The organism is Agrobacterium sp. NPDC090273 (assembly GCF_044772305.1).
GTDB lineage: Bacteria > Pseudomonadota > Alphaproteobacteria > Rhizobiales > Rhizobiaceae > Agrobacterium.
Genome location: NZ_JBIVYN010000002.1, coordinates 115,344 through 159,347, shown reverse-complemented (window position 1 = coordinate 159,347; position 44,004 = coordinate 115,344). Strand labels below are relative to the sequence as shown.

Here is a 44,004-nt window from a genome sequence, read left to right as displayed (position 1 = left end):
CAGTGGGTCGCCATCGGCATCACTGTCATTGGCGAGCACATCGAGAACCGTATTGCCGTCCTCGTTGAGGGTGAAGCTGTCATTGCCAAGAGCCGGCGCATCGTTGACTGCGCCGACATTGACGGTAACGGTATATTCCACCGTGGCTGTTCCGTCGCTCACCGTGTAGGTGAAACTGTCGTCGCCTTCGAAGTCGGGATCGGGCGTGAAGGTGTAGGTGCCATCGGTGTTGACGACGACACGGCCATTGGACGGCTGGCTTGCAGCCGCATAGGTCAGCGGCTCGCCTTCCGCATCGGTGGCGGCGGGCAAGATACCGCTATAGGGCGTATCTTCGGTCACATTGATCGTGTCATCGCTGCCAACCGGGGCGTCATTGGTGCCCGTGACCGTGACGGTGAAGGTTGCCGTCGATGTGCCGCCCTGACCGTCCGTGATCGTATACGTGATGCTGGTCGCGCGGGTTTCTCCGGCGGCAAGATTGTCAAAGTCGGTCCCTGGATTGAACGTATAGCTTCCATCTTCGGCAATGACGAAGCTGCCACCAGCGGTTCCCGTTACGCTTGTTCCGACGCCGGTCGCGCTGCCGTTTACGGCAGCAACAGTGATGACATCGCTGTCCGGATCACTATCCGCGCCCGAGCCATTATCAACAAAGACAGAGCCGGTCGCAGGTGTGTTTTCTGCGGTTGCGATTGCGTCGTTCTGAGCAAGCGGGGCTGGGTTGGACACGCTAATAGTGAAGCTACGTGTGATAGAGCCGCCCGGCTGACCGTCATTGATGGTAACGGTGATCTGATAGGTGCCGCCATTCACTTGTGAGGCATCATTTTCGAGCGTGCCGGAAATAATGCCGTCAGCACTCATTACCAGCCCGGCGGGCAAACCAGTCTGGCTGAAGGTCAGCGTATCGTTGTCCGGGTCCGTGAAGAACTGCGAGATGTCGAGGGTTACATCGTCGGCATCGTCGAACGCCTGATTGGGGATTTCTCCCGTCGGGGGATCTTCGACATTGGCAACATTGACGGTCACAGTGAAGGTGGCGGTCGTGCGACCATCATTCACGGTGTAGGTGAATGAGTCCGGGCCCGAGAAATTTGCGGACGGAACATAGCTATAGCTGCCATCTGCGCCAATTGTCACCGTGCCGTTTGTGGGCTGAGCGAGTACGGCGTAGGTCAGTGCGTCGCCATCGACATCGGTCACAGGCAGGAAGCCTGTCGATGTTTGATCCTCTGTGGCGTTCAGGGTGAAACTGCCACCCACCGGAGCGTCGTTTTCGCCTGTTACGGTGATCGTTAGTGTCGCTGTCGCAGTTCCATTTTCGCCATCGGAAATCGTGTAAGTAACGCTTGTGGTACGCGTTTCACCAACCTGAAGGTCGTCAAACTCGGTGCCGGGGTTGAAAGAGTAGGTGCCATCCGCGTTGATGACGAAGGTGCCGCCATCCGAGCCGGCAATGGCGTCGCCGGGGTTGCCTGAACCCACCGCAATAACGGTTAGCGTTGCGCCTTCAGCATCCGTGTCGTTCCCAAGGACGGTTGGGCTGTTGATAATCGGTGTGTTTTCGCCCGTGGTGGCTGTGTCATCAACGGCGATTGGAGGGTTGTTGACCGCTCCAACGCTGACCGTGACGACGGCCGCATTTGTGGCGTTTCCAATATCGGTCACGGAAATGGTGAGTGTGCGATCACCTGCGGTCAGATTGTCGTTGCGGTTTTCATATTGCAGGGCGCGCAACAAGGCACTCGCTGCTTCGTTTGGCATGGGAACGGCGGCACCTGCGGCGTTCTCGAAATGCACTGATGTGGCGCCATCGTATTGGTAGACGAATGTCGTACCTCCGAATGCAATGGTGCCACTCGATGCGGTGCCGAAAATGATGTCGGCAGTGCCGTTCAGATGAATAATTTCACTACCGGAATTGATAAAGCCGGCAAGGCTTATATCGAGTGAGACGATGCTCCCCTCTACGTCGGAAACAAAGGCATCCGGCGTAACAAGTCTGACTGGTCCGTCACCTTCGGTGAAGGTTACGGAATTGTCGGTTCCGCTGGTGGTGCCGTTCAGATCGATCACAGGCACATCGTTGACGACATTGATATTGAGCGTCACCGACGCGTCGGAAAATCCGCCGTTGCCGTCACTGATGCGGTAGGTAAAGGCGACTGTGCCGTTGAAATCCGCGGTCGGCGTGAAGGTAAGATTGCCCAGGGCATCGTTCAGCGTCACACTGCCGCCCGCGACGGCTATTGTTTCACCAACGCCAATAGGCTGGCCGTCGATCTGGGTGATTGACAGCGGGTCGCCATCCGGGTCTGTGTCGGCGCCAGCGTTACCGCTGACAGTGCCTGCTCCGGTTAGCGGATTGAAGCTGACGGGCGTGTCTTCCGTCAGGTCGACGACGTCGTTTGCCGCATTGGGTGCAGGGTTGGTGACAGTAAGAGTAAAGCTGGTGGAGGCCGAGGCAATGCCGTCACTCGCCCTGACAATGATTGTGTAGGGGCTGTCTTTCGACGCATCTGGATCGAGGGTACCGGAAATGATGCCGGTCGCCGGATCGAAAGTCAGTTCTGGCGGAAGCCCTTCGACTGTAATGGTCAGCGTCTGACCATCGACATCACTGAAATAGGGGCGGACATCAAGACTGAAGGCGGAGCTATCCACCTGTGCGAGGTCTGGGATAGGTGACGCCACGGGTGCATCGTTGACCGGGTTGACTGTTACCGTCACCGTCGCCGTGTCGCTACCGCCATTCCTGTCACCGATCGTATAGGTGAAGGATTCCGTGCCGTTGAAGTTGGGATTTGGCGTAAAGCGCAGAACTTCGCGTCCGTTCCCGTTGAGAACAAGTTGCACGGAGCCATTGCTGGTCATGACCGCAGGACCGCCAACCGTAAGATTCACGCCTTCAACGAGAATGACCGTATCTGTGTCGCCATCGGGGTCCTCATCATTGGCAAGGATGTCTATGTCGACAGGTGTGTCCTCATCCGTGGTAACCTGGTCATTCTCGGCATTCGGGGCCACATTCTTGATCGTATAGATGAAGTCCTGGAAGGTACTCCCACCATCGGGGTCGGTGGCCGTGATCCTGACTGCAAAATCGCGAAGACCCGTGGGGCCGGATGCGTCGGCGTCGATGACGCCGGATATAATGCCCGTGAGCGGGTCCAGCGTAAGTCCAGGCGGCAGTCCAGTTGCCGTATATGTCAGCGTTTCTCCCTCGGGATCGACAAAATTACCCGAAATGTCGAAACTGATCGTCTCCCCGTCATTGCGCGAAATATCCGCGATCGGGGACGAAATTGGTGGATCGTTCACTGCATCGACGGAAACGGTGATGATACCGGTGCTGAAGCCGCCTTGGCCGTCGGTTACGCGATAAACAATGGTGTCGGTGCCGTTGTAGTTGTCGTTCGGCGTGTAAGTGATGGTGCCGTCCGCATTGACGGTTACCGTGCCGTTTCCTGCGGCAGGCGGAAAATCGGGGTCAAGGAAAAGATTGTCGCCATCGGGGTCGATATCGATGCCATTGTCGCCGCTGGTTGTGCCCTCACCGGTGATCGGGTTGAAGGTAACTGGCTGATCCTCGCCGGTCTCAACCGTGTCATTTACGGCAATCGGTGCTGGATTGGTCACGGTGAACGTGAAGGTTTCCGCTACCGTGCCGCCGCGGCCATCGTTGGCCGTCACTGTCACAACATAGACGCCATCGTTGTTTGGACCGCCCTGGCTGGCGTTGTTGGCGATGATGCCCGTAATCGTTCCATCTGCCGCCATTTCAATGCCTTGTGGCAATCCGGTCTGGCTGAAAGTCAGCGTGTCATTGGCATCGATGTCTTGGAAAAATGCGTCAAGATGCAACGGATGGTCAGTGAGCGATTGGCCGTCCGCGCGGGTGTAATTTGGGATCTCGTCTGCTGTCGGGTCATCGTTGACGCCGGTGACGGTGACAGTAATCGTCGCGGTGTCGACATTCGTACCGTCGGTGACACGATAGGTTATGGTTGTCGTGCGGGGCGTATCACCTGCGGACATGTCGTCAAAGTCTGCGCCAGGATCAAACGTGTAGGTGCCATTGGCATTGATGGTGAAGGTGCCGCCATTCGAGCCGGCAACCACCACGCCGACATTGGCTGCTGATCCCTCCACCTGATCGACGGTGAGTGGATCTCCATCCGGGTCCTGGTCATTGGTAAGCACATTGCCGCCACCCGCCGTGTTTTCATCGACGGTTAGTGTGTCGTGGAAGGCCTTCGGTGGAAGGTTGGTAACAATCCATGTGACAATCCGTGTCGTCTTTCCGCCGTTGCCATCGGAGGCCGTGATTTCAACCGTATATGGATCTGTATTGGATGCGTCTGCGGCCAATGTGCCGGTGATCCGGCCGGCTGCGTCGATGGAGAGGCCTGGCGGAAGGCCGGTTGCGGTGAATGTCAGCGTGTCTCCGTCGACATCGCTGAAATACGGGCTGACATTATAATCGACAGCTTGGCTGTCGCTATCATATTGGTCGGGGATAGGGTTGGAGGTCGGATTGTCGTTGACGGGTGTAATGGTCACGCGCACCGTTGCTGTGGAAACCCCTCCATTGTTGTCAGTGATGGTGTAGGAAATCGTGTCGACGCCATTGAAATTGAGGGCGGGCACATAGGTCAGAGTGCCATTGGCATTGATGGTTACACTCCCGTTGCCTGCGCTGGCGGATACGATCGTCAACGGGTCGCCGTCGGGGTCTGTGTCGTTGGCGAGTGGAGTGATGACAGTCGGAGTGTCCTCGGCAATGGTAATGATGTCGTTGTTTGCCGTTGGCGCGGGATTGGTGACGGTCAGTTCGAAAGCCTGCGACGGGGTGGACGAGGTACCATCGCTTGCAACAATCGAAATCACATAGACGCCATCACCATTCGGACCGCCCTGGCTGGCGCTCTTGTCGATATTGCCAAAGATAAGCCCGGTGGCGGCATCATATTGCAGTCCAGCGGGAAGGCCCGTGATGGTGAAGGTCAGATTGTCGCCATCGGGATCTGTAAAGAAGTCCGCCACATCATAGGTGAAAGACTGGCCGTCGGCGCGAACCCGGTCTGGGATCGGCTGGGTCGGCACGGGGTCATCGTTGACCGGCAATACGGTGACCGTCACCGTCGCCGTTGAAACGCCTCCGTTCCCGTCGGAGATGGAATAGCTGAAGCTTTCCTGTCCGTTATAGTCCGCATTCGGCGTGAAGCGCAGGAACTGGGTTCCGTCCGGGTTTTCGATCAATCGGACCGATCCGTTGGTGGTTACGACCGGGGCTCCATTCGGCTGCAGAACGACGTTGTTGACGCGAATGACCTCGGCGGCATCGCCATCGGGATCGCTGTCATTGGCGAGAATGTCGATATCGACAGGCGTGTCTTCGTCTGTTGTGACGGCATCATCGTTGGCGATCGGTGGAACATTGAGGACGGTGTAGTTGAAATCGACAAAGGTCGTTCCACCGTTCGGGTCGGTTGCGATGACGCGAATACGATAGTTTTTCTCGCCCGTGGGACCTGAGGCATCCGGGGCGATCTGGCCGCTGATTGTCGACCCGGAAAGCACCAGACCAGGCGGAAGGGGGAAGTCCGCATCGATTGTATAGGTGAGGGCGCCGCCTTCCGGATCAGAGAAAAAGGCAGAGAGATCAAGGCTGTCGGTATCGCCGTCGTTGCGGGTGCGATCGGCAATCGGACTACCGGCGGGATCATCGTTGACGGGGGTGATTGTCACGGTGACGGTTGCCGTTGCGGTGCCGCCATTCCCGTCGGAGATCGTGTAAGTGATCGTGTCGGTGCCATTGTAGTCTGTGGCCGGCAGATAGGATATCTCGCCGTCCGCGAGAATAGTCACCGTTCCATGGGCGGCCGTTGCCGAGACAACGGAGAGCGGATCGCCGTCTGGGTCACTGTCATTGGCAAGCACATTGATCGTGACTGCGGTATCTTCCGCGGTCGTTACGGTATCGTTGACGGCGACGGGCGCCGGATTCGACACGGTCAACGCGAATGTCTGCTGGGCCGTACCACCATTGCCATCCGATACTGTGATCGTCACCGTGTAGACGCCGTTGGTTCCACCCTGGCTGGCATTTCGATCGATGGTGCCGGTGATGACGCCTGCGGCACTGAGGCTGAGGCCGTTCGGAAGGCCTGTCTGCGTGTAGGTCAGTGTATCGCCATCGGCATCGGAGAAGAAGCTCGAGACGTCAAAATTGACGACGGCGCCGTCATTGGCGGAACGGTCAGGTATTGTTGAGCCGACTGGGTTATCATTGACGTCGCTGATAGTGACGGTGACAGTATACTCATTGCGGGCACCACCTGGATCAGTAACAACGAAGCTGAAGCTGTCTGTGCCATCAAAATCGGAGTTTGGCGTGTAGATGTAGGTGCCGTCCGCATTGATGACAACGGTGCCGTTGGCGGGTGTCGTCATCCCTGCGGAGAATGTAATTGTGTCGCCATCGACATCGGTTGCAACGAGTGTGCCGGTAAATGGCGTATCTTCGGGCGTGGAAATGCTGATGTCGGACGACGTTGGAGCGTCGTTGACTGGTGTCACCGTACCGGTCACAGTTGCGTTTGCCGAGGCCGTTCCGTCTGACAGGGTGTAGGTAAAGCTGATTGGACCATTATAGTTGGCGTTCGGCGTGAAGCTCAGGCGACCATCGGCATCAAGCCTTACGGCTCCTCCGGTGATGGTGGTTGATTGGCCTGGCGTGATCGTGGTTCCATTGATGGCCGTCACCGTCAGTGCGTCACCATCAGCGTCGGTATCGTTACTGCGGACATCGAAGGTGATCGCGGTATCTTCAGGTGTCGTGAACGTATCGTTGACGGCGACCGGAACGTCGTTGACAGGGCTTACCGTGCCGTTCACCGTGGCGGTCGCCGTGCCGCCGTTACCGTCAGAGACGGTGTAGGTAAAGCTTGGGCTGCCATTGTAATTGGCCGCTGGAGTGAAGGTCAGTGTCCCGTTGGCATTCAGTGTCACGGTGCCGCCGGTGACGGAAACCGTTGCTCCTGTGACGATCCCGGTTCCGTTGATCTGGGTGATGGTCAGCGTATCGCCATCGATGTCACTGTCATTTCCCCGAACATCCAGCGTGATCGGCGTGTCTTCAAGAGTGGTGAAGCTGTCGTTTACGGCTACGGGGGCATCGTTGACTGCCGTCACAGTTCCATTGACGGTTGCCGTTGCGCTGCCGCCGCTGCCATCAGAGATCGTGTAGGTAAAGCTTGTGCTGCCGTTATAGTTGGCGGCCGGGCTGAACGTGAGAGTACCGTTGGCGTTCAGAGTGACTGTGCCGCCTGTAACGGAAACCGTCGCGCCGGTGACAATCGCGGTTCCGTCGATCTGGGTGATGGTCAGCGTGTCACCATCCGGATCGCTGTCATTGGCGAGAACGGAAATCGTTGTTGCCGCGTCCTCCGCAGTAATGAAGGTGTCTCCAGTCGCGATCGGGGCGTCCTGCTCCGGCGTGACGGTGCCGGTGACGGTCGCCGTTGCAGTGCCGCCTTTACCGTCTGAGATCGTGTAGGTGAAGCTCGGGTTGCCATTGTAATTGGCATCGGGTGCAAAGGTGAGCGTGCCGTCGGCGTTAAGTGTCACCGTGCCGCCTGTGACCGCGACCGAGCCACCAGACGAAATCGCCAGACCATTGATCTGGGTCACTGTCAGCGTGTCACCATCAACATCGAAGTCGTTGCCTCGAACGTCAAACGTAATCGCAGTGTCTTCTGGTGTGGTGAAGGTGTCGTCGATGGCGACGGGTGGGTCCTGAACTGCGTTGACCGTACCGTTGACGGTAGCGGTTGTTGCTCCACCATGGCCGTCGGCGACGGTATAGGTGAAATTCAGGGTGCCGTTATAGTTTGCGTTCGGTGTAAAGGTCAGCGAGCCGTTCGCATTCAGCGAGACAAGTCCACCCGTTACGGTAACCGGATTGCCAATCGAGATTTCGGTGCCGTTTATTGCTGTAACGGTGAGCGTGCCGCCATCGACATCCGTGTCATTGGCGAGCACGTTAAAGGTGACGGCCGTGTCCTCATTCGTGGTGAAGCTGTCATTCACCGCGATCGGCGCATCGTTCTGGCCGGTGACGGTGACGGTCACCGTAGCCGTGGATGTTCCACCCTGGCCGTCGGATATCGTGTAGGTTACTGCCGTCGTGCGCGTTTGACCTGCCGCCAGATTGTCGAAACTTGTACCGGGATTAAAGGCATAGGTTCCATCGGCATTGATGGTGAACGTGCCACCGTTCGAACCGGCCACTGCAGAGCCGACCCCGGCACTGCTGCCGCCGACGGCGAAGACGGAAATCGGGTCACCGTCCGGATCGCTGTCATTGGTAAGCACAGAACCGTTGATCGCGGCGTTTTCCGTTGTCGAGAAATCGTCGTTACCCGCGACCGGAGCCGGATTGGCGACCGCCCAGGTGAAACTGCGACTTGCCTGCGCGCCTGCGAGATCTGTGGCCGTCACTGTAACAGAATAGGGACCAGAGACACTGGCGCTGCGGTCGATTGTGCCTGTGATGATACCGGCTGCACTGATCGACAGACCAGGGGGGAGACCGGTTGCGGTGAAGGTCAGGCTGTCGCCCGCGTCCGGGTCGCTGAAGTTGCCAGCTACATTGAGCGAGACGTTTTGCGCGTCGCTTGAACTCTGGTTGGCGATCGGGGTCGAAATCGGGGCATCGTTGACACCTGTTACGGTGATCGTGAAGGTAGCTGTTGCCGTGCCACCGTTACCATCAGCAACCTGATAGGTCACGGACGTCGTGCGTGTCTGACCTGCAGCGAGATCGGCGAACGCATTGCCCGGATTAAAGATGGCAGCGCCATTGGCGCCAATTGTGAATGCACCGCCGTTTGAGCCCGCGACGGCCAAGCCGACATTGCCGGCGACGCCATTGACCTGTGAGACAGTCAGCGTATCGCCGTCGACGTCGCTGTCATTGGTGATGACGTTCGTGGAGACATTGCTGTTGGCGGTGGTCTGGGCGCTGTCGTTTACGGCGATCGGTGCGTCGTTGACCGCGTTAACGGTGACCGTAACCGTGTATTCGACCGTCGCCGTTCCGTCGTTCACGCGGTATCTGAATGTATCCGTGCCATTGAAATTGGCTGTAGGCGTATAGGTGTATGTGCCATTGGCATTGATGGTAACGACGCCGTGGGACGGTCCCAGTGAGCCAGCCGAATAGGTGAGTGTGTCGCCGTCTACATCGGTTGCGACAGGCAAGGTGCCGGAGAAGACGGTATCTTCGTTGATGGTGATTGCTGCATTGGAGCCAACCGGCGCGTCGTTGACCGGCGTGATCGAAATCGTCGCCGTATCGGTGTCCAAAAGAGCGCCGCCGCTGCCGGTATTGCCGTTGTCGTTGGTGACCATGGTCAAGGTCACAGAGCCGTTTGCGTTGGCAAGCGGCGTGTAGATCGGACTTGCTGCTCCTGCAAGAAACGCATTGATATTGGCGACCGTACCGGTGAGCGTGATGGTGCCTGTGCCGGAACCGGTAACTGTAACGCTGCCGCCATTTGTTGCCGAAAGCGTGCCTGATCCGACCGTAAGCGTAACGGTCATATTGCCGTTTCCGACGTCGACGTCCGAAATTGCGAGGCCCGTCAGGGCCAGCGCGGTATCCTCGTTGGTGACAAAGCTACCCGGTAGAGTGTTGATGGGCGCGTCGTTGACCGCAGTTACGTTGAAGGTAATTGTGTTCGGGCTGAGGTCAGTATCAACGCCTCCGGTTGCCGTGCCGCCATTGTCACGGACCTGGAATGTGAAGGAGGCGAGTGCGGTCCCATTTGCGTTGGTTGAAGGCGTAAAGGTGAGGCTGCCAATATTGGCCGCACTGATAACCTGACCGGCCGTAACAGGAACACCGCTGATCGAGAGGGTGCCGTTGGTCGGTAGCGTGTTGATGATGATTGCCGAAAGGGTATTGGCGGGAGAATCGTTTGGATCGGTGAAGCCGAAATCTGCAGCCGTAAATGTGTAGCTGCCGTCTTCCGTAAGAGTGATCGTCTTGTCAGCACCCGCCGGTGCGTCGTTAACAGGGGTGATCGATATCGTTGCGGTGTCGACATCCGTCAGCGCAGGCCCGCCAGTGTTGCCATTGTCATTGGTCGTCATAGTTAGGGTAACATTGGCGACGGAGTTCGCGGCCGGTGTAAAGGTGGGACGCGAAGTTCCCGACAGGTAGGCATTGATGGCGGAGATCGTCCCGGAGAGAACAATCTGGCCGGAGCCGCTGTTGCTTACGGTCACGCCGCCGGAGGTCGATGCCGTTAGAACGCCGCTATCGACGGAAAGTGTGACCGAGACTGTGCCGGTACCAGCATCCGCATCTGCAATCGACAGTCCAGTCAGGCCAAGGCCTGTGTCCTCGAGCGTCGTATAGCTGGTCGGCAGGGTGTTGACTGGTGGTGTATTGATGGATGCAACCGCGACGGTGACTGTCGCCGTTTCAGTGACGCCGCCTGACGTGACCGTATAGGTGAAGGTTGTCACACCGTTGTAATCGAGCGTCGGGGTGAAAACGAGTTGTCCACCGGCGGTCAACTGCACGGTGCCGTTATTGACGGCGACCGTGCCGCCAACGGCAATCGCGGTGCCGTTGATCGCAGTGATCGCGCGGCCCGGATTGTCAAAAGTATCGTTGGCGAGAACCGGGATGGTGACTGCGACATCCTCATCGGTCGAGACGGAATCGTTGGCAATGTCGGTAACCGCAGTGATCGTCACACCGATTGTGTCTGTGTCGGTGAGGGCTCCGTCGGAGGTGGAAAGCGTGATCTGGGCCGGGCCATTGTAGTCGCGGGTCGGCACATAGGTCGCTCCGGCCAATGCTGCGTTGATCGCAGCTGTCGTTCCGGAGAATGTCATCGTGGCATCGGATGTGCCGTCACCTGCCGTAAACGTGAGGCCGGTGATACTGGACAATGAGAATGCGCCATTGGTCACCGTAACGGTTACCGTCAGTGTTTCATTGTCGATATCCGCCACCGTAATCGCATTACCTGCGGCCGCGGAGAAGGTGATAGTCCCGTCTTCAGAAATCGTTTGTGTGCCCGGAACGGTGTTCACGGGCGCGTCGTTGACTGCTGTCACATTGACCGTGACGGTCGCGGTTTCAGTCACGCCGCCTGATGTTACCGTGTAGGTGAAATTCGTTTGCCCGTTGTAGTTTGCTGCGGGTGTAAAGGTGATTGTTCCGTCGGCATTCAGACGCGCGGTGCCATTCGCCACCGTGACTGTTCCATTGACGGCGACTGCGGTGCCGTTGATCGCGGTGATGGTGTGTGCCGAATTTTCGAATGTATCGTTGGCGTTGACATTGATTGTAACGGCAGCGTCTTCATTGGTTGTCACGGTGTCATTGGCGATGTCGGCAACCGCCGTGACCGTGATTGCAATGCCATCTGTATCGGAAAGCGATCCATCGGACGTGACGAGCGTCAGTTGGGCCGAGCCATTGTAATCGGCAGTCGGCGTATAGGAGAGCCCGGCGAGTGCTGCGTTGATCTGCGCTGCAGTGCCAGCGATCGTTACTGTAGCCGTGCCATTATTGCTGATCGTTGCACCGCCGCCTGTGGTCACCGAAAGCGACCCATTCGTGACGCTTACGGTGGTCGTCAACGTGCCGCCATCGATGTCGGTGACGCTGACGCCACCAATAGAAAGCTGTGAATCTTCTGCGGTTGTTTGTGCACCCGGCACGGTATTGACCGGTGCATCGTTGACCGGGGTGACATTCACCGTGACGGTTGCCGTTTCAGTGACGCCGCCTGAGGTGACAGTGTAGGTGAACGTGGTTTGGCCATTGTAGTCGGCCGACGGCGTGAACGTGAGTGTGCCGTTTGCATTGAGGCGCACCGTGCCATTTGCCACGGCTACCACGCCATTGGCCACGATTGAACTGCCATTGATGGCGGTAATCTGATGGGCGGAATTTTCGAAGCTGTCGTTGGCGTTGATGTCTATCGTTGTCGCCGTGTCCTCATTGGTGGTGGCCGTGTCGCTGGCAATGTCGGTGACCGCGTTGACGGTGATCGTGCGGCTATCGGTGTCAGTCAGCGAACCGTCGCTGCTCGTCATGGTGAGCGTCACGGCGCCATTGAAGTCGGCGACCGGCGTATAAACCGGTTGTGTCGCACTCGCTGCAAGATAGGCATTGATGTTGGCGAGCGTGCCGCTCAGCGTGATCGTGCCCGTACCGGACCCCGAAATGATGATGCCGCCAGCGCTGGTGGCCGCGATGCTACCGGAGTTAACGCTGAGCGAGACAGTCATTGTCGCAGTGCCGGCATCTGGATCGGCGACGGAAAGGCCGCTCAAGGTGAGCGTTGCATCCTCTGCGGTCGTGTAGCTGGCGGGAAGCGTATTGACGGGAGCATCGTTGACGGGGGTCACTGAGACAGTTGTCACTGCCGTGTTCGACGCCGCCGAGCCATCGTTGACCGAAATGCTGATCGTACGGGCGGTTGAACCTGGATCGTCTGACGTTGATGTGTAGCGGATCTGCTGCAGCGCCGTCTGATAATCGGCCTTGGTGGCGGAACCGGACAGAGTGAGCGTGTAGGTGCCTGTGTCGTAACTGAAACTGATGCCGGTCGGCAGTGTACCCGCGACCGACAGCGTGTCACCCGCAACCGGGTTGGTGATGACGATCGTCGCCGAAGACATGTTGGCATTGTCGACGTCGGTGATCAGGACGTCCGTATCGACGATCGCGACACCGGTGCCATTCTCGGTATAGCTTGTTGTGAAACCTGTGCCTGCACCAGACGCGTCGAGATCGAGGATCGGGGCGTCGTTGACAGGGGTCACTGTGATCGTTGCCGTATCGACATCGGTCAACGTGCCTCCCGAACCCGTATTGCCGCCGTCACTCGTGGTCATGGTCAGCGTCACGTTGCCGTTGAAATCCGCGACTGGCGTGAATGTTGGGCGAGAGGCCCCGGCAAGGAACGTGTTGATATTGGCAAGGGTGCCGGTGAGCGTGATCGTACCTGTTCCTGAACCCGATACCGTCACGCCGTTTGCGGCGCTCGCGGTCAGGGTCCCGGAGTTGACCCCCAGGGTTACCGTCATCGTACCGGTTGCCGCATCGGCATCACTGATCTGCATTCCGGTCAAACCAACCGATGTATCTTCGGTCGTTGAGTAACCGGCCGGCAACGTGTTGACCGGTGCATCGTTCACGGCATTGATGGTGATCGGTCGGGTATCGACATCGGTCAATGTCCCGCCGGAGCCCGTGTTGCCGCCATCGCTGGTGGTCATGGTCAGCGTCACACTGCCATTGGCATTGGCGACCGGAACATAAACCGGGGCTGAAGCGGATGCGAGGTAGGCGTTGATGTTGGCAAGCGTGCCGGTGAGGGTGATCGTGCTGCCCGAACCGGAAATCGTGACGCCTCCACCGGACGTTGCCGTCAGTGTACCTGCGGTGACGGACAGTTGAACCGTCATCGTACCGGTTCCGGCATCGACGTCGGCAATCGACAAGCCTGTCAACGCGACGTTTGTGTCTTCATTGGTTGCCCAGCCAAAAGCCGGAAGGGTGTTAACCGGCGCGTCGTTGACGGCGGTAACGTTGACGGTGACAGTTGCGGTTTCAGTGACGCCGCCAGAGGTAACGGTGTACGTGAAACTTGTCTGGCCGTTGAAATTGGCGGTTGGGGTGTAGGTGATCGTGCCGTCGGCATTGAAGGTGACAACGCCTTGTCCGGACGGCGGTTGGGTAACGGAGGTCAGCGTACGGTTGGCGTTTTCGAAATTGTCAGCGGAAGCGCCATTGGTACCCGTGATGACATTGAAGCTGAGTGCCGTATCTTCATTCGTGGTAACCGTGTCCGGGACGATATCGGCGACGGGCGTTATGGTGATCGCAACTGTGTCCGTATCGGAGAGCGATCCGTCCGAGGTCACCATCGTCAGGGTGTCAGAACCGTTATAGTCGGGGTTGCCCTGGTAGCGCACGGAGGCAAGTACGCTGTTTACCTGCGCCTGCGTGCCGGAGATTGTTACGGTGCCTGTACCCGAACCTGTTATCGTACCCGCTATCGTTGACGGCGATAGGGTGCCGTTTGCAACAGTCAGAGTGACCGTTACGTTCGTCGTGTCTACATCGGTGACGGAAAGGCCGGTAATTGCCGTCAGCACGTCTTCCTGTACGGTCACAGGGCCGGGCACAGTGTTGACAGGTGCATCATTGACCGCAATCACATTGACGGTTGCAACTGCCGTGTTGGAATTCGCGGCCCCGTCATTGGTAACGACATTGATCGTGCGGGCGATTGTCGAAGGGTTTTCCGACGTCGAGGAGTATCTGATCGCCTGCAGTGCGGTCTGATAGTCGGCCTTCGTTGCCGATCCGGTCAGCGTGAGGGTAAATGTAGCGGCATTGTAGCTGGCGGAGATGCCGGGAACGGTGGTGCTCAAGGCCAAGACGTCGCCCGCCTGGCCGTTAGAGATCACGACCGTCAGCGAACTCATATTGGCATTATCGACATCGGCAATGAGCGCGGCAGTCCCGGTAATTGCCACACCAGTTCCGTTTTCCGTATAGCTGGTCGAATACCCTGTGCCGGTGCTTCCGGTGTCGAGATCGAGAATTGGCGGATCATTGACGGCCGCGATGCTGATTGTGCGGGTGTCGACATCAGTCAAGGTGCCACCGGTGCCGGTATTGCCTCCGTCACTGGTGGTCATAGTCAAGGTGACCGACCCGTTTGCGTCTGCAACCGGTACATAGATTGGTGCGGAAGCTGACGCGAGGTAGGCGTTGATGTTGGCGAGCGTGCCCGTCAGCGTCAGGGTTGCCGTTCCCGATCCTGTGACCGTGACGCTGCCGCCGAATGTCGCGGTGATCGTGCCTGAGGAGACGCCGAGCGTCACCGTCATGGTGCCGCCGGCGGCATCGAGATCGGCGACCGAAAGGCCTGTCAGGGAGACGCTTGTATCTTCGTTGGTCGCCCAGCCCGATGCCGGGAGCGTGTTTACAGGCGCGTCGTTGACCGCTGTAACCGCAACCGTCGTTACGGCAGTGTTGGAGGCAAGCGCGCCATCGTTGACGGTTACGCTGATCGTGCGACCCGTAACGGTGTTGCCAATTGTCGGATTGTCGGATGTCGAGGAATAAAGGATCTGCGCCAGTGCAGTCTGGTATGCGGCCTTGGTGGCTGAGCCGGTCAAGGTGAGCGTGTAGGTGGTCGAATTGTAGCTTGCGGTGATACCGGCTGGCAGTGTGCCTGTTGCGGCAAGAACGTCGCCCGCCTGGCCATTGGTGATTACGATCGTGGCGGACGCAATATTGGCGTTGTCGACATCAACGACGGAATTGTTGCTGGCTGCGATCGCGACGCCAATGCCATTTTCCGTGTAACCGACGGAATAACCGGAACCGGCAGATGAGCCGTCGAGATCGAGCACCGGCGCATCGTTGACCGGATTGATGGTGATGTTGCGAGTATCGATATCGGTGAGCGCGCCACCCGTTCCCGTGTTGCCATTGTCGCTGGTGGTCATCGTCAGGACGACAGCGCCGTTGGCGTCAGCGACCGGGACGTAGATCGGGGCGGCAGCCGAAGCGAGGTAGGCATTGATATTGGCGATCGTGCCGGTCAGGGTAATCGTGCTCGTGCCGGAACCTGCAATAGTCACGCTGCCGCCGGATGTCGCTGTGATCGCGCCAGTTGCGACATTCAGCGTGACGGTCATGGTGCCGCTGCCAGCATCGATATCCGCAATCGACAGGCCCGAAAGGGCGACACTGGTGTCTTCGTTGGTCGCCCAGCCGCTCGCGGGCAGCGTATTGACTGGTGCGTCATTGACGGCCACGACGTTGATTGTCGAGGTTGCAACCGCGGATGTGAGGCCGCCATCGTTGACGGTGACATTGATGACACGCGGCGTCGTACCGGGACTGTCGCCACTGTTCGAGAAGGTGATGGCGCGGATTGCGGCTGCGTAGTTTGCCTTTGTCGCAGATCCACTGAGCGTAACGGTGATCTGGCCAGAAACAGAGGTGTCGACCGTTCCGGTAATTCCGGTCGGGAGGGTGCCAAGATTAAGGACGTCTCCGGCCTGTGCATTGGTCAGCACGATAGTTGCGGAGCGCATATTCGTGCTGTCACGGTCGCGGACGTCGGCGAGGCTACCCGCTGTTGTCGAAGCTATCGAAACCCCGGCGCCATTTTCGGTATAGGTCGTTGTGTAGTTGACGCCGGCAACGCTATCGACATTCCTGAGTGCGCTGACATTGTCGATGAATATGTCGTCCGTACTGGGCGCCAGCAAGCCGCCCGCCGCCGAGTAGGTGAAGACAAGATCGCCGGTTGCAGCCACGGTGGAAGGCAGATTGAGCGTAACGGCAGTGCGGGTCCATGCCGTGGTGCCTGCCGTTGACGCGGCTACCGTGGTTGGAGAGCCACTTGCGCCATTGAAGTAGGTGATGGTCGCCGTGTTCGGCGTTCCGTTCAACGTGCCGGTAGTGATACGTGCGTAGAGAACGCCGCCTATGGTGATGTCGAGCGTCGCCGGTGTGTTGTTGTCATTGGAGACACCAAGCAGAAGGTTGTTGCTCCAGCCCAAATCGAACGTCAGTTGCGCTGCACCGGAAGGCGCAAGCCCATCGTTCCAGCCGGTTACGTTTGCCTGCGTCAGGGTGCCGCTACCGCCATTGACCGTCCATGCGAAACCGTCATTGGCAATTGCTCCGCCACTACCGCCAACCGTCCAGCCTGTCGAACCAGGTGTTCCGCCATTGGTGATGATCTGTGTCGGGGTCGTGCCGGAGTTCAGGTCGACTACGGGCGCGATGGCGTTGTAGCCGAAATCCGCGGCAAGACTGCTTGCGCCGATCAGTGTCAATGTCGCGGACTGTGTAGTCGCCGTTGTTGCGGTTGCACCGCCAAGAACGCCATTCGTATCGGTGACGCGAACAACATACTGGCCTGGCAAGACACCGGTGAACAGGTATTTTCCGTCAGCGCCGGTCGTGTCTGTCGCAAGAACACGCTCACCCGTATCGGCGACACCGTTGCCGTTCACGTCATCGATCAGTTGCACCGTGACATTGGCGATCCCGACGTCACCGCTGTCGAAGGTTCCATTGGTGTTGTTGTCGTCGTAAATCTGGTCGCCAATAGACCCTGTCGGAGGTACCCAGCGGGCACCATCGGAAACGGTACCGATTGCCGTCGTGCCGTTGGTGGTGATCGCGATCGCCGAGCCGATCGCAGCGCCGGTCGTAACGTTGATCTGCTGGATCGACGAACCTACGAGGTAGGTGTTTCCATTGATGTCGCCACCACCCTGCACCAGCGTCGTGCCGGTGGGGTTGGTGAATGAGCTGACGATTGCACCGGTCGAGAGGTTGTAGCGCGTGATGGTGGAGGCGGCGCCATTGAGGCTGAGCAGATAGTTGTTCGTCGTATCGATTGCGAAATCGCCCCAGTCATTCGTACCGGTGACTGCTGCTCCAAACGTGGAGGCTGAGGCGATGGTGCGGCCGTTTCCGCTGAAGGTGATGCGCCATATCTGGTCATCGCCGCTGGCGTTGATGTTTTCAATGCCGAGATAAAGTGAGCCGTTGTAAAAGGTCGCGGCACCGCTGCCGACACCTCTATCACCCACCGTGACACTTAAACCCGTGCCGTTATTGGTCAGGTCACTGTCGATCAGAATGTGGGTGTTGTTGATGAAGTCATACGCAAACAGCGCGCGGTTGGCATTCGCGGCATTGCTGTCGGTGTAATAGATAAGCCCGTTTGCCTGGTCGACGGCGAGCGAGTTCAGCGTATCGCTCAAGCCGACCCCACCGATGGTGGCGGGGGCCGTCGTGATGGCGGTTGCCTTACCGGTGACGACATCGACGCTGTAAAGCGTTCGGCCTGAGACAACGAGAAGGGCACCGTTGCCGACGCTGGCCTGAACGTTCAGCAATTCGGCATATTCTCGCTGGGCATCCATGGTGGGCAGAACGCTGGCAGTGATCTCGCCGGTGCGATATTCAAGATCCCAATCGCCGCCGAGATCGGCGCTGCCCGTGGCGTCGGTCGAAGCCGCAATATCGGCGCCGGTCATGTATCCCATCATGCGGGCCGCATTCTGACCGAGCTCACCACGAGCGAAGTCGCAGCCATAGATCAGGATATCGGCGTCATCGCTCAGATAGGATTTGAGGCTTTGCAGCTCGTCGGCATAGTCGCCGGCCATTGATTCAATCGTCAGTTCGGCAGAGCCAAGATAAAGCCGGCCTTCATCCCCATGCGAGATGATGTGGACTGTCTCCACATCCTTCATGTTGGAAAGCGCTTCGGCCAGTTGCTCGACACCATCGCGACCCTGTTCCAGGACCACGACCTCAAAGTCGCCCTCAATTCCCTGGAGCAGCGTTTCGTAGTCCGGGACGGAACTGTCGACAATCACCACCTGCTTTGACGATATCTCATCAGATGGAACGTCGTCAGGGGTCGAATCCGTTGCGGCCGTCAATGCTGCGGCGAGAGCGTGTTGGTCCCCATCACCGGTATCGTCCGTTTGATGATGGTCGCCATTCTCGCCGACCTGTGACGCATGTTCGTCCTGAGTTTGGTCGACGGTTGCAGCGCCAGCGGCATCGAATGCGATGCGCTGCTCGAGCTCCATCAGCATCGAACTCAGTCTGTCCTGTTTGCCTTTTTTCGACTCAGTCTTTTTTTTCTTACCTGCCGTGGACGACTGATGCCGACGAGGAAAATGCTCGTTCATTCACATGTCTCCCGCTTCCAGACCCCAGACAGACCGCGCGGATGGGTGCCCGAGAAGACTCAGGCAACGGCTGTCGGATTAACGAGTTCCAAACTTGACGGTGCGTTCGTTAACAAAAAACTAATTTCGGCCGGCAAGCTTTAGCAAGTGAGAATGTATACATAAATCCCTGTGGGGTCGACGTCTTCCTGACTTTTGTCAAGAAAATCTGCATCCTCAACGGGAGGGCAATTTTTGCCTGCAAGTATGAAGACCGACGATTTAAGGTCCTGTTAACCATATCCGTCAATCATTTAACGGCCCTTAGGTTTCCGACACAACGTTTCTTCTGGTTGAAACGTTGGAGCCGTGCGTTCCCTGGTATTGCTTCTCGCAAGGGTTTCGTAGTGATGACATACGAGGTGACGCAGTGAAGTTCCCATTTATCTGGACTGTGCCTGTTGTCCTGCTTGCTGCCGGCTGTACGGTGCGGACAGAACCCCTTACGCCCGAGGCAAACGCTGTTTTCGGGCATGAGAAGCTTGTTAGGGCAACGGCAAATCAGGAACCCATTACCGGTTCGATCGATCTTTATGATGCGATGGCGAGGGCGTTGAAATACAACCTCGACACCAAGGTAGAGATCATGCAGGCCGCGCTGAAAACGCGCGAGGCTGATCTTGTCAGCTACAGTGCGCTGCCTAAAGTGGTGGCGGGTGCAGGTTATGCAGGACGTGACCAAGCGGATCCGTCGACACCCTCAACGCGTGACGACAGTATCAGAACAGCAGATCTGACATTCTCATGGAATATCCTTGATTTCGGATTGTCTTATGTTCGAGCCAAGCAGGCCGCTGATCAGGCTCTGATACAGGAGGAGATGAAACGACGTATCGTCAACAAGGTCATCGAAGATGTGCGCACCGCTTACTGGCGGGCGGTCAGCTATCAACGTCTGGTTGGTCGAATGCGGGCGCTTGAAGGCCGCGTGGCGAGGGCGTTGCGCGACACCCGTGGTCTGTCATCAAGTGGCGAGAGTTCACCGCTGGTGGCGCTGACCTACGAGCGCGAGCTGATTGAAGTGAAACGCGAAGTCGAGATGCTGGAAGGCGAGTTGAAGGTTGCCAAGAGCCAGCTTGCAGCGCTGATGAACGTGACGCCCGGAACGGAATTCACACTGACGGTGCCAAAACGCGCTTCGACGCGTCTGGCGGTGCCGGACAACATGCCGGAAATGTTCCGTATCGCGGTGGAGAACCGCCCGGAGATGCGTGAAGTTGCGTACCGCACGAGGATCAACGAGAAGGAAGTCAATGCTGCCCTTCTGGAAATCCTGCCAGGCTTCAACGTCTATGCTGGAGCCAACTACGATTCCAACGAATTCATTGCCACGAATGACTGGCTGTCATGGGGCGCCAAGGTCAGCTTCAATGCGATGAAGCTTGCCAGTATGCCGGCGGTCAACAAGAAGATCGAGGCGGAGAAAGAGGTTCTGGACGCGCGCGCATTGTCGGTTGCTATGGCGATCATGACGCAGGTTCACATCAGCCGCACGCGCTATGCCCACCTCAACAAATCTTATGGCACGGCGGCAGCGCTCTCCAACGTCTCTCACCGCATCCTCAAGCAGGTACGCGATGAAACCAACGCCCAGAAGACCAGCGAGCAGATCCTCATCCGTGAGGAAATGAACGCACTTCTTGCCGATGCCAAGCTCGATATGGCCTATGCCGATCTGCAGAATGCCTACGCCAACATCTACGCCTCTCTTGGCGTAGACCCGTTCCCGGCCGGGCTGTCTACAAGTTCGAGCATAGACCAGATGGCATTGCAACTCAGGACAATGTGGACCGATACCGGTGGTCCCGCAAAGATAGAGGTGGCCACCGCCAAATAGCGGGCACCGCTGACGGCGTGAGGGAGGTACGACGTGCAGACATGGAATGTATTGGGTCTTGTTCTTGCAATCGCGACTGTAACGCCAGGTGGTCATCCTGCTTATGCGCAGGATGACGGCACGGCGTCGCGAGGTATCGTCAAAGCCGTCAATCAGGCAATGATTGGCACGGATCTCAGCCTTCCGATCGTTTCTCTGCCGTTTCGCGAGGGCCAGGATTTCTCCAAAGACGATGTTCTGGCCGCCTTCGATTGCCGCGACCTCGAAGCGCAGGTGAAATCGGCGGAAGCCGTGCTTCGGGCCGAAACAATCACGCATGAAAACAATATGCGTCTCGCGCGTTCAAAGGCCGTCGGCTCCTACGAGGTCGATTTGTCCAAGGCAAAGACAGACCAGGCGGCGGCGGAACTGGAAGCCTTTCGAAGCAAGATGGCACGCTGTGTCATCAGGGCTCCCTACGATGGTCGCGTGGCTTTCATGCGCGCAAATGAGCACGAAATCCCGGAGCCAAATCAACCGCTTATGCAGGTCGTTAGCACTGGAGATCTCGAGATTGAGACGCTTCTGCCCTCTCCCTGGCTACGATGGCTGAAACCTGGAGCGCCGTTCACCATCGCGATCGATGAAACCGGCGAACAGAAAAAGGCGGAAGTTGCCCGGATCGCTGCAACGGTTGATCCTGTCAGTCAGACGGTCAAGGTAACGGGGCGGTTTTCCGGCGATACAAAAGGAATTTTGCCGGGAATGAGCGGGCCGACAAAATTCAACCCCGTGCCCGGGGAGTAACGGATGGAACGAGAGATCAAGGCGACGGCTGCTTCATCTCAACGCATCACGACAGATGCGGGACAGGCCGCGTCCAGGGCATACGAACTGCTTTTGCGTATTGAAGCGGAAGCACGGCACGTGGAAACTGTTGGTGAGTTGGCTTTTCTAATCGCGAATGAGACAATCCACATTGCCAAGTGCCGCCAGGTTTTCGTTCTGGCCGGATCTGAAAAGAACCTTGCGGTCAAGGCCGCGACGTCAGTGAGCGGCATTGATCGCAACTCGCCTCGTATCCGCTGGATCGAGGCCATCGTGAGCAATCTTCGCAATGACAGAGGTCTCAAGAACGTTTGTGATTTTGCGCTTCCGGCGTTCTGCCCGTTGAATGATGAGGAGCATAAAACCTATCCCAGCCGTTTCATGGCCTGGTTGCCGTTTCAGCTTCGCGACGGCACGGTGTTCGGCGGCATGCTGATCGCCCGCGAAGTCCCCTGGAACGAGCCGGAGCTGACCATTCCACGACGGCTGGCAGCAACCTATTCGCACGCCTGGGCAGCGCTTTCCGGCAAACGTCGCCTGAAACGTCGGGTCAGGATGAAACCGTTACTCGGTGCAGCGCTGATTGCTGCCATCGCTCTCGGTTTCTACCCCGTTCCGCTTACCGTTTTAGCGCCGGTTGAAGTGGCGCCTATTTCCCCTCGCATCATTGCGGCGCCAATGGATGGTGTGATTGAGAGCATCATCGTCAATCCCAATCAGATGGTTCGGCAAGGCGAACCGCTTCTGAAAATGTCTGACGTCATGCTGCGCAACGAACTCGCTGTGGCAGAGCAGGACGTGCGTGTCGCCGAGGCGAAGCTGATGCAGGTCACACAAGGCGCGGTTTCCGATCCGAAACTGCGGGCAGATCTTGCTATAACCCGAAGCGAGCTAACGGTTGCCGCCGCAAAACGAAACTATGCCGGCGATATGCTGGAGCGTTCGGACGTGCGGGCGCCATCGGATGGGATTGCAATATACACCGACCGGCGGGATTGGATTGGGCGTCCAGTCACAACGGGCGAACGCATCATGGAAGTGGCAGACCCGACGCGCATGCAGCTACGGATTGATGTGCCGGTTGCCGACGCGATTGCGGTTTCGAAAGGAGCGAAGGTCCGTGCCTTTCTCGATTCAGATCCATTGAAACCGGCCAATGCTACAGTTGAGGCCGTCTCTTTTGAGGCTCGCATGGTGGAAGGTGACGTGCTGGCCTATCGCATCTATGCCGCCCTGGATGGTGACAAACCCGGTATGCGGCTTGGTATTCGTGGAACTGCGCAGATCAGTGGCGATAAGGTGGCGCTGGCCTACTACCTGTTCCGGAAACCAATCTCCGTTATTCGCCAACGGTTTGGCTTATGATTACCGCTCAGCCCTCCGATGCGCCGCTGCCGATCCTGCGTGAGGATCTACAGATCGTCAGGGTGGGGGCAAGTTACTCCGGGGCACCCGCCTGGGTGATCTTCGATCCAATCCGGAACCGCTTTTTCCGGATCACGTATGAGATGTTCGAGGTGCTGCGGTTCTGGAATATGAGCCGTACAGTCGGAACTCTGCTCAAGACCGTGAATGCCCGCTTTATCGAGCGGATGTCGGAAGACGATATCGGGACGATCGTGCGTATGCTGGAGCACAATCTGCTCCTAGTCCAGCCGACTCGGGGCGGATGGAGGGCTTTGCACCATAAGGCGCAGCCACGACATTCGATATTCATGCGGCTCATTCACAACTATCTGTTTTTCAAAATACCGCTCGTCAGGCCTGAGCGGTTTATCCGCGCGACATGGCCGTACATCGGGTTCCTCTTCAGTCGTGCATTCTGGTGTGTGTCTGCTTTCGCGGGATTGATTGGTCTTTATCTCGTATCTCGTCAATGGGATGCTTTCGTCGGCACGTTCCCCTTCGTGTTTTCGCTTGAAGGTGCCGTAATCTCCATCCTTTCGGTGATCTTCATCAAATGCCTGCATGAACTGGGACATGCCTATGTGGCACATCGTTTCGGTTGCCGCATTCCGACCATGGGCGTTGCATTCATGGTGATGGTGCCACTGCTTTACACGGATGTCAGCGATGCGTGGAAACTGAAGTCACGGTGGCAGAGGTTGAGAATCGATTCCGCCGGTATGCTGGTAGAATTGACGGTGGCGGCCTACGCACTGCTTGGATGGGTGTTCGTACCGGATGGGCCTTTGCGCAGCGCACTTTTCGTGTTGGCAGCGACGGGTGTCGTTTTGAGCCTGCTGGTCAATCTCAACCCGTTCATGCGCTTCGATGGCTATTACATTCTGGCGGATTTGCTTGGCGTGGAAAACCTGCAGCCGCGGAGCTTCCGGCATATGCGGTGGCGCCTGCGGGACTTCCTGTTCAAACCTGGCCACCCGGCACCTGAAGTCTTTCCGCCCGCGCTTGATGTCACGCTGACCCTTTATGCGATCGCGACGGCGATCTACCGGCTGGCCCTTTATCTCGGCATTGCGGTTCTGGTCTATCACTTCACCATCAAGCTTGTCGGCATTTTGCTTTTCGTCGTCGAGATCGGTTTCTTCATCATTCGCCCCGTTTTCATGGAAATGAAGGAGTGGTGGGCCATGCGCAGTGACATTCTTCGTAGCCGTCGAACTTACGTGTCGGTTACACTCCTCGGATTATTGGTAGCGCTGGCCTTTTTACCGCTTTCCACCCGTGTCACCGCACCTTCCGTCATCTATCCGCAGGAGTTCCTGCGGCTCTATCCTCAGGAACCGGGACGGATTGAAAGGCTTGATGTTTCTATTGGACAGGCGGTGAAAGCGGGAGATGTCCTGTTTGTCATCGATGCGCCGCAGATCAGTGAAGAGTTGAAGATTGTCGAGGTCGAAATTGAGCTTGCGCGTTCCCGTTTGGCACGAGTCGCTGCCAACGCTGACGATCTTGCGCAGCGCAGCGTTATTGAGAGCGAACTTGGCAGCTCGCTGGCCCGAAAGCGCGGACTTGAAGAACGCCGAACGGCTCTCGTCGTCAGGGCACCGTTCGACGGGACCGTTACAGACGTCAATCCGGAAATTTTACCCGGACAATGGGTTGGCCGTGCGGAGCAGATCGCCTTTCTCTCCTCCGGCCAAGGCTCAGTGGCTCGCGGATATGTCGCCGGAAACGACAGTGCGCGACTGTCGCCCAATGCGGCTGGCTGGTTTGTGCCGGATGACATATCTCAGCCGAAACTGCCCGTAACACTGGCGACCATTGCTGAGTCCGGGGCAAGGGAAATCGAGGTTCCGCAACTCTCTTCACAGCACCACGGCGCTATCGCTGTCCACGTTGCGTCTGAAGGCAAGAGACAACGCCTGGTGCCAGTCTCAGCGCAATATGCCGTTGTTGCCACAATTGATGGTGACATCTTCGTACCGCAACGATCGGTTCAGGGCGTCATGCTGCTTCATGGCGAAGGTGTCAGTTTTGCAGAGCGCATGTGGCGGCGTGTCCTCATGGTTCTTTTCCGTGAAGCAGGCTTCTGATCGTCTTTCTATCCTGGCGGGTGTTTCATCATGCCAACGCGTCTTTCGGGAAATTTGCGGCCAAAGCATCGATGAATTTGCGCACAGCGGGTGGAAGGCCACGTCGGGTCGTAAAGACGAGGTGAACAAGTCCCGTCATCCCGCGCCATGCTGGCAGCACCCGAACGAGCTTGCCCTCATCGAGGGCCTGTCGGCATGTGTGGTCAGGTAGCAGCGCTACACCCAGCCCCGCTATCGCCGCTGCCCTGACCGCATTGAAGTCCGTACAGCCGATACGTGGTTCATGGCGAAGTGTATCTGTGCGGCCATCGTCAGTCTCCAGAAACCAGTTAACTTCGGCCTGATCATCTGTCGTCGAGAGTGTCGGCTGACCTGCAAGCTGCTTTATATCGCCAATGCGGCTCGCCATTTGGGGACTTGCGACGAGAATGCGGATCGAGTTTCCGAGCGATCGCATCGTAAGGGATGCGTCGCTGTCGAGCGAGGTACGGACACGCAGTGCCACATCGATCCGTTCTTCGATCAAATCGACAGGGCGGTCGATGGCGACCAGTTGCAGTCGTACTTTTGGGTACTGCACCAGAAACTGGTTCACAAGATCGGAAATAGGCTCGACCAAGCCGGTCGGACAACTCATGCGGATCAGGCCATGCGGCTCTGATTTCGCTTCTGCTGCCAATATTTCCGCACGTTCTGCCTCCGCCAGCATCGCTTTGCATCGCGCATAAACGGACTGCCCGACGTCGGTTACACGAAAACGACGACTGGATCGTTCAATCAGGCGGACCCCGAGACGCGCTTCCAACCCCGCGACCCGCCGGCTCAATTTCGACTTTGGTTCGTTGAGCGCTCTGCCTGCAGCCGCGAAGCCGCCGTGGTTCACCACTTCGGCGAAATAAACGAGGTCGTTCAGATCAGTCCGCATTATCGTTCTCCATATGGAACGCTGAGTCGTAAAAATGCCGCCTATTTGCGCCAGCGTTCTGATGTCATGTTCTCTTCAACGGCAACGGGCCGTCAAGAAGGAACAAGACAATGAGCAAGAAATTCGAAAACAAGGTCGTGGTCGTGACAGGCGGCACGAGCGGTATCGGTCTCTCAACCGCAAAAGCCTTCGTAGAAGAGGGGGCGTCAGTTTTTATCACGGGTCGTCGCAAGGATGCGCTTGATGCGGCTGTAAAGGCAATTGGCGGTCGCGTGACCGGTGTGCAGGCCGACATGAGCAAGTTGGCAGATATCGACCGGCTTTATGATGCGATCCAGCAGAAGCACTCGCACATCGATGTTGTGTTCGCCAACGCCGGCGGTGGCGAGATGGCAGCGCTTGGTGCAATCACCGAAGAGCATTACCAGAAGACATTCGATACCAACGTCAAGGGGACGTTGTTCACGGTTCAAAAGGCGATACCGCTGTTGCGGGATGGTGCCTCGATCATTCTGACGTCTTCCACGACGAGCATCTCCGGCACACCGGCCTTCAGCGTCTATTCTGCAACGAAGGCTGCCGTTCGTAATTTCGCCCGCAACTGGATACTCGATCTGAAGGATCGCCACATTCGCGTCAACGCCGTCAGCCCGGGAGTGACGGATACGGCTGGTCTCAACGAATTGTTCGGTAACGGTGAAAGCGCCGAGAGCACAAAGAATTACCTTGCAAGCCTCATTCCTGCAGGTCGGGTCGGCCAACCTGACGAAATCGCCAAGGCAGTCCTCTTCCTGGCATCGGATGATGCGTCCTTCGTCAACGGTGTGGAGCTGTTTGTCGACGGTGGCCAAGTCCAGATTTGACGCTCTGTCTCCAAGGAGAACCACAATGGCAGACATCGCTACACTGCTGGAACGGAATCTTCAGGAGCTTTTTGGGGAGGGCGATGACGCCCTCCGCCAGAAAGTTGCCGAAGAGATTCTTCACGAGGATGCAGTCTTTATCGAGCCGCATGGGATTTATCATGGTCGCAATGAGATCGTTCGTATCGCCGGTGTCATTCGCGCCGCACATCCGACATTCCGATATCAGACACTATCCGCCGCAGAGGTTCTGCATGAACAGGCGGGGCGGGTGAGATGGGTAACGGGAGAACCGGGTGAAAAGCCCTCTTATGCCGGCACGGATTTCATCGTCGCTCGTAACGGAAGAATCGCCGCGATTTATCTCTTCTTCGACGGCCCTCCCGATCCAACCGGCGCGCCAATCCCGGGCTGATGCCGTCAGACAGCAGGAATGACGTCGGCGTGTTGGCGTGATAGAGCATCTCCTACGATGCGACAGGAAATGCTAGGCGTGCCAACACAGTTCGATATGTTTTCAGATGACCAGACACCGGTGCGGGGAAAGCCTGCCGCCGAGGGCAGGGTGAAAAAAACAACCGCCGCCGCAGTCATGGACGAGGGTGATATGGTTGCGCACCTGGCCGCAACCGGCCGATACCGCATCCTGAAGAAACTCGAACCCCGGCAGACCGCTGCCAATGCTCGTTCCGAGTTTCCTCTGAAGGGTGTGATCCTGGACACGGAGACGACCGGCCTCAGCCACCGTAAAAACGAGATTATCGAGATCGGGCTGATCGCTTTCACTTTCGACGAACACGGTGCAGTCGGCGATGTCACGGGTATCTACGGCGGATTGCAGCAGCCGAGCATCTCCATTCCCGCCGAAATCACGAAATTGACTGGTATCACCGATGAAATGGTTGCGGGCGAAGTTATAGACTTGCAGGCGGTGCAGTCATTGATTGATCCCGCAGATTTGATCATTGCTCACAACGCCGGTTTCGACCGTCCGTTCTGCGAGGCGTTCTCGCCGATCTTCGCCAACAAGGCCTGGGCTTGCTCGAATGCAGAGATCGATTGGTCGGCAAGGGGTTTCGAAGGCACCAAGCTTGGCTATCTGATCGGGCAGGCTGGTTTCTTCCACGATGGTCACCGCGCCGTGGATGACTGCTTTGCTTTGCTCGAAGTGTTGGATCGGAAAGTCGATGCGGTGAGTTCGACACCTTTTGGCGAGCTTTATCGGGCGAGCCAGCGCTCCCGAGTTCGGATTTTTGCGGAAAACAGTCCCTTCGAGATGAAGGACCATCTGAAGGCGCGTGGTTATCGCTGGTCCGATGGCAGCGAAGGCCGCCCCAAATCCTGGTGGATCGAAGTCGACGAGACGGATCTGGAACCTGAGCTTCATTACCTGCGGACCGAAATATACCGATATTCGGAAGCTGACCCGTTAACGAAGCGGTTGACTGCCTTCGACCGTTTCAGGGCGTGATTGCCTTAAATCATGCACGGTTTTCTGGAGCTTTGCATTATACGCATGGCTGCGCTGCGGTCTGACCCCTAACGCGATTTCCGGGATGCTGTATATATCAACTCAACGAAGCGATGTACCTCCTCCCACAGAGCTTCGGGTTTCAGGCGACCCACTCCTCCTCCCAGGGAAGCCTGAGGGAACAGCGACACTCCTCCTCCCAGTCGCTGTTCGGTTTTTTCGAAAGCCTGCCGCACCTCCTCCCGCGGCAGGCTTTTTCGTTTCTGGCTACAGATTGAAATCAAATTGCGGCTGATACTGGGTATCGTGCTGGTCTGCTTCCGTTGAGAGTGATGACAGTGTCACCCCGAGCAAGCGTATAGAGCGTTTGAACGGATGGACGCTGGTCAACAGCGCAGACGCAGCCTCGAATACATCCACGGTATTGGCGAAGGGAAGGGGGCCGGTCCGGCTGCGAGTGGCTTGGGTAAAGTCAGAATATTTGATCTTCACCGTCACGGTTTTTCCGCTGATCTCTCTCTCCACGCAGTAGTTCCATACCTTGTCGACAAGCGGCCGCAACTCAGCAATTGCGAGTTCGAGATCGTCGATGTCTTTTACGAACGTATCTTCGGCGCCAACGGATTTGCGAACCCGATCTGGTTGAACCTGGCGGTCATCGATGCCACGGGCAATGCCGTAAAAATAGGCGCCTGACTTTCCGAAGTGCTCAGTCAGAAACACCCGCGACTTTGCCTTGAGATCGGAGCCGGTCTCAATGCCAAGCCGGTGCATTCTTTCGGCTGTCGCCGGTCCCACGCCGTGAAATTTCTTCACCGCAAGCTGCTCGACGAATGCGGGCCCATATTTTGGCGTGATCACCGCCTGTCCATTCGGCTTGTTGAGATCAGATGCCATCTTGGCGAGGAACTTGTTGTAGGAAATGCCTGCCGATGCATTGAGCCCGGTAACGGATTTGATCTTTGCGCGGATTTCCAATGCGATCTCACTTGCGATCGGCATTGCCTTCAAGTTCTCGGTGACGTCAAGGTAGGCTTCATCGAGAGACAAGGGCTCAATCAGAGGCGTGTATTCTGCAAAAATCGCGCGAATTTGCTGGGACACAGCGCGATATACCTCAAACCGCGGTTTCACGAATATGAGTTCAGGGCATTTGCGCGCTGCGGTGACAGAGGGCATGGCGGAGCGCACGCCAAATTCCCGGGCTTCATAACTTGCTGCTGCAACGACGCCGCGTGCGGCAGCACCTCCGACCGCGACCGGTTTGCCCCGCAATTCGGGATTATCCCGTTGTTCCACGGAAGCGTAAAACGCATCCATGTCGACATGGATGATCTTTCGGATCTCGGTAACGTCATTCATCGCGGTCTTGGAAGCTTAGCCGCCTTAGGCGGTATGATTTGGAAACAAAGAGGGAACATACTCTCGGTTACCGGAGATCGCAACGCTTGACCGCGAAATCGAATGCCCAATATGTCAGGGCAGGTTTATTGAGTGGATTTAAAAAGCTGAAGCAGATGCGAAACATGTTTCCGCATCTGCAGGTGCAACACCAGTGTTGCGATATCAGGATGTCTTGACGAATTCGCCGCCCTTGATGATGAAGGGCATGTGGCGGCCCTGACCGGTCAGCAGAGAGAGATCTTCCAGCGGGTTGCCATCGACCACGATCAAATCGGCGAACGCGCCAGCGGCAACGGTCCCAAGCTTGCCCTCATAACCAAGCGCCTTTGCCGCATCGAGTGTGGCTGAGCGGATGACGTCTGCAGCCGGCAGATGTTCGCCTCTGAGGACGAATTCTTCGGACTGATGTTCATGCATCTCGCCCAACAGGTCGGTGCCGTAGATCATCGTCACTCCTGCTTCATGCAGGACCTTGAGTGCGTTGAAGCCGGCGCTGCGAACATCTTCAATCTTGGCAACCGAGACAGGTGGCAGACCGAGCGAAGCGCCATCCTTGGCCAGACGATCATAGACAATGTTGGTGGGAACGACGAACGCACCACGCTCTTTTGCCAGTTTCGCTGTTTCAGGCGTGATAAGGTTGCCGTGCTCGATCGATTTTACGCCGCATTCGATTGCGCGGCGGATGGCAGCGTCCGTATAAAGATGGGCCGCGACATAGGTTTGTGCGTTTTCGGCCTCCTCGACGGCAGCGAGCAATTCTTCACGAGAAAAACCGAGATTGGCGATCGGGTCGGTTGGCGATGATACGCCGCCATTTGCCATCAACTTGATGAACTGTGCGCCAGCCTTGATTTCTTCGCGGGAGGCGCGTCGAACCTCGTCAACGCCGTCGCAGATGCGGCCCAGCGCACCGAGTTGGTCGGGGTAATGCTCAACAGATCGACGGTTGAAGCGGCCGCGATAATCGGTGTGACCACCCGTCTGAGACAGCGCCTTGCCACAGATAATCAATCGCGGGCCAATAATCGTTCCTTCCTCCAGGGCCTCAACGAGGCCGTGGTCTGCACCCCCGAGATCGCGGACCGTGGTAAAACCGCGCATCAACATCGCTTTCATGATGTTGGCGGAACGTAGTGCCACCAGCGAATTCGGCAGATCCGCATTGGAGCCGAGATCGAGCTTGGTGGCAATGACGTGCACATGTCCGTCGATCAGGCCGGGCATCACGATCTTGCCAGCGAGATCGATGATCGTATCGGCCTGTTCGCTCACGCCGCTGCGGACCTCAACGATCAGCTCGTCTCGGATCAGGATGTCGACCAAATCCGTTGGCTTATCCTGCGATCCGTCGACCACGCGTGCATTTTTCAAAAGAACTGTTGTCATTGGTATAAGCTTTCAATCGAATGTCTGGGAATGCGAGATAGGCGCCAGCGGCTAGGATTGGCGTGCGGCCTGAAGAAAATAGGGGACAAGCCACGGGGCGAGAGCCTCGACGCGGGCGACGTGAGTTTCGTCATAACTTCCGGCGCGGTGCGTCAGGTTGATCGTACCGATGCACGTCCCATCAAAGATGACCGGAACGTTGATCTGCGTGCCGCCGCCAAGGCTGGCGATCAGTTCGTGATCGAAAAACGCCCATTTTAGGCCATCCATGTCCTTGGCCAGAAAGTTTTTCTGTTCACCGATCACATGTCGGCCCCAAGGCGTGTCCGTCATCGGTTTGCGACCGGAAACGGGATAATGCTCGGTGTCGGAGGAGTAGATGCGCACAACCTCGCCGCCATCAACAGCAAGCAGGGTGAACAGGATATGGCCGACCTCTTGCTGCAGCAACGAATCGAGAGCCTGGAAGAAGGGCTCCGGCTGATTTGTCTTTTTCATCGCCTCGTAGAGGTGCATGTCAGTTTGCATCACAGATATCCTCTTGTAATCGTGGGAGCGGCCAACGCCGCCCCCGTAATCGAGATCAGGAACGTCCTGCTCAGTTCGAACTCGCGGCAAACTCTTCCGCTTCGATTTCTTCCAGTGAACGGTTCTTCGTCGGAATGCCGAGCACGAGAACCGACAATGCGCCAATAAAGAGGATCACCGTGGTCATGCCGAACACGCCGGCAAATCCGCCGATCGGGTAGACAGCGCCCACCAGGATCGGGGCGGCGATGCCACCAATGCGGCCGATTGCAGATGCCGTGCCGACGCCGGTTGCACGGATGCGGGTCGGGAACACTTCCGGCGTATAGGCATATTCGCCAGCGGCCACGCCGTTGATGAAGAACGAGAGCGTCATGGCAAGCGCGATGACCTGCGTGTCGCCGGTGGCAAACGCCAAGGAAAGAGCCGAGATCGCGGCGAGCGCCATGTAAAGGACGATCGTGTATGGGCGACCGATCTTTTCGCAGAGCCATGCGGCGGTAAAGTAGCCGGGGATCTGCGCGGCATAGATCAGGATCGAGAACGAGAAGCTTTTGGTCATCGTCATGCCACGCTCAACGAGCAGGCTCGGAATCCAAGTCATGAATGCATAGATACTGAACGTGACCGATACCCAGAGCAGCCAGGTCATGATGGTAATGCGCAGGAAACGCGGCGACAGCAACGCCTTGAAGTTTGCCATCAATGATGTGTTGGGGGTGGAGGCGACCTGCGGAGTGGAGGTGACTGGCGGCAGGGACACGCCACGTGCAGCATAATCCTTTTCGATCGCCGTGACGATTTCATGTGCTTCTTCGTGACGGCCCTGGCTTTCCAGCCAACGCGGCGATTCTGTCAGACCACGGCGCCACCACAAAACGATCACGACCGGCATGGCCGTCACGATAAGGGCATAACGCCATCCGTCATCCGAGGCCGGTACCAGGAGATAACCCAGCACTGCGGAGATCACGAAACCGAACGAGAAGAATGCTGCAAGTGATGCGGTAAACCGGCCGCGATACTTGGCGCCAACGAATTCCGAGAGGAACGGCGCAATGATTGCAGCTTCGGCGCCCATGCCGATGCCACCGATGACACGGAGAGCAAAGAACTGGTGCCAATCGTTGACCGCAGCGCCTGCAAGGCTTGCAAGGCAAAAGAGGACCAGCGCCCAGAGCATGACGTTCTTGCGTCCGTAACGATCACCGATCGCCCCGGCAATCAGCGCGCCAATCAGAAAGCCGACGTAAGTACTGCTTGCCAGATAGCCGACCTGAAGGCTGGTCAACTGCCACTGCGCACGCAGGGCCGGAAGCAGGAAGGCAATAATGCCCGCGTCCCAGGCTTCAAACATGTAGCCCAGGCCGCCCATCATCAGCAGCTTATATTGGAAGCGTCCGACTGGCAGCCTCTCAAGTCTTGCAGCAGTATTATACATTTTCGGTCCCCGATATATGGTATGACCGCGTCCCGCACATGTGGCGGATCGCAGGCGCGCTGTTTTGTCGCGCAACATTTTTTGCACGGGATGATTTGATAATGCAATACGCAAAAAACGCTGCAGACACTTTTGCAGAGTCCCTGGAGGACTGGTTGCGCAACCTTGACGAGAGATATTCTCTCACTCCGGCAGCCCATGAAGTGGTGCAAGCCGTCATCAATGATCCTCGTCATGCCTCGTTTGCATCTGCTGCTGACCTTGCGCAGAAAGCCGAAGTCAATGTCGCCACCATCACTCGAACAGCGCAAAGCCTTGGTTTTTCGGGGTGGCCGGACTTACGTCAGGAAATCCGAACCCGTTTCATGAGCAAACTGTCGGCACCCGAAGTCAGCGTTGTTCATCAACAGGAAAGCGGAGCCGACCGGCCATTCGACGCGGCTCTCAACCGCCAGATTGAACAGTTGACGGCGTTGCGCAGACGCACGGACAGGCAATCTGTCCGGGACGTTGCAAAAGTTATTGCAGGCGGAAAGCGTCGTATCGTGCTTGGCTCAGGCAGTTTTGCATCAATCGCCAATATTCTCGCGCACCACGCGACTCTGTGCGGTTATCGTATGGAACTTGCGACAGACGGCGTGATGATCGCAAATGCGTTGGGCGACGTCAAAGAAGGCGACGTCGTCATCATTGTGACCTTCTGGAGGCTCTACAATTCTGCCATCCGGGCGGCTCGCCAGGCGAAGGCGAGGGGAGCAACCACCTGCATCATCACCGATGCAGCCGTTGATGCGCTGGCTGAAAACGGCGACTATGTTCTCCTGGCGCCGGCGGAAAGTACATCATTCTACACAACCATCATTCCCGGCATCAGCCTGGTTGAAGCAATCTCGGCGGAACTGGGAGCGCTCGATCCTGAGATGAGCGCGCGCTCCATCGCAAGTTTCGAAGAGCAGTGGCAGGATCAGGATCTGCTGTTCACGAAAACGGCTCCGATGGCAGGAAAGCCGTTTGATACGCTTTGAGAGCTGTCAGGATTTCAGGCCGCCTCATTCCGCATCAGGAGATTGCCTTGCGTCACCACGCCGGTTGCATTGAGGTGTTCGTCGAAAAGGCTGAGGTTTGCCGAATATCCTGAGGCAATACGGCCGAACCTCTCCTCGACGCCAAGCGCTCGCGCCGGATTGACCGTCGCCATCTGCAAGGCTGTCACCGCATCAACACCCGTGAGCTTTATCAAGGTCTGGAGCGATGTATCCATGGCAATATGGGCACCCGCCAGGGTGCCGTCTGCGCTAGTAAGACGGCCATCAGCGAGGGAGATATATCGACTGTCCAGATTAAAGCCCGACGATGTGCCTGCCAAAGTCATCATCGCATCCGTCACCAGGCAAAGCCGGTCAGCGGCGGAACGCACGGACATTGTCAGGGCTTGCTCGCCGACGTGGAAGCCGTCCGCTATGATGCCGGCGAACAGCCGATTGCCACCCAGAACCTCTGATACGATGCCGGACACGCGACTGGTTGGCGCAGGCATTGCATTCCAGAGATGAGTAGCGCCACGGATTTTTGTCAGATCGGCCTGCGTTGCTTCCGAATGCCCCGCAAAAAGGACAATGCCGCTCGCAGCGAGACGCTCGAGATGACTTGCGTTTTGGCACTCCGGCGCAAGTGTCAAAAGAATAACACCCGGAAAATCTCGGGCCTGCTGTTCCAGGGCGAAGACATCCTCGTCCTCAAGCGGCCGTATCGCCGAGGGGTCGTGAATGCCCGGTCTTGCTGGCGAAAGGAAAGGCCCTTCAAGATGGATACCGATCAGGCCCGGAACGTCTGAGGAAATCGCCTTCCTCACAGCGTCGATCGCATCAAGATAGGACTGGCCATGCGCGGTGATGAATGTGGGAAGAATGGAAGCGGTTCCGCCCTGACGAGCACCCCAGGCAATTGTTGCCAATGCTTCCGGCGATGGCGAGAAATTGAACTGTGTATCCGCCGCGCCGTTTATCTGGATGTCGATCATGCCGGGGCTTGCAACAGCGACCCTGACGGCGTTGCCTGTTAAGCGGTCCTCGTCTGAGGTGGCTTTGACGGATCTGATTTGGCCATCACGAACAACGATCGTCTGATTGCCAAGAAATGACGGCGAAATACCGTCATAAAGGCGGTCGCAGAGGATGAGAATGTCAGTCAAAGCGTGTACCCTCCCCGTTGGGATGCACGTGATGATAATAATCTGTCAGGCGCAGTTTTGAAGACGCCGCGACATCCAGAATGACTGTCGTGTGAGGATGAAGCTGAAGGGCCGATGCCGGGCAGATCGCCGAAAGTGGACCCTCGACCATATCCGCTACAGCTTGCGCCTTTTCAATGCCAGTGGCGAGCAAAAGGCATTTCTGCGCATCGAGAATGGTACCGATTCCCATCGTGATCGCGTAACGGGGCGTCTCTTCGTCCGCTGAAAAATACTGCCTGTTTGCGTTTCTGGTGTTTTCAGTCAGCGTTTTAACGCGCGTGCGCGAACCCAAAGACGACGTGGGTTCGTTGAAGCCGATATGCCCGTTCTGACCGATGCCCAGGAGTTGCAGGGTAATGCCACCGACTGCGCTGATGAGTTCCTCGTATTCATTGGCTTCGGTGTGTACGCAATCCGGTTTGCCGTGCGGCAGATGAGTGCGAGTTTCATCAATGTCGATATGGCTGAAAAGCGCCTCGCTCATATAGCTATGGTAGGAGCAGGGGTGTTCAGGGGCTATTCCAACATATTCATCGAGGTTGAATGTCGTGACCTCGGCAAAGGACAGGCGTCCATTGCGATGGAGGTCAACGAGACGCTGGTAGAGCGGGAGCATGGTGCCACCGGTTGCGAGCCCGAGGACGGCTTTTGGGCGCGCGGCAACATGTGCCGAAATCACGTCGGCTGCGCGGTCTGTCGCCGCATTGCGGTTCGGACAAATGAGAACTTTCACTCTTTTTCTCCTTTGGTCAAAAGGACGCCGAGAAGCGCGCTGTCATGGCCAAGTGCGGCTGGTACGACGGCGACGCGGAATAGCTCCGGCTCCGTTTCCAGATTTGACAGGACACGTTGCAAATATCCCGGAGCAAGCCCGACGCTGCCGCCGAGAGCAACGCGATCAAGCCCGAATATCGCGTTCAGGTCGGCGCAAAGCCTTGCGATGGCTGCCGCGGAGCAATCAATGGCTGCACGCGCGAGAGGAGTGTCGGCTTCAAATGCGGCCTTCGCATCCGCCGTTTCGGCAGCACGTGCAATGGCCCGCCCTGACGCAGTCGACTCCACCGTTCCCGTACGGCCCGAGCCGCAAAGGTCCCTTCCAAGCGGGCTCGACACAAAGCCAAGATGCCCAGCCAATCCATTCGTGCTTTGAACCGGACGACCGTTGAGAACGATCCCGCCGCCGACGCCGGTGGATACGGTGAGATAGGCAAAATGATCGACACCCTTGCCGGCCCCCAGTTTTGCCTCCGCCAAGGCAGCAGCTGCCGCATCATTCATGACGCTGACATTGTTTCCGAACCTGTGACGCAAGCTTTCGAGCAGGTTTTCTCCGCCAATCTGCGACAGGGTTCGAGCATTGACAGCCTGCCAACGTCCCGCAGCATCGACACGTCCAGCGACTGCAACGCCAAGCTTGTCTCCAGTTTGGAAACCCAGCTTCCCTAGCAGTTCAGCCATCACATCGATCTGTTGGCTGATGGTTGCATCACCATTCGTCGGTGCCTGCAAACGTGCGTCTACCCGGCCGGCGATGACACGTGCAACGGCGGTTTTGGTGCCGCCGAGGTCAATAGCGTATCCTTCGATCATGGCGTTACCCGGACAGCATCCGCGAACCAACCCGTGACGACCTCAAGCCTTGTCAGAGCGCTTCCGACCGTTACCGCATCGGCTCCGGCCTGCATTGCGAGAGCGGCAAGACCGGGAGAGTTGATGCGGCCCTCGGCCATGACGAAACCGGATCCAAGGGTCTTGAAGGCGCCAATCAGGTCGAGATCGGGGCCTTCGTTGAGGTTTTGGGTTTCAGCCGTGTAGCCTGACAGTGTGGTCCCGAGGATGGAAGCGCCTGCGGCAAGAGCTCTCTGTCCATCTTCGAGCGTAGCGCAATCTGCCATGGCGAGGCGTCCCGCTGAAAGGATCGCCGCGAGAACCTGTTCGCAGCTGTCGGTGCGCTGTCGCGGCGTGGCGTCATAGGCGATGATATCGGCTCCCGCGTCCACAAGTGCGAGAGCGTCGGCTTTCGTCACGGTGATGCGTACAGGGCTGTCGGGCAGGTCAGTTTTGACAATGGCGATGACAGGTACATCGACAACCGGACGCACGGCACGGAGATTGTCGACACCCTCGATCCGCAATGCGACGGCACCTCCGGCAACTGCAGCCCTGGCCATGGCCGCGACGATTTCTGGCCGGTCCATTGGGCCGTCGTCCACGGGCTGGCAGGATGCGACCAGTCCACCGCGCATTCGTTCCAAGATGTTCATGTTCATTTCGAGGCACCTGTCGATCTCAAGTCAGCGGACGGGCGCGAACCGTGTCGCGCCCGTATGGTCTTACTGCTTATTTCAGCAGGCCGACGTCTTTCAGAATCGTGTGGATACGAGCAAGAACAGGCGCGTCGAGCGGCTTGATTGGCGCGGTCATCGTTGGCGTTGAAAGCAGCCCGATAGCCGCCATCGCTGCCTTGAATGCGCCTACGCCTGCTGCGTCACCGGAGCGTCCTGTCGGGCAAAAGACGATTTCAAACAGCCGGTTGAGGTATTCCTGTTCGGCGACTGCAGCCTTGACGTCACCGGACTTGGCAGCGTTCCACAGGCGGACATAGGCGGCAGCGTCAACATTTGCGAGACCCGGAACAGCACCGTCAGCGCCAACCAGTGCCATTGCGTCCACGACGACCTCATGGCCGGTGAAGAGTGCAAGCGGGTGTCCTGCGGCTTCGTTCATGGCAATCAGGCGACGGAAACCGACGTCGTCGCCGGAGGAATCCTTCACGCCGGCCAGAACGCCTTCGGTGCCGAGATCGACCAGAAGCTTCTGGGAAAGCTTGCGGTGGACGCGCACAGGAATGTCGTAGGCGAAAAGAGGGGCGTCGATGGCGGCACGGATGGCTCTGAAATGATCCGCGATCTCGCCCTCGTCACTGATGGCATAGATTGGCGCCGTCGCGACGATTGCATCCGCACCAGCATCCAGCAATTTGCGCGCGCTTTCGGCCACACGCGCGGCGGTCAGATCTATGGCGCCAGCGATCACTGGAACGCGTCCGGCCGTCGTGCGGCAGACGGCTTCGACGATAGCGATGCGATCGGCATCCGTCAGATAGGCAACCTGACCGGTCGAACCGAGCGGGAAAAGGCCGTTCACGCCAGCGGTGATCAGGTGCTCGACCAATTTCTCCAGATCGGCATAGTTCACGCTGCCGTCGGCATTCAGAGGGGTGACAATCGGAGGAATGATTCCGTGGAAAGATGTATGGGTCATGGTGATCCAGATTTTGTGTGGTTAAAGAGGAGTGGGAGCACTGAAGGGCGCATGCAGCAGGCTGGGTGCGGCCTCCAGAAGCGTTTTCGTGTAGGCTTGGCTTGGGGTGTCCAGGACCTGATTGCTGGGACCGAATTCCACGATCTTGCCATTGCGCATCACGGCGATTTCATCCGAGATGTGGCGCACTGTTTGAATGTCGTGCGATATGAAAACCATACCCAGTCCGAGTTCTCGCTTCAGATCCTGTAGAAGGTTCAGGATCTGCGCACGTACCGATACGTCGAGAGCCGAGGTCGGTTCGTCGGCAACAATGATCTGCGGCTCAAGCGAAAGTGCCCTGGCGATGGCGACACGCTGGCGTTGCCCGCCCGAAAGCTGAGCGGGGATGGCATCCAGCACCGACTGCGGCAGGCCAACCAGCGATACAAGCTCGGATACTCGAGTGCGACGGCTCGCTGCATTGCCGATACCATGGACCTCAAGTGGGTCTGTCAGCGCGTCGCGCACCAGCATTCGTGCGTTGAGGGCGGTCGCTGGGTCCTGAAACACGACAGAAACGAGACGCCCCATACGTCGACGGGTGGCGGCATCGAAGCGACGGACCGGTTGGCCGTCAAATAAAACCTCACCCGAACTCGGCTGTTGAAGGCCGATCAGCACTTTGGACGCGGTCGATTTGCCAGAACCGGATTCCCCGACGATGCCGAGGGTCCGCCCCTTGTATACGGCGAAAGACACATGATCGACCGCACGAACAAAAACGGGCTTGGAGAATGTTGTGGCCCGGACTCCGAAGTCGACACAGACATCGCGCAATTCGATGACCGGTTTTACCGCATCTTGTGAGAGGGACTGGATACTCATGCGACGTCCTCCTTCGGTGCGATCGGGTCATCATCTGGATGGGCGGCATAAAAGTGTCCGGTTTGGCCAACCTGTTTCATGACAGTGATCACACCGGCGTTGCGCAACGGATTTGACGAACGCGGAGCAAACCGGTTGCCGGGCGGAAATTCACTGGGAGAAGGGACAGTGCCGCGTATCTGGTGAAGTCTCTCAGCACCGGCTTCGATGCTCAACACAGCGCCCAGCAGACCACGGGTATATTCATGAACCGGCTGCGCGAGCACGTCGCGGCTTGGGCCTTGCTCAACCATCTGGCCGGCATACATTACTGCGATACGGTGGGAAATCTCCGCAACCAGAGCCAGATCGTGCGACACGAATACCATGGCAAAACCCAACTCTCGGCGTAGCTTGTCGAGAAGCTCGATAACCTGCTTCTGCACGGTTACGTCGAGTGCGGTCGTCGGCTCGTCGGCAATGACGAGTTTTGGATCTCGGGTCAGTGCCATGGCGATCAACACGCGCTGCCGTTGCCCGCCGGAAAGTTCATGCGGGTAGGAGTTCAGTGTGCGTTCCGGATCGAGGCCGACGAGTTCGAGCAGGTCTTTGGCGCTACGAGTGCCGCCTCGCACCGTGAGCTGCTTCATCTGCGAGCGGATCAGCATCGCCGGATTGAGCGACGACAGGGCATCCTGGTAGATCATTGCGATACCTTTGCCACGCAGGGCATTGCGTTCACGCTCTGTCATTGTCAGGAGATTGCGACCTTCAAAGAGGATTTCGCCTCGGATGCGTGCTTTGGGGTCGAGCAAACCCATGATGGCGAGCGACGTGATGGACTTGCCGCAGCCCGATTCACCGACAAGAGCGAGCGTTTCGCCAGGTCGAACGGAGAAGGAAACGTTGTCCACCACATCGACATTGCCATGCCGTGGGAAGGCGATGCTGAGATTTTTCACCTCGAGCAATGGCTGTTGTTCGCCTTCAAAATGCGGGCGATCGCTACGGGCGCGTTCGATTGTGCGTAAAGCGTCAAGACGTTGCTGTAGAGAGGCAGGCTCGTTGAACGAGGATGAAGAATGGGTGCGGTCGGGTTGCTGTGCCTGAACGTTGTCTGTGGCGGCAGCAACTGTTGCTGCATTCACTTTAGAGCGGGCGCGCGGCGCCGCCATGGCATCGGTCATGCCTTCTGCCAGGATATTGAGGGCGAGAACAGTCACGGTAATAAGTGTGCCGGCGAAGAAGGTCGGCCACCAGGCTCCCGACATGACGAGTTGGCGGCCTGCCGCCATCACGTTGCCCCAGGAGGGCTCCGGATCTGGGACGCCAGCCTGGATGAAGGAGAGCGAAGCTTCGAACACGATTGCGTCGGCGACGAGTACGGTAGCAAAGACCAGGATGGGGGCCAGACAATTGCGGGCGACGTGCTTGATGAGAATACGTGGCGTTGATGCTCCCATGACCCGCACGGCGGCCACATAGTCCTCACCGTATTGGCCAATAATATTGGCGCGGATGACGCGCGTTAGCTGCGGGGTGTAGAGGAATGCGATCGTCAGGATCAGAACCGGAAGAGATTGCCCAAAGACGGTGACGAAAACGACGGCCAACGCAATTCCGGGGAACGACATGATCATGTCCAGGACGCGCATCAGCGCCTCCTTTACCCACCAGCTTGCAGTGGCCGCGATTGCGCCGAGAACAGATGCGGCCAGCAGCGCGACCACTGTCGCTCCGATGCCGATGATCAGAGAATAGCTTGCGCCATAAAGCAGTCGGGAGAACACATCTCGACCCTGCCTGTCGGTGCCAAACCAGTAGGTTGCGTCCGGGGCGGAAGGGCCACGTGTCAGTCCGGTTGCCAGTGGGTCGTGTGTGGCGACCAGGGGGGCCAGAGCCGTCATCAGAAAGATGAACAGCAGGATGGCCAAAGCGATCTTTGACGCAGCCGGGAGCTGGCGCAGGCCTGACAGGCGCGAGCCGGGTGTCGAAAGCCTTTCTGTGAGTTGAATTCTAAGCACTTCAAACCGTCCTGATACGCGGGTTGACCAACACATAAAGCAGGTCGACAGCGACATTGATCACCACAAAGGCGAGCGCTACGGTTAACGTTACGCCTTGCACGAGATTGGGTTCGTTATTGGTCACGCCATTCATGATGAGCATGCCCATGCCATTGATGTTGAATATGATTTCGATGACGACGGCACCTCCTAGAAGGTAGCCAATGCGCAGGCCAAGCACGGTAATCGGTGTGATCAGGGCGTTGCGCAGGACATTGCGTGCCACCACGACGCGCCGCGGTACCCCGGCGCCAAGAGCAGTGCGAACATAGTCACGGTCGAGTTCTTCGACCATCGATGTGCGCACGACACGCGAGAGTTGGCCGATGACCGGCATGGCCAAGGCAAAGGCTGGCAAAAACATGCGTAATAACCAGCCACCAAAATTGTCCGTCATAGCTGGTAGCTTTCCGGCGACCGGGAAGATCGAGAACAATCCAACCTTGTGGCCGAGCACCTGGATCAGGAGGATCGCCAGCCAGAAAGATGGGGTAGACAGCGACGCGATCGACAGCAGGCGAATGGCCTGATCGGGCCAGCGATCGCGATAGACCGCCGCAACGATGCCGAGCGTCAGTGCGAAGCCGACGGCGATGATGAGGCCAAGAAACGTCAATTGCAGCGTGACGGGGAAAGCACGGGCGATCTCGTCGATGACAGGCAGTTGGCGGGCCGAATATGTCCCCAGATCCAGTTTCGCCAGCCCGGTCAGAAAGGTCACGTAGCGGGTGGGCAGGGGATCATCAAGACCATGGGCCGCACGATACTCAAGCCGCGCTTCCAGGGAGGCGCCTTCACCTAATGCGGTGATGGCTGGGTCCACCTTCGAAAACGACATGATGAAAAACACGAGAAATGTGATCCCGAGGATCATGATCGGCAATTGCACGAGACGGCGACCGATAAGGCTCAGCACTTTTGACATGCCAAACTAGCTCCTTCGCAAAAGACAATAGAGATCACCGCAGCAACACTGCCGATGCCGGGCCAAGCGCCCGCCCTATGTCGAAGAGTTGGCAATTCAGGCGCCGGGTTTTCCAGCGCCTGAACGTGCCGGATTATTGCTTGACGCCAACGCCAAGGAAGGAAAGGCCGGTCGTCGGCACCGGTGCAAAGCCTTCCAATTGCTCGGCGTCCCATGCGGTTGGCAACTGGCGATGGAAGAGTGGATAAAGCGGGACCTCTTCGGAAAGAAGGTCGAACGCCTTGTTCCACTTGTCTTGCTGATCGGCCCCGGTCAGCCGCTGTGCTTCATTCAGGAGACCAGTCAGTTCGCCGTACTTGGCGCTTGCAGACCACTGGAAGCGCTTGGTCGGCCAGATATTGTCGCCATACCACCATTGCATCAGAATATCAGGATCGTTGCCAAAGACCGAGGGGTCGCCAGGCGCGATCATGACCTGCATCTTGCCGGCATCGACTTTGGTGTATTGGCCACCAGACTGGCCGATATCGAGCGTGGTGTTGAACCCGACCGCGTCAAGCGACTCCTTGATGATCGGCGCCACGTCCTTGACCCAGCCATGGTCCGTGCTCATCAGTGTGATGTCTAGTTTCGGCGTGCCGGCTTCAGCCAGCAAAGACTTGGCCTTATCAGGATCATAGGTGTAGACGGTCGAAGCCTGGTGGTAGTTCGGATGCGTTTTCGGCAGGAACGATGTTGCTGCAGTCGCATTGTCAAGCATACCGGTGCCGATGATCTTGTCCATGTTGAGCGCATAGAAGAATGCCTGGCGGACACGTACATCGTCGAAGGGTTTGGCGGCCGTGTTGAACATGGCAAACAGCAGTCCGAAAGACTGGGTCTTTTCGAGCGTTGTCGCTGCGGCCACTGCATCGGCGTCGACATAGGGCACATCTTCCATGGCCATAACGGTGCCGGAGGTCAGGGCGTTAACGCGTGCGGTCGGATCAGCGATCAGGTTCCAGACCATCTCCTTGGCAAGAGCCGGGCGAGGGCCGGTATAGGCATCATTGCGGGTGAACACGATCTGCGCTTCAGGGACGGCTGAGACCAGCTTGTAAGGGCCGGACCCGATGGGCAGCTTGCCAAACCCGTCCGCGTCCGCTTCCACAGCAGCCTTCGGTACGATCTTCACCGAACCCAGCCGCTCGTTGAACAGCGAGAACGGGAATTTGGTGGTGATCTTCACCGTATCCGCAGAGACGGCTTCGACCTTGTCGATGAAGGATACGAAAGAGCGGAACAGCGATTTCGACGCGGGGTCCAGAACACGGGTAAACGAAAAAACCACGTCATCTGCCGTGACAGGGGCGCCGTTATGGAAAACAGCGTCTTTGCGCAGCTTGATGGTGTAGGTCAATCCATCCTGGCTGGTTGGCATTTCAGCAGCCAGAGCCGCGTACGGTTTGCGTGTTACAGGATCAAGATCGACCAGACCTTCAAAGACATGCCAGTTTGCTGCCTGCGTGACGGCACCGGATGCATTCAAGGGATCGAACGTTCCAGACAAACCGTAAGCAATTGCAACCTGTATCGTTGCATCCGGATTCGTCGTGGCCGATTGCGCCAGCGCACCCGTGCTGCCAATCAAGTAGGTTGAGGCAAGTGCTCCTGCCACAAGGCAAAGGGCGCGGCGTGAAA

23 protein-coding genes (1 of these 23 cut by a window edge) are annotated in these 44,004 nt (G+C 57.6%); 8 read left to right on the top strand and 15 right to left on the bottom strand.

Going from position 1 to position 44,004, the window contains the following annotated elements; translation table 11 throughout:
- A partial coding sequence (locus ACIQT8_RS07035) for an Ig-like domain-containing protein (protein WP_400964545.1) occupies positions 1–18,789 on the bottom strand: 18,789 nt, incomplete at its 3' end.
- 409 nt (positions 18,790–19,198) lie between these two features.
- On the opposite strand from ACIQT8_RS07035, the gene ACIQT8_RS07030 reads away from it, so the two are divergent.
- The 4 genes from ACIQT8_RS07030 to ACIQT8_RS07015 are packed head-to-tail and all read left to right on the top strand — an operon-like array spanning position 19,199 to position 24,969.
- Complete coding sequence (locus tag ACIQT8_RS07030; RefSeq protein WP_400964544.1) at positions 19,199–20,665, top strand: TolC family protein; 1,467 nt, start codon at positions 19,199–19,201, stop codon at positions 20,663–20,665.
- 33 nt (positions 20,666–20,698) lie between these two features.
- Positions 20,699–21,451, top strand: coding sequence for an efflux RND transporter periplasmic adaptor subunit (locus ACIQT8_RS07025; protein WP_400964543.1), 753 nt, complete (start codon positions 20,699–20,701; stop codon positions 21,449–21,451).
- 3 nt (positions 21,452–21,454) lie between these two features.
- Positions 21,455–22,837 carry an efflux RND transporter periplasmic adaptor subunit gene (locus ACIQT8_RS07020; RefSeq protein ID WP_400964542.1) on the top strand — a complete coding sequence of 461 codons (1,383 nt, stop codon included), beginning with the start codon at positions 21,455–21,457 and terminating at the stop codon, positions 22,835–22,837.
- On the top strand, positions 22,834–24,969 hold the full coding sequence (locus ACIQT8_RS07015) for a biotin/lipoyl-binding protein (protein ID WP_400964541.1): 2,136 nt from the start codon (positions 22,834–22,836) through the stop codon (positions 24,967–24,969). Before ACIQT8_RS07020 ends, ACIQT8_RS07015 begins: the two co-directional genes overlap by 4 nt.
- A 28-nt stretch (positions 24,970–24,997) precedes the next feature.
- On the opposite strand, the gene ACIQT8_RS07010 is transcribed toward ACIQT8_RS07015, so the two are convergent.
- Positions 24,998–25,894 (bottom strand): LysR family transcriptional regulator, encoded by an 897-nt coding sequence (locus ACIQT8_RS07010; protein WP_138792222.1) that lies wholly within the window; start codon positions 25,892–25,894, stop codon positions 24,998–25,000.
- 110 nt (positions 25,895–26,004) lie between these two features.
- Between ACIQT8_RS07010 and ACIQT8_RS07005 the strand changes: the two genes are divergently transcribed.
- The 3 genes from ACIQT8_RS07005 to ACIQT8_RS06995 all read left to right on the top strand — a co-directional run bounded on the left by ACIQT8_RS07005 (position 26,005) and on the right by ACIQT8_RS06995 (position 28,228).
- Entirely contained in the window at positions 26,005–26,757 is a 753-nt protein-coding gene (locus tag ACIQT8_RS07005) for an SDR family NAD(P)-dependent oxidoreductase (RefSeq protein WP_400964540.1), read from the top strand.
- A 25-nt stretch (positions 26,758–26,782) separates the two neighbouring features.
- Positions 26,783–27,172, top strand: coding sequence for a nuclear transport factor 2 family protein (locus ACIQT8_RS07000; protein WP_400964539.1), 390 nt, complete (start codon positions 26,783–26,785; stop codon positions 27,170–27,172).
- 69 nt (positions 27,173–27,241) lie between these two features.
- Positions 27,242–28,228 carry a 3'-5' exonuclease gene (locus tag ACIQT8_RS06995; protein ID WP_400964847.1) on the top strand — a complete coding sequence of 329 codons (987 nt, stop codon included), beginning with the start codon at positions 27,242–27,244 and terminating at the stop codon, positions 28,226–28,228.
- A gap of 267 nt (positions 28,229–28,495) precedes the next feature.
- On the opposite strand, the gene dinB is transcribed toward ACIQT8_RS06995, so the two are convergent.
- The 4 genes from dinB to ACIQT8_RS06975 all read right to left on the bottom strand — a co-directional run bounded on the left by dinB (position 28,496) and on the right by ACIQT8_RS06975 (position 32,990).
- On the bottom strand, positions 28,496–29,590 hold the full coding sequence (gene dinB, locus ACIQT8_RS06990) for a DNA polymerase IV (RefSeq protein ID WP_400964538.1): 1,095 nt from the start codon (positions 29,588–29,590) through the stop codon (positions 28,496–28,498).
- 204 nt (positions 29,591–29,794) lie between these two features.
- Complete coding sequence (locus tag ACIQT8_RS06985; protein ID WP_400964537.1) at positions 29,795–31,021, bottom strand: amidohydrolase family protein; 1,227 nt, start codon at positions 31,019–31,021, stop codon at positions 29,795–29,797.
- 51 nt (positions 31,022–31,072) lie between these two features.
- Positions 31,073–31,549, bottom strand: a complete 477-nt coding sequence (locus ACIQT8_RS06980; protein WP_400964536.1) for a GAF domain-containing protein — start codon at positions 31,547–31,549, stop codon at positions 31,073–31,075.
- A gap of 70 nt (positions 31,550–31,619) precedes the next feature.
- A complete protein-coding gene (locus ACIQT8_RS06975) occupies positions 31,620–32,990 on the bottom strand; it encodes an MFS transporter (RefSeq protein WP_400964535.1) in 1,371 nt (456 codons plus the stop codon).
- A gap of 101 nt (positions 32,991–33,091) precedes the next feature.
- On the opposite strand from ACIQT8_RS06975, the gene ACIQT8_RS06970 reads away from it, so the two are divergent.
- Positions 33,092–34,015: a MurR/RpiR family transcriptional regulator gene (locus ACIQT8_RS06970; protein WP_400964534.1), complete on the top strand. Its 924-nt coding sequence runs from the start codon at positions 33,092–33,094 to the stop codon at positions 34,013–34,015.
- 14 nt (positions 34,016–34,029) lie between these two features.
- Here ACIQT8_RS06970 and nagA read toward each other — a convergent pair whose 3' ends face one another.
- The 9 genes from nagA to ACIQT8_RS06925 all read right to left on the bottom strand — a co-directional run.
- Positions 34,030–35,181, bottom strand: coding sequence for an N-acetylglucosamine-6-phosphate deacetylase (gene nagA, locus ACIQT8_RS06965; protein ID WP_400964533.1), 1,152 nt, complete (start codon positions 35,179–35,181; stop codon positions 34,030–34,032).
- On the bottom strand, positions 35,174–35,956 hold the full coding sequence (nagB, locus tag ACIQT8_RS06960) for a glucosamine-6-phosphate deaminase (protein WP_400964532.1): 783 nt from the start codon (positions 35,954–35,956) through the stop codon (positions 35,174–35,176). Before nagB ends, nagA begins: the two co-directional genes overlap by 8 nt.
- Positions 35,953–36,813, bottom strand: coding sequence for an ROK family protein (locus ACIQT8_RS06955; protein ID WP_400964531.1), 861 nt, complete (start codon positions 36,811–36,813; stop codon positions 35,953–35,955). Before ACIQT8_RS06955 ends, nagB begins: the two co-directional genes overlap by 4 nt.
- The gene (locus tag ACIQT8_RS06950) at positions 36,810–37,487 is read right to left on the bottom strand and encodes an N-acetylmannosamine-6-phosphate 2-epimerase (protein WP_400964530.1); all 678 of its coding nucleotides are present in this window, start codon (positions 37,485–37,487) and stop codon (positions 36,810–36,812) included. Before ACIQT8_RS06950 ends, ACIQT8_RS06955 begins: the two co-directional genes overlap by 4 nt.
- Positions 37,488–37,563: 76 nt before the next feature.
- Positions 37,564–38,487, bottom strand: coding sequence for a dihydrodipicolinate synthase family protein (locus ACIQT8_RS06945; RefSeq protein WP_400964529.1), 924 nt, complete (start codon positions 38,485–38,487; stop codon positions 37,564–37,566).
- Positions 38,488–38,508: 21 nt separating this feature from the next.
- Positions 38,509–39,354, bottom strand: a complete 846-nt coding sequence (locus ACIQT8_RS06940) for an ATP-binding cassette domain-containing protein (protein ID WP_400964528.1) — start codon at positions 39,352–39,354, stop codon at positions 38,509–38,511.
- Positions 39,351–41,357, bottom strand: coding sequence for a dipeptide/oligopeptide/nickel ABC transporter permease/ATP-binding protein (locus tag ACIQT8_RS06935; protein WP_400964527.1), 2,007 nt, complete (start codon positions 41,355–41,357; stop codon positions 39,351–39,353). The genes ACIQT8_RS06940 and ACIQT8_RS06935 overlap by 4 nt, the downstream gene beginning before the upstream one ends.
- A gap of 1 nt (position 41,358) precedes the next feature.
- Entirely contained in the window at positions 41,359–42,324 is a 966-nt protein-coding gene (locus ACIQT8_RS06930) for an ABC transporter permease (protein ID WP_400964526.1), read from the bottom strand.
- A gap of 133 nt (positions 42,325–42,457) precedes the next feature.
- On the bottom strand, positions 42,458–44,004 hold the 3' portion of the coding sequence (locus ACIQT8_RS06925) for an ABC transporter substrate-binding protein (protein WP_400964525.1). Its footprint extends 16 nt past the window's final position; only the last 1,547 of its 1,563 coding nucleotides appear in the window; its start codon lies beyond the right edge, outside the window; its stop codon occupies positions 42,458–42,460.

Bases quoted from the DNA above. Each gene is read 5' to 3' on its own strand.
- ACIQT8_RS07010 (WP_138792222.1), bottom strand. From the start codon at position 25,894: ATGCGGACTGATCTGAACGACCTCGTTTATTTCGCCGAAGTGGTGAAC.
- ACIQT8_RS06955 (WP_400964531.1), bottom strand. From the start codon at position 36,813: ATGATCGAAGGATACGCTATTGACCTCGGCGGCACCAAAACCGCCGTT.
- dinB (WP_400964538.1), bottom strand. From the start codon at position 29,590: ATGAATGACGTTACCGAGATCCGAAAGATCATCCATGTCGACATGGAT.
- ACIQT8_RS06945 (WP_400964529.1), bottom strand. From the start codon at position 38,487: ATGACCCATACATCTTTCCACGGAATCATTCCTCCGATTGTCACCCCT.
- ACIQT8_RS06995 (WP_400964847.1), top strand. From the start codon at position 27,242: ATGCTAGGCGTGCCAACACAGTTCGATATGTTTTCAGATGACCAGACA.
- ACIQT8_RS06980 (WP_400964536.1), bottom strand. From the start codon at position 31,549: ATGCAAACTGACATGCACCTCTACGAGGCGATGAAAAAGACAAATCAG.
- ACIQT8_RS07000 (WP_400964539.1), top strand. From the start codon at position 26,783: ATGGCAGACATCGCTACACTGCTGGAACGGAATCTTCAGGAGCTTTTT.
- ACIQT8_RS07020 (WP_400964542.1), top strand. From the start codon at position 21,455: ATGGAACGAGAGATCAAGGCGACGGCTGCTTCATCTCAACGCATCACG.
- ACIQT8_RS06970 (WP_400964534.1), top strand. From the start codon at position 33,092: ATGCAATACGCAAAAAACGCTGCAGACACTTTTGCAGAGTCCCTGGAG.
- ACIQT8_RS06985 (WP_400964537.1), bottom strand. From the start codon at position 31,021: ATGACAACAGTTCTTTTGAAAAATGCACGCGTGGTCGACGGATCGCAG.
- ACIQT8_RS06930 (WP_400964526.1), bottom strand. From the start codon at position 42,324: ATGTCAAAAGTGCTGAGCCTTATCGGTCGCCGTCTCGTGCAATTGCCG.
- ACIQT8_RS06975 (WP_400964535.1), bottom strand. From the start codon at position 32,990: ATGTATAATACTGCTGCAAGACTTGAGAGGCTGCCAGTCGGACGCTTC.
- ACIQT8_RS06950 (WP_400964530.1), bottom strand. From the start codon at position 37,487: ATGAACATCTTGGAACGAATGCGCGGTGGACTGGTCGCATCCTGCCAG.
- ACIQT8_RS06940 (WP_400964528.1), bottom strand. From the start codon at position 39,354: ATGAGTATCCAGTCCCTCTCACAAGATGCGGTAAAACCGGTCATCGAA.
- ACIQT8_RS07015 (WP_400964541.1), top strand. From the start codon at position 22,834: ATGATTACCGCTCAGCCCTCCGATGCGCCGCTGCCGATCCTGCGTGAG.
- ACIQT8_RS07005 (WP_400964540.1), top strand. From the start codon at position 26,005: ATGAGCAAGAAATTCGAAAACAAGGTCGTGGTCGTGACAGGCGGCACG.